49 protein-coding genes (2 of these 49 cut by a window edge) are annotated in these 56775 nt (G+C 72.4%); 27 read left to right on the forward strand and 22 right to left on the reverse strand.

The genetic code is table 11. The annotated features are described in order from the left end of the window. Together ACFUO4_RS43550 and ACFUO4_RS43555 are read right to left on the reverse strand one after the other, a co-directional pair. Positions 1-418, reverse strand: the 5' portion of a protein-coding gene (locus tag ACFUO4_RS43550; RefSeq protein WP_383496239.1) for an AAA family ATPase. 1439 nt of this gene lie to the left of the window's left edge; the window shows 418 of its 1857 coding nt (coding positions 1-418); the start codon lies at positions 416-418; the stop codon falls past the left edge of the window. A 432-nt stretch (positions 419-850) separates the two neighbouring features. Then, entirely contained in the window at positions 851-1471 is a 621-nt protein-coding gene (locus ACFUO4_RS43555; protein WP_383496242.1) for a uridine kinase, read from the reverse strand. Between the two features lie 199 nt (positions 1472-1670). Between ACFUO4_RS43555 and ACFUO4_RS43560 the strand changes: the two genes are divergently transcribed. The 3 genes from ACFUO4_RS43560 to ACFUO4_RS43570 all read left to right on the forward strand — a co-directional run bounded on the left by ACFUO4_RS43560 (position 1671) and on the right by ACFUO4_RS43570 (position 3985). Beyond that, entirely contained in the window at positions 1671-3026 is a 1356-nt protein-coding gene (locus ACFUO4_RS43560; protein WP_383496246.1) for a peptidase C39 family protein, read from the forward strand. Between the two features lie 84 nt (positions 3027-3110). Next, on the forward strand, positions 3111-3257 hold the full coding sequence (locus ACFUO4_RS43565) for an SCO1431 family membrane protein (protein WP_128112099.1): 147 nt from the start codon (positions 3111-3113) through the stop codon (positions 3255-3257). Positions 3258-3322: 65 nt separating this feature from the next. Continuing rightward, the gene (locus ACFUO4_RS43570; RefSeq protein ID WP_079308780.1) at positions 3323-3985 is read left to right on the forward strand and encodes a TetR/AcrR family transcriptional regulator; all 663 of its coding nucleotides are present in this window, start codon (positions 3323-3325) and stop codon (positions 3983-3985) included. 51 nt (positions 3986-4036) lie between these two features. Here ACFUO4_RS43570 and ACFUO4_RS43575 read toward each other — a convergent pair whose 3' ends face one another. After that, positions 4037-5272, reverse strand: coding sequence for a glycoside hydrolase family 18 protein (locus tag ACFUO4_RS43575; RefSeq protein ID WP_079308781.1), 1236 nt, complete (start codon positions 5270-5272; stop codon positions 4037-4039). Between the two features lie 336 nt (positions 5273-5608). Between ACFUO4_RS43575 and ACFUO4_RS43580 the strand changes: the two genes are divergently transcribed. The 3 genes from ACFUO4_RS43580 (at position 5609) to ACFUO4_RS43590 (ending at position 9363) form a co-directional block, all read left to right on the forward strand. Next, complete coding sequence (locus tag ACFUO4_RS43580) at positions 5609-6781, forward strand: acyl-CoA dehydrogenase family protein (RefSeq protein ID WP_079308782.1); 1173 nt, start codon at positions 5609-5611, stop codon at positions 6779-6781. A 339-nt stretch (positions 6782-7120) separates the two neighbouring features. Next, the gene (locus ACFUO4_RS43585; protein WP_383496253.1) at positions 7121-8221 is read left to right on the forward strand and encodes a hypothetical protein; all 1101 of its coding nucleotides are present in this window, start codon (positions 7121-7123) and stop codon (positions 8219-8221) included. A gap of 47 nt (positions 8222-8268) precedes the next feature. Next, positions 8269-9363, forward strand: a complete 1095-nt coding sequence (locus tag ACFUO4_RS43590) for a phosphotransferase family protein (RefSeq protein ID WP_383496256.1) — start codon at positions 8269-8271, stop codon at positions 9361-9363. Positions 9364-9384: 21 nt separating this feature from the next. Here the strand turns inward: ACFUO4_RS43590 and ACFUO4_RS43595 are convergent, their stop codons facing one another. Next, the gene (locus ACFUO4_RS43595; protein ID WP_079308785.1) at positions 9385-9819 is read right to left on the reverse strand and encodes a hypothetical protein; all 435 of its coding nucleotides are present in this window, start codon (positions 9817-9819) and stop codon (positions 9385-9387) included. 268 nt (positions 9820-10087) lie between these two features. On the opposite strand from ACFUO4_RS43595, the gene ACFUO4_RS43600 reads away from it, so the two are divergent. The 4 genes from ACFUO4_RS43600 to fxsA all read left to right on the forward strand — a co-directional run bounded on the left by ACFUO4_RS43600 (position 10088) and on the right by fxsA (position 14144). Next, positions 10088-10528 carry an Lrp/AsnC family transcriptional regulator gene (locus ACFUO4_RS43600; protein ID WP_004002750.1) on the forward strand — a complete coding sequence of 147 codons (441 nt, stop codon included), beginning with the start codon at positions 10088-10090 and terminating at the stop codon, positions 10526-10528. A 47-nt stretch (positions 10529-10575) separates the two neighbouring features. After that, entirely contained in the window at positions 10576-12174 is a 1599-nt protein-coding gene (locus ACFUO4_RS43605; RefSeq protein WP_383496260.1) for an amidohydrolase, read from the forward strand. A gap of 536 nt (positions 12175-12710) precedes the next feature. Further along, positions 12711-13505 carry a polyprenol monophosphomannose synthase gene (locus tag ACFUO4_RS43610; RefSeq protein ID WP_128112100.1) on the forward strand — a complete coding sequence of 265 codons (795 nt, stop codon included), beginning with the start codon at positions 12711-12713 and terminating at the stop codon, positions 13503-13505. A gap of 84 nt (positions 13506-13589) precedes the next feature. Further along, positions 13590-14144, forward strand: coding sequence for an FxsA family membrane protein (fxsA, locus tag ACFUO4_RS43615; RefSeq protein ID WP_079308787.1), 555 nt, complete (start codon positions 13590-13592; stop codon positions 14142-14144). A 123-nt stretch (positions 14145-14267) separates the two neighbouring features. On the opposite strand, the gene ACFUO4_RS43620 is transcribed toward fxsA, so the two are convergent. The 4 genes from ACFUO4_RS43620 to ACFUO4_RS43635 all read right to left on the reverse strand — a co-directional run bounded on the left by ACFUO4_RS43620 (position 14268) and on the right by ACFUO4_RS43635 (position 17704). After that, entirely contained in the window at positions 14268-14642 is a 375-nt protein-coding gene (locus ACFUO4_RS43620) for an RNA polymerase-binding protein RbpA (RefSeq protein WP_003977404.1), read from the reverse strand. A 255-nt stretch (positions 14643-14897) separates the two neighbouring features. Next, on the reverse strand, positions 14898-16232 hold the full coding sequence (locus ACFUO4_RS43625; RefSeq protein WP_383496265.1) for an MFS transporter: 1335 nt from the start codon (positions 16230-16232) through the stop codon (positions 14898-14900). Between the two features lie 54 nt (positions 16233-16286). Next, entirely contained in the window at positions 16287-17054 is a 768-nt protein-coding gene (locus ACFUO4_RS43630; protein ID WP_383496268.1) for a glycerophosphodiester phosphodiesterase, read from the reverse strand. Next, positions 17051-17704, reverse strand: a complete 654-nt coding sequence (locus tag ACFUO4_RS43635) for a YitT family protein (protein WP_383496271.1) — start codon at positions 17702-17704, stop codon at positions 17051-17053. The genes ACFUO4_RS43630 and ACFUO4_RS43635 overlap by 4 nt, the downstream gene beginning before the upstream one ends. A 99-nt stretch (positions 17705-17803) precedes the next feature. Between ACFUO4_RS43635 and ACFUO4_RS43640 the strand changes: the two genes are divergently transcribed. Then, the gene (locus ACFUO4_RS43640) at positions 17804-19303 is read left to right on the forward strand and encodes a PLP-dependent aminotransferase family protein (protein ID WP_383496275.1); all 1500 of its coding nucleotides are present in this window, start codon (positions 17804-17806) and stop codon (positions 19301-19303) included. Positions 19304-19410: 107 nt separating this feature from the next. Here ACFUO4_RS43640 and ACFUO4_RS43645 read toward each other — a convergent pair whose 3' ends face one another. After that, on the reverse strand, positions 19411-20973 hold the full coding sequence (locus ACFUO4_RS43645) for a hypothetical protein (RefSeq protein ID WP_383496277.1): 1563 nt from the start codon (positions 20971-20973) through the stop codon (positions 19411-19413). A gap of 67 nt (positions 20974-21040) precedes the next feature. Further along, positions 21041-21235 (reverse strand): hypothetical protein, encoded by a 195-nt coding sequence (locus ACFUO4_RS43650; RefSeq protein ID WP_059196315.1) that lies wholly within the window; start codon positions 21233-21235, stop codon positions 21041-21043. 260 nt (positions 21236-21495) lie between these two features. On the opposite strand from ACFUO4_RS43650, the gene ACFUO4_RS43655 reads away from it, so the two are divergent. From ACFUO4_RS43655 to ACFUO4_RS43675, 5 genes are all read left to right on the forward strand, one after another. Continuing rightward, positions 21496-21888, forward strand: coding sequence for an ankyrin repeat domain-containing protein (locus tag ACFUO4_RS43655; protein ID WP_079308792.1), 393 nt, complete (start codon positions 21496-21498; stop codon positions 21886-21888). Between the two features lie 301 nt (positions 21889-22189). After that, positions 22190-23611 (forward strand): HEAT repeat domain-containing protein, encoded by a 1422-nt coding sequence (locus ACFUO4_RS43660; RefSeq protein WP_383496282.1) that lies wholly within the window; start codon positions 22190-22192, stop codon positions 23609-23611. Positions 23612-23769: 158 nt separating this feature from the next. Next, positions 23770-24897 carry a glycosyltransferase family 4 protein gene (locus tag ACFUO4_RS43665; protein ID WP_383496285.1) on the forward strand — a complete coding sequence of 376 codons (1128 nt, stop codon included), beginning with the start codon at positions 23770-23772 and terminating at the stop codon, positions 24895-24897. Continuing rightward, positions 24894-26165 (forward strand): glycosyltransferase, encoded by a 1272-nt coding sequence (locus ACFUO4_RS43670; RefSeq protein WP_383496288.1) that lies wholly within the window; start codon positions 24894-24896, stop codon positions 26163-26165. Before ACFUO4_RS43665 ends, ACFUO4_RS43670 begins: the two co-directional genes overlap by 4 nt. Next, complete coding sequence (locus ACFUO4_RS43675; RefSeq protein ID WP_383496291.1) at positions 26162-26998, forward strand: SGNH/GDSL hydrolase family protein; 837 nt, start codon at positions 26162-26164, stop codon at positions 26996-26998. The genes ACFUO4_RS43670 and ACFUO4_RS43675 overlap by 4 nt, the downstream gene beginning before the upstream one ends. 61 nt (positions 26999-27059) lie before the next feature. Here the strand turns inward: ACFUO4_RS43675 and ACFUO4_RS43680 are convergent, their stop codons facing one another. From ACFUO4_RS43680 to ACFUO4_RS43700, 5 genes are all read right to left on the reverse strand, one after another. Continuing rightward, positions 27060-27929, reverse strand: a complete 870-nt coding sequence (locus ACFUO4_RS43680) for a biotin-dependent carboxyltransferase family protein (protein WP_383496294.1) — start codon at positions 27927-27929, stop codon at positions 27060-27062. After that, positions 27926-28549: a 5-oxoprolinase subunit PxpB gene (pxpB, locus tag ACFUO4_RS43685; RefSeq protein ID WP_383496365.1), complete on the reverse strand. Its 624-nt coding sequence runs from the start codon at positions 28547-28549 to the stop codon at positions 27926-27928. The genes ACFUO4_RS43680 and pxpB overlap by 4 nt, the downstream gene beginning before the upstream one ends. 2 nt (positions 28550-28551) lie before the next feature. Next, positions 28552-29310: a LamB/YcsF family protein gene (locus ACFUO4_RS43690; protein ID WP_383496297.1), complete on the reverse strand. Its 759-nt coding sequence runs from the start codon at positions 29308-29310 to the stop codon at positions 28552-28554. A gap of 43 nt (positions 29311-29353) precedes the next feature. Beyond that, a complete protein-coding gene (locus ACFUO4_RS43695; RefSeq protein ID WP_079308800.1) occupies positions 29354-30181 on the reverse strand; it encodes a putative hydro-lyase in 828 nt (275 codons plus the stop codon). 74 nt (positions 30182-30255) lie between these two features. Next, positions 30256-31551, reverse strand: coding sequence for an MFS transporter (locus ACFUO4_RS43700; protein WP_383496300.1), 1296 nt, complete (start codon positions 31549-31551; stop codon positions 30256-30258). A gap of 165 nt (positions 31552-31716) precedes the next feature. Between ACFUO4_RS43700 and ACFUO4_RS43705 the strand changes: the two genes are divergently transcribed. The 4 genes from ACFUO4_RS43705 to ACFUO4_RS43720 all read left to right on the forward strand — a co-directional run bounded on the left by ACFUO4_RS43705 (position 31717) and on the right by ACFUO4_RS43720 (position 39649). After that, positions 31717-32412, forward strand: coding sequence for a GntR family transcriptional regulator (locus tag ACFUO4_RS43705; protein WP_383496303.1), 696 nt, complete (start codon positions 31717-31719; stop codon positions 32410-32412). 80 nt (positions 32413-32492) lie between these two features. Further along, complete coding sequence (locus ACFUO4_RS43710) at positions 32493-34019, forward strand: hypothetical protein (protein WP_383496306.1); 1527 nt, start codon at positions 32493-32495, stop codon at positions 34017-34019. Positions 34020-34065: 46 nt separating this feature from the next. Continuing rightward, entirely contained in the window at positions 34066-34956 is an 891-nt protein-coding gene (locus ACFUO4_RS43715; protein WP_194082250.1) for a hypothetical protein, read from the forward strand. A 37-nt stretch (positions 34957-34993) separates the two neighbouring features. Next, entirely contained in the window at positions 34994-39649 is a 4656-nt protein-coding gene (locus tag ACFUO4_RS43720) for a hypothetical protein (RefSeq protein ID WP_383496309.1), read from the forward strand. Positions 39650-39755: 106 nt separating this feature from the next. On the opposite strand, the gene ACFUO4_RS43725 is transcribed toward ACFUO4_RS43720, so the two are convergent. Further along, positions 39756-40310, reverse strand: coding sequence for a hypothetical protein (locus ACFUO4_RS43725; protein ID WP_383496312.1), 555 nt, complete (start codon positions 40308-40310; stop codon positions 39756-39758). 418 nt (positions 40311-40728) lie between these two features. On the opposite strand from ACFUO4_RS43725, the gene ACFUO4_RS43730 reads away from it, so the two are divergent. The 5 genes from ACFUO4_RS43730 (at position 40729) to ACFUO4_RS43750 (ending at position 48870) form a co-directional block, all read left to right on the forward strand. After that, positions 40729-43623 carry a nitrate- and nitrite sensing domain-containing protein gene (locus tag ACFUO4_RS43730; RefSeq protein ID WP_383496315.1) on the forward strand — a complete coding sequence of 965 codons (2895 nt, stop codon included), beginning with the start codon at positions 40729-40731 and terminating at the stop codon, positions 43621-43623. Then, positions 43620-44057: a roadblock/LC7 domain-containing protein gene (locus tag ACFUO4_RS43735; RefSeq protein WP_383496318.1), complete on the forward strand. Its 438-nt coding sequence runs from the start codon at positions 43620-43622 to the stop codon at positions 44055-44057. Before ACFUO4_RS43730 ends, ACFUO4_RS43735 begins: the two co-directional genes overlap by 4 nt. A gap of 9 nt (positions 44058-44066) precedes the next feature. Next, positions 44067-44462, forward strand: coding sequence for a DUF742 domain-containing protein (locus ACFUO4_RS43740; RefSeq protein ID WP_126270675.1), 396 nt, complete (start codon positions 44067-44069; stop codon positions 44460-44462). 141 nt (positions 44463-44603) lie between these two features. Continuing rightward, a complete protein-coding gene (locus ACFUO4_RS43745; RefSeq protein ID WP_383496322.1) occupies positions 44604-48281 on the forward strand; it encodes a hydantoinase B/oxoprolinase family protein in 3678 nt (1225 codons plus the stop codon). Continuing rightward, the gene (locus ACFUO4_RS43750) at positions 48262-48870 is read left to right on the forward strand and encodes an ATP/GTP-binding protein (RefSeq protein ID WP_383496325.1); all 609 of its coding nucleotides are present in this window, start codon (positions 48262-48264) and stop codon (positions 48868-48870) included. The genes ACFUO4_RS43745 and ACFUO4_RS43750 overlap by 20 nt, the downstream gene beginning before the upstream one ends. A gap of 98 nt (positions 48871-48968) precedes the next feature. Here ACFUO4_RS43750 and glpK read toward each other — a convergent pair whose 3' ends face one another. The 5 genes from glpK to ACFUO4_RS43775 form a co-directional block, all read right to left on the reverse strand. After that, positions 48969-50480, reverse strand: coding sequence for a glycerol kinase GlpK (gene glpK, locus ACFUO4_RS43755; RefSeq protein WP_383496328.1), 1512 nt, complete (start codon positions 50478-50480; stop codon positions 48969-48971). Positions 50481-50502: 22 nt separating this feature from the next. After that, positions 50503-51228: an MIP/aquaporin family protein gene (locus ACFUO4_RS43760; RefSeq protein WP_383496331.1), complete on the reverse strand. Its 726-nt coding sequence runs from the start codon at positions 51226-51228 to the stop codon at positions 50503-50505. 319 nt (positions 51229-51547) lie between these two features. Beyond that, entirely contained in the window at positions 51548-53185 is a 1638-nt protein-coding gene (locus ACFUO4_RS43765) for an EAL domain-containing protein (RefSeq protein ID WP_383496334.1), read from the reverse strand. Positions 53186-53306: 121 nt separating this feature from the next. Then, positions 53307-54497 (reverse strand): lipid-transfer protein, encoded by a 1191-nt coding sequence (locus ACFUO4_RS43770; protein ID WP_383496370.1) that lies wholly within the window; start codon positions 54495-54497, stop codon positions 53307-53309. Further along, positions 54494-54922: a Zn-ribbon domain-containing OB-fold protein gene (locus ACFUO4_RS43775; RefSeq protein WP_383496373.1), complete on the reverse strand. Its 429-nt coding sequence runs from the start codon at positions 54920-54922 to the stop codon at positions 54494-54496. Before ACFUO4_RS43775 ends, ACFUO4_RS43770 begins: the two co-directional genes overlap by 4 nt. 95 nt (positions 54923-55017) lie before the next feature. Here ACFUO4_RS43775 and ACFUO4_RS43780 point away from each other — a divergent pair, with 95 nt between their 5' ends. Beyond that, positions 55018-55827 carry a M15 family metallopeptidase gene (locus ACFUO4_RS43780; protein ID WP_383496337.1) on the forward strand — a complete coding sequence of 270 codons (810 nt, stop codon included), beginning with the start codon at positions 55018-55020 and terminating at the stop codon, positions 55825-55827. A gap of 47 nt (positions 55828-55874) precedes the next feature. After that, a complete protein-coding gene (locus ACFUO4_RS43785) occupies positions 55875-56411 on the forward strand; it encodes an NUDIX domain-containing protein (protein ID WP_383496340.1) in 537 nt (178 codons plus the stop codon). A gap of 3 nt (positions 56412-56414) precedes the next feature. Here the strand turns inward: ACFUO4_RS43785 and ACFUO4_RS43790 are convergent, their stop codons facing one another. Further along, positions 56415-56775: the end of a glycoside hydrolase family 31 protein gene (locus tag ACFUO4_RS43790; RefSeq protein WP_383496343.1), read on the reverse strand. The gene runs 2006 nt beyond the window's last position; only the last 361 of its 2367 coding nucleotides appear in the window; the start codon falls outside the window, past its right edge — the gene reads right to left on this strand; its stop codon occupies positions 56415-56417.

The following is a 56775-nucleotide window of genomic DNA, read 5'->3' on the forward strand; positions in this document are numbered from 1 at the left end:
GGAAGCGCACCTGCGGATCGGCGTCCACGGGCGGCAGGCCCGCCAAGGCCCGGTCCAGCTCCGGGACATGGCGTCCGTCGAGCCAGTGCGAGGCGTGCGCGAGCAGCAGGTCGCGCGGGCTCTCCAGCACCGGCTGCACCCACCAGCCCAGCCAGTACCAGGAGTTGAGGGTCCTGCGGTGCCGGGCGCGCTGTTCCCCGAAGCGCTCGCGGTGCCGGAACATCCGCAGCAGCGCGGTCGTCGTGTCGATGCGCAGCGCGTGCAGCCCGAGCCAGCCGTCGGCCATCCCCGGATCCATCCGCACCGCGGCCCGGAACTCCTCCTCCGCCTGCGGATAGGCCCCCATCGTGTAGGCGTCCACACCTCGCAGCCAGGCGAGGTCGGCCGGGGCCTTGGAGCCCTGCGTGCCGAAGTCCATCACGTCCCCCACAAACCGTGCCCCCGTCGGTTGGTCACCGAGCCGTCGCCCGCCGACCGCCTTGATCGAACCGCCGTGCTGCGGACCGGAGTTGCAACGGTGCGCAGAGCTGCCGTCCGTAGGTCGCACCGAGGGCATCGTACCTGCGGGGGCAGGGCCCGCCGTAGGGTGCCGCACAGGCCGTTTGGCGAGGTGGGAGCAGATGGGGCGCATTCCGTGTGGTGACCCAGGGTGAGCGGATCGCGTCCCGGAGCGCCCGAAAAGGGAGTTGAGGGCAGAACGAAGCCCCCGATCACGGGGGAACAACCGGGGGCTTCGCGACTGCGGGCGGCTGCGAAAGGCCGCACATTGAGAACGTAAGTCCTGTACGGCCCGTCGGTCAAGCCGAGTTGAAGCACTCCGGGAAGTTCGGCCGCAAGGGTCTTCACAAGTTCAGCACACTGCGGATGGTCCCTCACCCTGAGTGAGTTTCTGGTCCGGTCCAACGGTCCCGGCAGGGCCGGTGAGCACCTCGTACCCCTTCTCCACCTGCCGGACCAGAAGATCGGCGAACGGCCGGGAAGGGTCGTCCGCGAAGTGCGCGCGTTCCGCCCGGACCCACCCCTCCCAGAACTCCCGCTGCTCCGCCCCGTCCCGGGAGCGCCCCCGGGTCCAGGACTCCTCGCGGGGCAACTCCATCCACAGAAGCTGGGCGAGGTGCGGCCGCAGGGCCCGCCGCCCGGCGCCGACACCTTCGACGAGGGCCACGGGGGCCGGGGGCAGATCCCGTGGCGGGCCGAAGCGCCGGGCGTGCCAGTCGTAGGGGGCGTAGTGCGCGCTCTCGCCCCGCCGCCATGGCTCGATCACCTGCTCCAGCAGCCGCCCGGTCCAGTCGAACAACTCCTCGTGGCTCGCGATGTCGTCGAGGTGCAGCACCGGCGCGCCGCCGAGCTCCGCCGCCAACCGCCCGGCGAACGTGGACTTCCCGGAGCCGGCGTGTCCGTCGACGCCGATCAGCCGGACCGGCCCGCAGGACGGGGGGAGCCGGCGGAGCCGGGAGACGAGGTCGCGCATGGCCGGTTCCTGGGGTGTCGGGGGTGGTGAGTGGGGTGCACTCTAACCTCCGCAGGTCATGCCAGTGGTCCAGGCCAATATTCGTGGGCGTGGCATGGCGTTAAGTGCTGGCAGGAGGCTGCCGATTGTGGTCATAGTTGGCGCACTAACGGGCAGTGGACCTGCCTGAACTCGGACACACTTGGGGGTCGTTCCGCCCATGAGCAGAGCCGAACAGCCGTCCCGGAGAACCGTTCTGACCGCCGCGGTCGTCGCCGCGGTCGCGGGCAGCGCGGGCCCGGCCGTCGCCACGAGCGGTGCCGGAGGTCCCGCCCAGGCTTCCGCCCGCCTCGTCGACAACCGTTTCTGGACGTCGTACGCCGACTGGCGCGGCGGTCTCGCGAAGGGCACGCGGGCCGTCGCGGGCGCCCGTCCGGGCCTGGTCATCGGGACCGCCGCGGGCACCGTCGGGTACACCGACCCGCACACCGGCAAGACGGCCGACTGGGAGTACGCGAGCTGGACGTCCCCCGTCCACAAGCTCGCCGTCCCCTCGACCGAGGCGATCGCGTCCTGGAACGCGCACACCCCGGACGGCACCTGGCTCCAGGTGGAGCTGAAGGGCACGTACTCCGACGGCACCGACACCCCCTGGTACGTCATGGGCCGCTGGGCGGCCGGGGACCAGGACATCCGGCGGACCTCGGTGGACGACCAGACGGACGACAAGAGCAGCATCTGGACGGACACCTTCGCGATCGACGACCCGGCGTCGGGGCTGCGCCTCACCTCGTACCGCCTGCGGCTGACCCTCTACCGCAAGCCGGGCACCAAGAAGACCCCCACGGTCTGGCGGCTCGGCGCCATGGGCTCCGACATCCCCGACCGCTTCACCGTCCCGGCCTCCACACCGGGGCTGGCCCAGGAGCTGAGCGTCCCGCGGTACTCGCAGGAGATCCACGCCGGCCAGTACCCCGAGTACGACAACGGCGGCGAGGCCTGGTGCAGCCCCACCTCCTCGCAGATGATCATCGAGTACTGGGGCGGCCGGCTCACCCCGGAGCAACTGGCCTGGGTCGACCCGACCTACGCCGATCCGCAGGTGTGCCACGCGGCCCGGTACACGTTCGACTACCAGTACGCGGGCTGCGGCAACTGGCCCTTCAACGCGGCCTACGCGGCCACCTTCGACGGCCTCCAGGGCGTGGTCACCCGGCTCGGCTCGCTCACCGACCTGGAGACGCTGATCGCGGCCGGCATCCCGGCCATAACGTCCCAGTCCTTCCGGAAGGACGAGCTCACCGGGGCGGGGTACGGCACCTCGGGGCACCTGATGACCGTCATCGGCTTCACCGCCGAGGGCGATGTGATCGCCAACGACCCGGCCTCGCCGAGCGACGAGGCGGTGCGCAGGGTCTACAAGAGGGCCGAGTGGGAGAACATCTGGCTCAGGACCAAGCGGTACAACGCCAGCGGCAAGGTGGTCTCCGGCACCGGCGGCGTCTGCTACCTGTACTTCCCGGCCAGGCCGACCCCGCGGCAGTGCAAGGCGCTCGCGGCGGTGGGCGTGCGCTGAGGCGGAGCGGGGCCCCGGTGCGCGCCGGGGCCCTGTGACCAAGGTCTCGGCCGCAAAAGCCCCGGTCGGTGGCAAGGTGGACGAATGACCGCACCAGCAGCCACCGCCGCCCGGGCCCGCACCCGCACCGGCGGTCCCCAGGACAACGGCCCGAAGGTTTTCGAACACATCGCGGGCTGGACGCTCGTCGTGGTGATCGCCATGCTCGTCACCCAGCTCGGTCTTCTGTGACCTGACTCCTGCTTGACCTGACATACTGCGGGTGTCCCACCATCAGCCCGAGACCAGGGTCGAAATTGAATATCAGTGATCAGCGTGCGGCCGCCCGGCCCCGGGCGCGCGGCACCGAGCGCTCGGTCGCACGCCGCGCCGAACTCATCGCGATCGGGCGGCGGTTGTTCGCCGACAGGTCGTACGACGCGCTCTCCATGGACGACATCGCCCGTCAGGCGCACGTCGCCAAGGGGCTGATCTACTACTACTTCCAGTCCAAGCGCGGTTACTACCTGGCGATCATCCAGGACTCCGTCGCCGACCTGGTCACCTTCGCGGCGAGCGGCCTCCAACTGCCCCAGGTGGACCGGGTCCAGCGCACGATCGACAGCTATCTGCGCTACGCCGAGCACAACCAGGCCGCGTACCGCACGGTGGTCAGCGGCGGCGTCGGCTTCGACACCGAGGTGCACGCCATCCGGGACGGGGTGCGCGAGGCGATCGTCGCGACCATCGCCGAAGGCGCCTACGGCCGCACCGACATCGCCCCGCTGGCCCGGATGGGCCTGCTCGCCTGGGTGTGCAGCGTCGAGGGCGCCACCCTCGACTGGATCGACCGCCCCGAACTGCCCCGCGACACCATGCGCGAACTCCTGGTGAAGACCCTGGGCGGCGCGATGCGCGCCATCGAGGAACTCGACCCGTCCTACCCGGCCCCGGAGCCGGCCCGCCGCGACGAGGCCTGAGCGAAGGGCGGAGGCTTCCGCGCCTCCGCCCCGACGTCCCTGCCCCTGACGTCAGTTGATCGCCTTGATCAGCTCACCGCCCGTGGTGTCCCCGCTCAGCTCCCAGAAGAAGGTGCCCCCGAGGCCCTGCTGGTTCTTGTACGTCATCTTCGTCGCGATGGTGGCGGGGGTGTCGTAACTCCACCAGTTGGTCCCGCACTTGGCGTACGCGGTGCCGGCCACGGTCCCGGTCGCCGGGCACTTCGACTTCAGCACCTTGTAGTCCTCGATGCCCTGCTCGTACGTCCCCGCCGCCGGGCCGGTCGCCGTGCCGCCGGGGGCCGACTGGGTCACGCCGGTCCAGCCGCGGCCGTAGAAGCCGATCCCGAGCAGCAGCTTCGAGGCCGGGATGCCGAGGCCCTTGAGCTTGGCGATGGTCGCCGACGTGTAGTAGTTCGCCGTCGGGATGCCCGAGTAGGAGGTGAGCGGCGAGTGCGGTGCCGTCGGGCCGGTCGAGGCCCAGGCGCCGAAGTAGTCGTACGTCATCGGGTTGTACCAGTTGACGTACTGGGCCGCGCCCGCGTAGTTCGCCGCGTCGATCTTGCCGCCCGAGGTGGCGTCGGCGGTGATGGCCGCGGTGACCAGCGCACTGCTCCCGAACTTCGAACGCAGCGCCGCCATCAGGTTCTTGAACGCCTCCCGGCCGCTGGTGTCACAGGTGTTGCCGCACGCGTTCGGGTACTCCCAGTCGATGTCGATGCCGTCGAAGACGTCGGCCCACTTGGAGTTCTCGACCAGGTCGTAGCAGGACTGCGCGAACGCGGCCGGGTTCTTCGCGGCCTCGCCGAAGCCGCTCGACCAGGTCCAGCCGCCGAAGGACCAGAGGACCTTGAGGCCCGGGTGCTTCTTCTTCAGCTCCCGCAGCTGGTTGAAGTTGCCGCGCAGCGGCTGGTCCCAGGTGTCGGCGACACCGTCCACCGACTCGGCGGCGGTGTAGGTCCGGTCGGTCGCCGCGTAGGAGTCGCCCATGGCGCACTTGCCGCCGGTGACGTTGCCGAAGGCGTAGTTGATGTGCGTGAGCTTGGCCGCGGAGCCGGACGTCTCGATGTTCTTGACGTAGTACTTGCGGTCGTAGGTGCCCCATTCGGTGAAGTAGCCGACGACCTTGGATGCCTGGAGAGCGGGCGCGGCGGCGGGCTCGGCGGTCGCGGTGCCCGCTCCGGCCAGCAGCCCGGCGCCGAGGACCGCGCAACAGGCGGCCGACACGAGCGCCCGGAAGCGGGTGCGGGGACGTGGGGAGATGTGCATCGGGTGTCTCCTCGTGGGGGAGAGGGGAGCGTGCGCCGATTGGCATGAACGCGGTAAGGCGTTGGTCCGTCACGGTAGGAGGACTAGACCAGTACGTCAATGGTTCGGACCAATTTCGTGCTCCTCGAGCCCTGCTCCAGGTTTCCTGAAGTAAGCGGTCGTTAACTGGTGACTCGGTGCCGCCGATCGGGCATACTCACAGCGCAGAGCCGCTGGTCAGCAGCTTCCGAGACCCGGGGGTGCGAGCATCGGCACAGCCCTCAGCCAGACCCCGGCGGAGTCGCCCCACCCAAGGCGCGCGTCCGTCGATGTGCCCGACAGGAGGAGAGCGTCGCCATGCCTGAGCGCGCCCCGCAGCCGGTGGACCGGCAACTGCCCACGGACGAGGCCCGGGACCTGATCTCGCTCGTCCGCGACATCGCGCAGCGAGAGATCGCCCCCAAGGCGGCCGAGGAGGAGGACGCGGGACACTTCCCGCGCGAGGTCTTCACCCTGCTCTCGGAGTCCGGACTGCTCGGACTGCCCTACGACGCCGAGTACGGCGGCGGCGACCAGCCGTACGAGGTCTACCTCCAGGTCCTCGAGGAACTCGCCGCGGCCCGGCTCACCGTCGGCCTCGGGGTCAGCGTGCACACCCTCGCCTCCTACGCCCTCGCCGCCTACGGCAGCAAGGAGCAGCAGGTCGAGCACCTGCCCGCGATGCTCGGCGGCGGCCTCCTCGGCGCGTACTGCCTCTCCGAACCGGCGTCCGGCTCGGACGCCGCGTCCCTGCGGACCAGGGCGGTCCGGGACGGCGACGACTGGGTCATCACCGGCACCAAGGCCTGGATCACGCACGGCGGCATCGCCGACTTCTACACCGTCATGGCCCGCACCGGCGAGGAGGGCGCCCGCGGGATCACCGCCTTCCTGGTGCCCGGTGACGCGGCGGGCCTCAGCGGGGCCCTGCCGGAGAAGAAGATGGGCATGAAGGGCTCGCCCACCGCCCAGGTCCACCTCGACGGCGTGCGCGTCGGCGACGACCGGCGGATCGGCGACGAGGGCCAGGGCTTCGCGATCGCCCTGTCCGCACTGGACTCCGGGCGGCTCGGCATCGCGGCCTGCGCGATCGGCGTGGCCCAGGCGGCGCTGGACGCGGCCGTGGGGTACGCGACGGAGCGGCGGCAGTTCGGCAAGCCCATCGCCGACTTCCAGGGGCTGCGCTTCATGCTCGCCGACATGGCGACCCAGATCGAGGCGGGCCGCGCCCTGTACCTGTCGGCGGCGCGGCTGCGGGACGCGGGCCGGCCCTTCGCCAAGCAGGCGGCCATGGCCAAGCTGCACTGCACGGACACGGCGATGAAGGTCACCACGGACGCCGTCCAGGTCCTCGGCGGGTACGGCTACACCGCGGACTTCCCGGTGGAGCGCTACATGCGCGAGGCCAAGGTCCTGCAGATCGTCGAGGGCACCAACCAGATCCAGCGGATGGTCATCGCCCGTCACCTGGCGGGGCCGGAGACGCGCTGAACTGGCCGGGTCTGACCTGCGGCGCCGCGAGCCGGACCCACTCCGGGTCGTGGCGCCCGGGCAGGGTCCGGCCCCGGTCGGCCCACGCCCGCATCAGGTCGCGGTAGATCGGCGGGTCCGGCTGCTGTGGCGGCGGAACCGATTCTGCGGGCGGTGGCACGAACACCCGGTGCTGACGCCCGGTCGCTGAATATGTGGGGGTCATACCAGGGCAACGCGGGGCGGTCGGGCAGGTCACCCGTGGGCGGAATCGAGCGTGAGTTCACGGGCGTCTCCGGGTCTGGCCTCCGACGGATGTCTGACGTACCGTCAGCCCAGCCGTCTCCAGGGAGGCTTGCCGTGGCCGACGACCGCCCCGTACCGCTCGACGAGTACCCGGTGCACCAGGTGCCCCTCTCCATGAAGCACGTGGCGACCGGCGACCGGAACGCCTACGACCGCTGCATCTTCCACGTCCTCGACCACGAGGGCCGTGCGCTGCTGATCCTCGGACTCGGGGTGTATCCGAACCTGGGTGTGATCGACGCGTACGCCACCTTGCGCACCGGTCAGGTCCTGCACGCGGTGCGCGCCTCGGACGCGCTCGGCGAGGACCGGATGCGGCTCGCCGTCGGCCCGCTGAGGATCGAGGTCGAGGACCCGCTGCGGCGGCTGCGACTGGTCTGCGACGACGACTCGTTGTCGTACGACCTCTCCTGGACCGCCGACTTTCCGGCCCTCTGGGAACCGCACCACGTCCAGCGCCGCGGCGACCGGCTCACCCTGGAAGGGCGGCGGTTCGTGCAGGCGGGGAGCGTGGCGGGTGTCGTGCGCGCGGCCGGCGAGGAGTTCCGGGTCACGCCGGAAGGGTGGACCGGCACCCGGGACCGCAGCTGGGGTGTGCGGCCGATACCGGGCGAGGAAGGCGGCCGGCTCGCGACGGAGCATCCCACCGAGGGCTTCCACTGGATCTGGTGCCCCGTCCGATTCGCGGACCGCTTCCTGATGGTGATCGTCCAGGAGGACGCCGACGGCTACCGCACCCTCAACGACGCCACCCTCGTCCGCCCCGGCCACCGGGACCGCCAACTCGGCTGGCCCCAGACCGAGATCACCTACCGCCCCGGCACCCGCCACCCCGAGCGAGCGCTCATCCACCTCGGAGACCCGCGCAAGCCCCAGGAGCTGGAGGTGGAGATCCTCACCTCCTCCCCGCTCGCGCTCGGCGCCGGCTACCCGCCCGCCGACGACTGGCAGCACGGCACCTGGCGCGGCCGCGGCTGGACCGACGGCCGTACCTACGACCTCACTGAGCCGCACCCCCTGGCCGCGTACGGGGTCACCGACCACGCCGCCCGCTTCCGCCTCGACGGACAGGTGGGCCACGGCATTTTCGAGCACGGCTCGTTCGGACGGCACGACCCGAGCGGCTTCAGCGGCTTCGACTCCGTCGCCCGGTAGACGGCTGCGCCACGTCCATCTCCGTCGTCCCACAAGGGGGTTGCCCCATGGCCACGGCACCTCGGCCCCGTACGACCACCCGTGACCCGGAGGATCTCGCCCGCCGTCTGACCGCCTGGCTCGACACCCGGCTGCCCGGCGCGAAGGCGGTCGGCGTCACCGTCCCCACCTCCAACGGCATGTCCAGCGAGACGCTCCTCTTCGACATCGAGCATCCCGAACCGCCCCTGCGCGCCTGCGCGTTGAGGCTCGCGGCAGACCCGGCGGCGTACACCGTCTTCCCGGTCTACGACATGGTCCGCCAGTACCGGACGATGCGGGTGGTGGGGGAGCACTCCGACCTGCCCGTGCCGAAGGTGCTGTGGCTGGAGGAGGAGTCCGGCCCGCTCGGTGCGCCCTTCTTCGTGATGGAGCGCGTGGCGGGCCGCGTCCCGCCGGACGTCATGCCGTACACGTACGAGGGCAACTGGCTGCACGCGGCGACCGACGAGGAGCGGGAGGGCCTGGAGGCGGCCTCCGTGGGGCTGTTGGCCCGACTGCACGACCAAGTGCCTTCGGCGGAAGCCCAGTTCCTGGCACTCCCCGGGGAGGGCGACGCGCTGCGCCGCCACGTCACCGCCCAACGGGCCTACTACGACTGGGTCGTCGACGGTGTCGCCCGCTCACCGCTCATCGAGGCGGCCTTCGACCGCCTGGAGGAGACATGGCCGCGCGAACCCGGCCCGCCCGTCCTCAACTGGGGCGACGCGCGCATCGGGAACGTCGTCTACGACGGCTTCACCCCCGCCGCTGTCCTCGACTGGGAGATGGCCGCGCTCGCCCCGCGCGAGGTCGACCTCGGCTGGACCGTGTATCTGCACCGCTTCTTCCAGGACCTCACCGAGGCCTTCGGTCAGCGCGGACTGCCGGACTTCCTGCGCCGCGACCGCATCGAGGCGCGCTACGTCGAACTCACCGGCCACGCCCCGCGCGACATGGACTTCTACACCCTGTACGCCGCGCTGCGGCAGGCGATCGTCATGCTGCGCGTCGCCTACCGGCAGGTGCACTTCGGTGAAGTCGCCGTCCCGGCCGACCCGGACACACTGATCCTGCACCACGGCAGTCTGCGCGCCATGGTGCAGGGCAGCTACTGGGATTGACCGGTGCCTCGGAGAGCGCGCTCAGGCGGCCTGGCGCCGCATCGCGGGGACCCTGATGGGGCGCGAGCCCGGTCCGCCGACGTGCGAGAAGGGCTGGGTCCGCCAGTCGAGACCCTGAGGGAGTGTCAACAGCAGCGCGGTGTCCTGCTCCTGGGGCTGCACGTCCTCGTCGGCCGGACGCGCATCGGCGGCACGGCGGCCGGTACCGGCGCAGACCGTGAGACCGAAGGGGTTCCAGGGCGAGGCGCACAGCGCGTGCTCCGGAAGCACCTCCTCGTCCGCCAGGAGGGCGATGGGCTGCGCGCAGTCAGGGCAGACCACCCGGAACATCTCGAAGGTGTCGTACGCGTCGAGTTCGTCGTCGAGGGCGTCGGGTTCGACGCCCTCCGGCTCGGGCTCGGCGACCGCCTGGAGTCGCTTGGGTGCGGTACGACCAGGGCGCTTAAGACTCTGCATGGGATTCTCCCCCTCGGGCTGGGCCGTGAAGGCGCTGCGGCCTCGACCACAGCAAGCACTTCCCGCCCCGTCTCGGCGGTAATCACGAGAACATCACGGAGACCGTTCGGGGGCTGTGGCGTTCGTCACATGCCGCATGCAGGTGCCCGGCGCGGCCGTTTTGTCCCTCAGTCGGCGCACAGGACCCTCTCGGCCACATCACGAACCGGACATGACCTGGGGCGCTGAGGTATCGGAGGAGATCACGCGGGCTGTAAGTTCTTGCGTCATGGAGGAGCTGGACCGTCAGATCGTGCAGCTGCTCGTCAAGGACGGGCGGATGAGCTACACAGACCTAGGCAAGGCCACGGGCCTGTCCACGTCGGCCGTGCACCAGCGGGTGCGCCGGCTGGAGCAGCGTGGCGTCATCCGTGGATATGCCGCGGTCGTCGACCCGGAGGCCGTCGGGCTGCCCATGACCGCCTTCATCTCGGTGAAGCCGTTCGACCCCAGCGCCCCCGACGACATCGCGGACCGCCTGGCCGGCGTGCCCGAGATCGAGGCCTGCCACAGCGTCGCGGGCGACGAGAACTACATCCTCAAGGTGCGGGTGGCCACCCCGCACGAGCTGGAGGAACTGCTGGCGCGGCTGCGGTCGCTGGCAGGAGTCTCGACCCGGACCACGGTGGTGCTGTCGACGCCCTACGAGGCCCGGCCTCCCCGTATCTGACCCACCTGCGTGCGGGGCGGTCCCCGCCAGGCGCGAGACTGTTCCCCATGAGTGAGTCCACCGCCGCGCCCAAGACCGTCCTGCTCCGCCGAGGAGAGGTCCACAGCCCCGCCGACCCCTTCGCCACCGCGATGGTCGTCGAGAGCGGCCAGGTCGCCTGGGTGGGCTCCGAAGGCGCCGCGGACGCCTTCGCGGACGGTGTCGACGAGGTCGTCGACCTCGACGGTGCCCTGGTCACCCCCGCGTTCACCGACGCCCACGTCCACACCACCGCCACCGGCCTCGCCCTCACCGGCCTCGACCTGTCCGACGCGCCCTCCCTGGAGGCGGCCCTCGCCCTCGTACGGGACTTCGCCGCCGCCCGCCCGCAGGACCGCGTCCTGCTCGGCCACGGCTGGGACGCCGCCCGCTGGCCCGGTGGACGCCCGCCCACGCGCGCGGAACTCGACGCCGCCACCGGCGGCCGCCCCCTCTACCTCTCCCGCATCGACGTCCACTCGGCGGTCGTGACGACGGCCCTGCTCGACATGACGTCCCTCGGGCACGTCGACGGCCCGCTCACCGCCGACGCCCACCACGCCGTGCGCGCCACCGCGCTCGGGGCCATCACCCCCGCCCAGCGCGTCGAGGCCCAGCGCACCGCCCTCGCCCACGCGGCCTCCCTCGGCATCGGATCGGTGCACGAGTGCGCCGGGCCGGACATCTCCTCCGAGGACGACTTCACCGGGCTGCTGCGGCTCGCCGCCGAGGAGGCCGGCCCGCGCGTCGTCGGCTACTGGGCCGAGCGGGACGTCGAGAAGGCGCGCGAGCTGGGCGCGCTCGGCGCCGCGGGAGACCTCTTCGTCGACGGCGCCCTCGGCTCCCACACCGCCTGTCTGCACGGCCCCTACAGCGACGCCGAGCACACCGGCACCGCCTACCTGGACGCTGCCGCCGTCGCCGCCCACGTCGCCGAATGCACCGAGGCGGGTCTCCAGGCGGGCTTCCACGCGATCGGCGACGCCGCCGTCACCGCGGTGACCGAGGGCGTGCGCGCCGCCGCCGAGAAGGTCGGCCTGGCCCGCGTCCGCGCCGCCCGGCATCGCATCGAGCACGCCGAGATGCTCACGCCGGAGACGATCGGCGCCTTCGCCGAGCTGGGCCTCACCGCCTCCGTGCAGCCCGCGTTCGACGCGCTGTGGGGCGGCGAGGAGGGCATGTACGCGCAGCGCCTGGGCGCCGAGCGGGCCCGCACCCTGAACCCCTTCGCGGCCCTCCTGCGGGCCGGCGTACCGCTGGCCTTCGGCTCCGACAGCCCGGTCACCCCGCTCGACCCCTGGGGCACCGTCCGCGCCGCCGCCTTCCACCGCACTCCCGAGCACCGGATCTCGGTCCGCGCCGCGTTCACGGCCCACACGCGGGGCGGCTGGCGGGCGATCGGCCGGGACGACGCGGGCGTCCTGGTGCCGGGCGCACCGGCCGACTACGCGGTCTGGCGCACCGACGAGCTGATCGTCCAGGCCCCGGACGACCGCGTCGCCCGCTGGTCCACCGACCCCCGCTCCGGCACCCCCGGCCTGCCCGACCTCTCCCCGGGCGCCGACCTGCCCGTCTGCCTGCGCACGGTGGTGGGCGGACGGACGGTGTTCGTGCGGCCGAGCGAGTGATCTCCCGGGGTGGCGCGGCTCCCAACGGCTGCCGCCGCCCCGTCTCGCGACCTGCGCATCCTCGGCACTGACCTGGGCATTGAGGAAAGACGCGCAGGTCAAACGGCTGTTGACAGGCGACGGCAGGGGGCCGGTAGGTTCGGCCCAGTCCACCACCGGACGCCCTACCGGGGAACGTCCGCGAACTCGTCGCCGCGCCGCTGGGTCAGGGACGGTGTGCCGCACCGGGGCACCGCCACTGGCAGCCAGGCTCAGCGCCCGCGCCGCTGCGAGGGAACGTTCCGGCCGGTCGGGGAGGTGTGACCCGGGTGGGGCCCGGGCGCTCAGTAGACAACGGCTTTCGGTCGACCCGCAGCCAGCGGGTCCCAGGTCGGCCCGAAGGGCGCCGGGCCCCCATCCGCCGCACGCACAGATGCCGAAGCCGTCGCCCTTACCCACCTCTTGTTAAAACGACACCACCATACGAACGTCCTGTCACGTCGTCGTACGTGCCGCCGACTATGGTGGACCCCTGCGTACGGACTGAAGGGGCAGTAGTGAACGACGGCGACGGGACCCTCGCGGGGAGGCAGTTCGGCCCGCTCGGCACGGCCTTGGTGATCATCCCGACCTACAACGAGGCCGAGAACATCAAGAAGATCGTGGCCCGGGTCCGCAAGGCGGTTCCCGAAGCGCACGTCCTGGTCGCCGACGACAACAGCCCGGACGGCACCGGCAAGCTCGCCGACGAGCTCGCCGCCACCGACGACCACGTCCAGGTCCTGCACCGCAAGGGCAAGGAGGGCCTCGGCGCCGCCTACCTCGCGGGCTTCCGCTGGGGTCTGGACAACGGCTACGGCGTCCTGGTCGAGATGGACGCCGACGGCTCCCACCAGCCCGAGGAACTGCCCCGCCTGCTGACCGCCCTCAAGGGTGCCGACCTCGTCCTCGGCTCCCGCTGGGTGCCGGGCGGCCGGGTCGTGAACTGGCCCAAGTCCCGCGAGTTCATCTCCCGCGGCGGCAGCCTCTATTCGCGGGTCCTGCTCGACGTCCCCATCCGCGACGTCACCGGCGGCTACCGCGCTTTCCGCCGCGAGACCCTGGAGGGCCTCGGCCTCGACGAGGTCGCCTCCCAGGGCTACTGCTTCCAGGTCGACCTGGCCCGCCGCGCGATCAAGTCCGGCTACCACGTCGTCGAGGTGCCCATCACGTTCGTCGAGCGCGAACTCGGCGACTCCAAGATGAGCCGCGACATCCTCGTGGAGGCCCTGTGGCGGGTCACCACCTGGGGCGTGGGGGAGCGGGTCGGCAAGGTGCTGGGCCGCGACAAGAGCCCGGGCGACAAGGCCTGACCTCGGACGTCCTACGGCCCCACGGGGCCCCCGGTGGATCGTCCCCTTATCCCGTGTTGAGCCGTGCCCAGGCACACTGGACGCATGACGAGTGGCGCTTCGACCCCCACGTACCCCGCCCGACCCCCGCGCTCCCGGCTGCGCACGTTCCTGCCGCTGGGGATCGCGGCGTGGCTGGTGCTGGAGATCTGGCTGCTGACCGTGGTCGCCGGCGCCGCGACCGGGTTCACGGTGTTCCTGCTGCTACTCGCCGGGCTCGTGCTCGGCGCGGTGGTCATCAAGCGGGCGGGCCGCCGGGCCTTCCAGAACCTCAACGAGACGCTCCAGCGCGGTACCGCCCCGTCCCGCGGCGGGGGCAACGGCCTGATGATGCTGGGCGGCCTGCTCCTGATGATCCCGGGCCTGATCTCGGACGTGGTCGGCCTGGTGCTGCTGATCCCGCCGGTCCAGAAGGCCCTCAGCCGCTACACGGAGCGGACGGTCGAGCGCCGGCTGCGGGAGGCCGCCCCGGGCACCCTGGGTGACGCCTTCCAGCAGGCCCGGATGCACCGCCCCGACGGCAAGGTGGTCCAGGGCGAGGTCATCCGGGACGAGCCGGGCCGGGCCTCCGAGGAGCCGCGCCCGCCGCTGACGGGCTGACGGCACCGCGACAGCACTGCGGGCGACGGCACGCGGACATGACTGCGGGCGCCGTACATGAGATTCATGTACGGCGCCCGCAGTCATGTCGTGCGCTGTGTTTACCCGCTCAGACCCTGGGGGCTATGCGGACTTGCGGCTGTCGCGCGGGTGAACGGCGATGTTCATCGCCCCCGAGCGGAGAACCGCCAGACGCTCCTCGAGGACCTCTTCGAGTTCCTCGCGGGTGCGCCGCTCCATCAGCATGTCCCAATGCGTACGCGCGGGCTTGGCCTTCTTCTCTTCAGGGCCGTCGCCGTCAACGAGGAGTGCCTGGGCCCCGCAGACCTTGCACTCCCACTCCGGCGGGATCTCCGCCTCGACCGAGAAGGGCATCTCAAACCGGTGCCCCTTCTCGCATGCGTACTCCACGGCCTGGCGCGGGGCCAGGTCGATGCCGCGGTCCGTCTCGTAGCTGGTCACCACGAGGCGCGTGCCGCGAAGAGCTCGCTCACTCATGAATCGTGCCTCCCGGGCTTGTCGCCCACAGGACAGGTGTCGCTGTCGTCGTCATCCGGTCAACGTCCGGTCGGCGGTAAAGATTCCCGTTCCGGGTCATGCGTCGCCGTCGTAGCCGCCCCTTGTTGTACCCACCGGCGCCCGGTTTGTCACATCTGCTAGCAGATGTCACCCAGCGTTTCGGCATCTTTGACGCGCAGTAACGGTACGCCAGGCAGGCCAAACGCGTACACTACCGCCCTTTGCCGTCGAACGCTAAATCTTCTCCGGAACGGCGTTGCCCGCGTCGCGGATCGCCTGCCGCACCGGAACCCGCGCGAGCAGGACGAACCCGAGCGCGAAGAAGGCGACCAGGGAGATGATCGCGTCCCGGTAGCTTCCGGTGAGCTGGTAGGTGATCCCGAACAGCAGGGGCCCCAGCCAGCTCATGCCCCGGTCGCTCATCTCGTACGCCGAGAAGTATTCGGCCTCCTTGCCCGGCGGTACGAGATGGGAGAACAGGGAGCGGGACAGGGCCTGGCTGCCGCCGAGGACGAGGCCGATCCCGGCGGCCAGCACGAAGAACCACACCGGTGCTCCGGCGGGCAGGAAGTACCCGGCCGCCAGGGTCACCGTCCATGCCACGAGCGAGCCGAGGATCGTCCGCTTGGCGCCGTGGGTGCGGGCCAGCCGGCCCATGCCGAGCGCGCCCGCGACGGCCAGCACCTGGACGAGCAGCACTGCCCCGATGAGCGTCGACTGGCCGAGGTCCAGTTCCTCGGAGCCGTAGATCGACGCCTGGGAGATCACGGTCTGGATGCCGTCGTTGTAGACGAGGTACGCCAGCAGGAAGGCGAGCGTCAGCGGGTGGCGGCGCATGTCGCGGACGGTTGCCGCCAGTTGCCGGAAGCCCGGGGCGGTCGCCTCCTTCGCCGGGGTCCGGCGGTCGCGCAGCCGTCGTAGCGGTACGAGTGTGAAGGCGCCCCACCACAGACCCGCCGAGGCCAGGCAGATCCGGACGGCCATGCCCTCGGACAGACCGAAGGAGTCGTGGGCGGTGTAGAGGACCAGGTTCACGACCAGGACGAGGGAGCCCGCCGCGTAGCCGAAGGCCCAGCCGCGCGAGGAGACCGCGTCGCGTTCCTCGGGCGGGGCGATCTGCGGGAGGTACGAGTTGTAGAGCATCGTCCCGACAGCGGACGCCGCGTTCGCGACGATCAGCAGCAGACCGCCCAGGAGGTAGCGGTCGCCGCCGAGGAAGAACATCGCCGTCGTGGCCGCGGCGCCCGTGTAGGCGGCGGCCGCCAGGAGCGGCTTCTTGCGGCCCGTGCGGTCGGCCGCCGCGCCGACCAGGGGCATCAGCAGCACCGCCACGATCACCGACAGGGACACCGAGTACGCGAAGAACGACCCCGCGCGGACCGGGACACCCAGGGGGTGGACATAGCCGTCCGCGTCGGCGGCGTCCTCGGCGACCGACGTCAGATAGGGGCCGAGGAACACGGTGAGCACGCTCGTCGAGTAGACGGAGCACGCCCAGTCGTAGAAGTACCAGCCGCGCTGCTCGCGCCGCCGGTCGGCGGCCTCCGTCACCAGGGTCTCCGTGCCCATCCCGCCCCTCGCTGGTCCCGCGCGCGGGTGGGGGTTCCGGGGGCGGGAGGTCGGTCAGACCCAGACGCCGCGGTCCTCCATGACCTTGCGCAACGTGTCGATGTGATCGGTCATGATGCCATCGACTCCCAGGTCCAGAAGACGGTGCATGCGGTCGGGATCGTTGATGGTCCACACGTGCACGTGCAGCCCGCGCGCGTGGGCGGCGCGGACGAAGCGGTGGTCCACGACCTGGATGCCCGACTGGGTCTCCGGCACCTGGGCGGCGACCGCGGAAGCGCGCAGCGCGGCGGGCACCCCCCAGGACCGCATCCGCAGATTGAGGACGCCCCGGGTGCCGTACGACGTCGCCAGGCGCGGGCCCGCCAGCCGCTGGGCACGCACGACCCGCGCCTCGGAGAACGAGCCGACGCAGACGCGGTCCCAGGTGCCGGTGCGCTCGATCAGGTCCAGCAAGGGGTGCAGCGCCGACTCGGCCTTGAGGTCGACGTTCCAGCGGGCGTCGGGGAACGTCTCCAGGAGCTCCTCGAACAGGGGTACCGGCTCCTTGCCCGCCACGCGCGCGTGGCTCACCTCCGCCCAGGGCAGGTCCGCGATCCGGCCCGCCCCGTCGGTCACCCGGTCCAGGGTCGCGTCGTGGAAGGCGACGAGCTTCCCGTCCGCCGTGGCGTGGACGTCGGTCTCCAGATAGCGGTAGCCCGTCTCCACCGCCCGCCGGAACTGCAGCAGGGTGTTCTCCAGACCGTCCGCCGCGCCGCCCCGGTGGGCGAAGGGGATCGGGCCGGGGTGGTCGAGGTACGGGTGACGTATCCGGGTGCTCACCGACGCAGTATGGCTCTGCGGGGTTGCCCGCCGGCAACGACCGTGCTGCGGTCCGGTGCCGAGGGAACATCGAACAACCGCAGGAACACCTGAGCCAGCGGGCCGATCGAGACCGCGTACAGCACGGTCCCGACACCGATCGTGCCGCCGAGCAGGAAGCCCGTCGCGACGACCGCGATCTCGACGGCCGTCCGCATCAGCCGGATCGAGCGCCCCGTGCGCCGGTGCAGACCGGTCATCAGGCCGTCCCGGGGGCCGGGGCCGAAGCGGGCGGCGATGTAGAGGCCGGTGGCCGCTCCGTTGAGGACGATGCCGGCGACGAGCAGAGGGATCCGCACGGCCAGGGTGTGGACCTCGGGAACGGCCGCGAGGGTCCCGTCCATGGCCACGCCGATCACGAAGACATTGGAGACGGTGCCGAGGCCGGGCCGCTGACGCAGCGGGATCCACAGGAGCAGCACCGCCGCGCCCACGATGATCGACACGACACCGATCGTCAGGCCGGTCAGTTCGGCGAGGCCCTGGTGCAGCACGTTCCAGGGCTCCAGCCCCAGGCCCGCCTCGACGAGCAGCGCCGAACTCGCACCGTAGAGGACGAGACCTGTGTACAGCTGGATCAGCCGACGCCCGAGTCGGCGCTGGGTGGACAAGTGGTGCCCCCTGTGGTCGTGGTGGCCTGGTCCATGACACCCTGGGGCTTGGGTGGAAGCATCATCCATGGCCAATTCGGGGAAGGTGGACTGATTTCCATGGCGCAGTGGACCTCGGCGGTGGGACCGGCGCAGCTCGCCCGGCTGCTCAACTCCCAGCAGGACCGCCCGGCAGGCCCCGGCACCCGCCGCCCGCCCGCCTACCGCGCACTCGCCGACGGCATCCGGTTGCTGGTCCTCGAGGGCCGCGTCCCGGTGGCCGCCCGCCTGCCCGCCGAACGCGAACTGGCCCTCGCCCTGTCCGTCAGCCGTACGACGGTGGCGGCGGCCTACGAGGCACTGCGCACCGAGGGATTCCTGGAGTCCCGGCGCGGGGCGGGGAGCTGGACGGCCGTACCGGCCGGCAACCCGCTGCCCGCCCGGGGCCTTGAACCCCTGCCGCCCGAGGCGCTCGGCTCGATGATCGACCTCGGCTGCGCGGCCCTGCCCGCGCCCGAGCCGTGGCTGACCCGTGCGGTGCAGGGCGCCCTGGAGGAACTGCCGCCGTACGCCCACACGCACGGCGACTATCCCGCCGGGCTGCCCGCGCTGCGCTCGATGATCGCCGACCGGTACACCGCGCGAGGCATTCCGACCATGCCCGAGCAGATCATGGTGACGACCGGCGCGATGGGCGCGATCGACGCCATCTGCCATCTCTTCGGGGGCCGGGGCGAGCGCATCGCCGTCGAGTCGCCGTCGTACGCCAACATCCTCCAGCTGATGCGGGAGGCGGGGGCGCGGCTGGTGCCGGTCGCGATGGCCGAGGGGCTGGCCGGCTGGGACATGGACCGCTGGCGGCAGGTGCTGCGGGACGCGGCACCCCGGATCGCCTACATCGTCGCCGACTTCCACAACCCGACCGGCGCGCTCGCCGACGACGACCAGCGGCGGCAGCTGGTGGACGCGGCGCGCTCCGCGGGGACCGTGCTGGTCGCCGACGAGACCATGACGGAGCTGTGGCTGGACGAGGACGTCGAGATGCCACGGCCGGTGTGCGGCTTCGACCCCGCCGGGTCCACCGTGATCACCGTCGGCTCGGCCAGCAAGGCGTTCTGGGCCGGGATGCGGATCGGGTGGGTGCGGGCGGCGCCGGACGTGATCCGCAGCCTCGTCGCCGCGCGGGCCTATGCCGATCTGGGGACGCCGGTGCTGGAGCAGCTGGCCGTGAACTGGCTGTTCAGCACGGGGGGTTGGGAGCAGGCGGTGGATGTCCGGCGGGTGCAGGGGCGGGAGAACCGGGACGCCTTGGTGGCGGCGGTGCGCCGGGAGCTGCCGTCGTGGGAGTTCGACGTGCCGCGCGGTGGGCTGACGCTGTGGGTGAGGGCGGGCGGCCTGTCCGGGTCGCGGCTGGCCGAGGCGGGGGAGCGGGTCGGGGTGCGGGTGCCGTCCGGGCCGCGCTTCGGGGTCGACGGGGCCTTCGAGGGGTATGTGCGGCTGCCGTTCACGGTGGGGGGCGCGGTCGCCGACGAAGCCGCCGCGAGGCTGGCCGCGGCGGCACGGATCGTGGAGAGCGGGGGGACGGGAGGCGGGGAGGCGCCGCGTACGTTTGTGGCCTAGGGGCACCTGTCGTTTTTGGGGGCGCGGGGCTGTGTCGATTTGCGGCTACCGCCGCGTGGGCGCGAGCAGCCCCCACGCACCCGCAGCCGCACGGCTGCCGCAACCACCTACGGCGCTTCTGCGACCACTGCCTCCACCGGAACGGACTCCGCGTCCACCGGCGTCGTCCTGGGCGGCAGCAACGCCAGCACCGCTTGCCGGTCCGCCTCACTCGTCTCGTCGTCGTACGGGTCCGGTGTCGACGGCACCTGGAGCCGATGCACCGGCCCCGTACCGAGGCGGGCATAACCCCGGCCCGGCGGGACGTCGGAGACCGGCGTGGTGTGCGGGGGAGCGCCCAGCACCGCTTCCACCTGCCCGGGCGTCGCCGGGCCGAGGACGACCCGCGCGCGGGTGTGCTGCCGTACCGCGTCACTCAGTACGTCCGCGCTGTCGAACTGGTCGGCCACGACCACGGTGACGCAGGCCGCCCGGCCGTGGCGCAGCGGGACCTGGAGGAGGGACTGCGGGTCCCGGTGGCCGTCGGCCGCGGCCAGGTGGGTGAAGGCGCTGGGGCGGTCCAGGAGGATCCACAGGGGGCGCCGGGTGTCGTCCGGCGGCGGGTGGCCCGCCTGGCGGGCGCGGTTCATGGCGATCAGGCGCCGCTCGGTCTCGGTGGCGGCCCATTCGAGGCTCGCCAGCGCGCCGGTGAGCCCGGACTCGACCGCCAGGACGCCGTCCCGGCCGGTCAGGCACGCGTACTCGCCGGTGCCGCCGCCGTCGACGATGACGACGTCACCGTGGGGCAGCGCCTGGAGGGCGATGGAGCGCAGCAGGGTCGAGGTGCCGGTGCCCGGCTGGCCCATGACCAGCAGATGGGGTTCCGTGGAGCGGACGCCGGTGCGCCAGACGACGGGGGGTACGTCGCGCTGCTCCTCGCCGTGGGTGAGGGGCAGGGTGCGCTGGACCTCGGTGGGGTCGGTGAAGCCGAGGACCGTCTCGCCGGGGGCCGTGACGAATCGCTGGGCGACGATGTCGGTGGGCAGCGCGGGCAGGACGGTGACGGAGAGCTGGTTGCCCTCCTCGTCCCAGGCGAAGCGGTACTCGCGGCCGCGGCCCGACTTGGCGTGCAGCAACTGCTCGATGCGCGCGCGTGCGTCGGCCTCGCCGTCCGTGAAGTAGGCGGGGTAGCGGATCACGAGCTGGGTGATGCGGCTCGTCTCGTCGAACTCGTACTCAGGGAAGGCCTTCTCCCACTCGCCGCCGTGGGCGTAGAGCGGAGCGGGGTCCTCGGCCGTCGAGAAGTACGGCACCAGGGCCTCGTAGAGGGACTTCAGCCGCTGGGTCTGCGACTCGTCCGGGCCTTCCGGCGCGGGCGGGGTGCGGTCCCGGCCCTGCCATGCTGCCGCCGCCATCAGGACGATGACGGCGAGCAGCGGACCGTACGGCACCAGGGCCACGACCAGGACCACCGACGCCACCAGGAAAAGCAGCGGCCCGCGCTTGTCCTTGGGGGTGTCGGCCCACTTGCGCCGCCCGGCCGAGGCCAGCCGGCGCAGTCCGCGGGTGATCGTGATCAGCGGGTGGAGGACGTCGGTGGCGCTGTCGGCCGCCGTCCGGGCCAGCTCCCGGCTCCGGGCGATCTGCGCGCTGCCTGTGCTCAGGATGCGGGGGAGGGGGCGCCGGGCCACTGCAGTCTCCTGAAAGTGCGTACGGAAGGGAGGGACGCCTGGGGAAGGGGCGTCAGAAGAAGCGGCGTCAGAACTTGATGCCGCCGAGCAGGCTCGCCAGGCTCTCCCCGCCGGCTCTGATGCTCGGAGCGATGGCGGTGCTCGCGAGGTAGAAGCCGAAGAGGGCGGCGACAAAGGCGTGCGACGCCTTGAGTCCGTCCTTGCGGAAGAAGAGGAAGACGATGATGCCGAGCAGGACCACGCCTGAGATGGACAGGATCATTTGAGGTCTCCTGGTTCGGGGGGACAGTCACCATGAGTACTTCCAGGCTCACAGGATGTATCCATACGATAAAAGGTGCAACCGGGTGAAATTCGGGATGTTTCACCCACTTGACGGGGGCGGCTTGGGCCGGATGAGCAGGGGACTTGCGCCCGACCGGGTCAGTGGTGATCTTTACCTCCGGCACATCGGGTCATGTGCCGCGCGAGCCAGTACCCTGGCGATTCACCTGAACGGTTGTATGAGAGGCGGTCCGGCCGATGAGTGAAGCCCCCGACCCCGAGGTCGTGGAGCTGGCGACCAAGATCTTCGATCTGGCCCGCAGGGGGCAGACCGAGGCGCTCGTGTCGTACGTCGACGCAGGCGTTCCGGCCAACCTCACCAACGACCGCGGTGACTCCCTCGTGATGCTCGCCGCCTATCACGGCCACGCCGAGGCGGTGCGCGCGCTGCTCGCGCGCGGGGCCGCCGCCGACGAGGTCAACGACCGAGGCCAGACCCCGCTCGCGGGCGCGGTCTTCAAGGGGGAGACGGAAGTGATCAAGGCACTTCTGGAGGGCGGCGCCGATCCGGCCGCGGGGACCCCGTCGGCCGTCGACACCGCTCGGATGTTCGGCAAGGCCGAACTTCTCGAACTGTTCGGCGCACACTGATCCGAACGCTCTGACCAGCGAAAACACAGAAAACGGGGGAGGCGGTACAGGGCCGCCGAAATTTCGGTCGCGGCAGATGTAAGTGCCGAGTCATCATGGCGTCGTGATTCACGGACGCGATGGCTGGGCAGGTGTTGCCGCACCGCGCGGGCCGTGATGCGGCCCGCATGGGCCACCGACGAGAGGCAGAGAGAAATGGTCTACAGCAAGCAGGAAACGGCGGGCGCCCCGACGTGTTGTCACGCGGCCAGGTGAAGCAAGAACCCCGGTTGCGTCGACGCTTGATGTGAGGCTGTTTCCCATGTTCGAACCGGTCATAGCGCCCAGCGGTACGCTGCTCGGCCTGCTCCAGCGGGGCCGCGGCGACGGTACGCTGCACGCGCTCACCGCCCCGCGGGCCGAAGCGCTCGCGGCGCTGAACCACTGTGTGGTGCGGGATCCCCGCCACGACTGGCAGGTGGAGAACCGCTCCCTCTACTACGCCCGGCTCTACCTCGACCTGGGCGGCGAGCTCGACCGCATCGAGGCCCACCTCTTCGACGTCGAGGACCATCTCGACGACGAGGAGTCACGGACGGGCCTCGCCCTGGCGGTCCTCGGGCACCTCGCCTCCTACGGCAGGCGGGACGCGCTCGAACTGCTGCGCAGGTACGCCGCAGCGGGCGCCAACTGGGCCTGGGCCCTGGACGAGCTGGCCCTCAGGGACGACGACGCCGGGCTGCGCGCCCTCGCCGTCCCGGTACTGGCCCGTTTCGGCACCGACGCCGAGGGCGAGGCCGAACTGGCCGCCACCGTGCGCGACGCCTTCGAACCCCGGCCCTGGCGGCTGTGGGCCGAGGATCCGCGCGAAGCGATCGCCACGCGCGTGCGTGCCGCTCAGGAAGCCGGCTGCTTCGACCGCTGGCAACGGCAGATGCGACCTACCGGGCCCCGTCCGGGGTGGAGCGTGCAGGCGGTCTTCGAGTGGGCCGAGCAGGGCGTCGAACGCGGCGCCGCGCTCCATGTCCCCGCCGCGCGCTGCCTCATGGCGGTCGCCGGACCCGAGGACCGGCCCGAGATCGTCGCCGCCGCCAAGGACGGCACCGAGGGAGCCCGCTGCACCGCGCTGCGCTACCTCGCCGACGGCAACGATCCCGACGCACTCGATCTGATCGAGGCAGCCGTGGTCACCGGCTCCGCACCGGTCGTGGAGGCCGCTGTCGACGCCTTCGAACGGATGCGCAGCATCGCCGCCGTCGACCGCGCCCGCAGTTGGGCCCACCGGCCCGATCCGCTGGGCGCCGCCGCCGGACGCATGCTCGCCTGCCGCGGCGGAGCCGAGGACAAGGACCTGGTCCTCGCCGCCCTGCGCGAGGCCGTACGGGGCGAGGGGCCGGACGCACCGACCCTGTGGACCCTCGTCGACGGCACCGGACGGCTCGGCATCGCCTGCGCCGCCCCCGTACTGCGCCATGTCTACCGCGAGACGGCCTCGTCCCATCTGCGCGGCCGGGCCGCCCGGGCCCTCGCCGCCACCGACCCCTCCTTCGCCACCGGCTTCGCCGTCGAATGCCTCTGGGACTGCGAGGAGACCACCCGCGAGATCGCCGCCCGGCACGCCGAGACCGCCGACGCCCGCGTCGTCGAGCAGCTCCGCCGGCTCGCCGCCGACCCGGCCGAGGAGGCCGAGGTCCAGACCGCCGTCCGCAGCCGAATCGGCCCTCCGGACGCCGCAGCCATGTGACGGCACGCCCTCAGGGTGAACTCGGGACGACCCGCGGGTCAGGCGCGTATGGACGGGGCCTGACCTGCGCGGGTGTGCGACGTAACGCTCACGGGACGTTCCCCGTCCGGAAAGATCCACGTTGACGCGTTCACGTCCGGTGCGGCGACAACACCGGTATGCGTGTCGTCATCGTGACCGAATCCTTTCCCCCCGACGTGAACGGCGTGGCCCACTGCGCGCTCCAGACCGCCCGGCACCTCGTGGATCGCGGTCATTCCCCGCTCGTCGTCGCGCCGGCCACCGCGGCCGGTACCGGGCCCGACGCCTCCGCGCCGTGCCCCGTCGTCCGTGTCCCCTCCCTCCCCCTGCCGGGCTACCCCCAGGTCCGGGTCGCCCTCCCCAGCCGGCGCGTCGCCGCGGCCATCGCCGAGCACCGCGCGGACCTCGTCCACCTGGCCAGCCCCTTCGTCCTCGGCGTCCGCGGCATGGCGGCGGCCGCCCGGCTGGGCCTGCCCGCCGTCGCCGTCTACCAGACCGACCTCGCGGGGTACGCCCGCACCTACGTCCACGCGGGCGAGGCGGCCGCGTGGCGCCGCATCCGCTCCGTCCACGCCGCCGCCGACCTCACCCTCGCCCCGTCCAGTGCCGCCGTGCACGACCTGGAGTCCCACGGCGTCCCCCGGGTGCGGCTGTGGCCGCGCGGCGTGGACACCGCCCGCTTCCACCCCGGGCTGCGCGACGAGGCGCTGCGCCGCGAACTCGCCCCGAACGGTGAGCTGATCGTCGGCTACGTCGGCCGGCTCGCCCCCGAGAAGCAGGTCGAGCTGCTGGCAGGCGTGTGCGGTCTGGAGGGCGTCCGCGTGGTCGTGGTGGGCGACGGACCGAGCCGGCCGGCACTGACCGAAGCCCTGCCCGGCGCGGTCTTCCTGGGCCGCCGCACCGGCGACGAACTGGCGCGACTCTTCGCCTCCTTCGACGTCTTCGCACACACCGGCCCCTTCGAGACCTTCTGCCAGACCGTGCAGGAGGCCATGGCCAGCGGCGTCCCCGTGGTCGCGCCCGCGGCCGGCGGGCCGCTCGACCTCGTCGCCCACGGCCGCACCGGGCTGCTGGTGCCGCCGCGCGACGCGGCCGCCGTCCGGGACGCCGTGTGGGCCCTGGCCGCCGATCCCGGACTGCGGGCCGCGTACGGCGCCGCGGGACGGGCGACGGTCGAGGGGCGCACCTGGGCGGCCGTCGGGGATCAGCTGCTGGGGCACTACGCGGGTGTGCTGGCCGGCCGGCGGATGGTGGTGGCGGCATGACCGGTTCATGGACCGAGGGCCGGGGTGAGGTCCGGCCCCTGCGGATCGTCCGGCTCGCGAACTTCGTCGCGCCCGCCTCGGGCGGCCTGCGCACCGCGCTGCGTGAGCTCGGCAAGGGCTACAAGGCCGCCGGACACGAGCCCGTGCTCGTCGTGCCGGGTGAGCGGGTCACCGACGTGGAGACCGAACAGGGGCGGGTGATCACGCTGCCCGGGCCGCTGCTGCCGGGCACCGGCGGCTACCGCGTGCTCGCCGACCGGCGGCGGGTGACCCGGCTCCTGGAGGCGCTGGCCCCCGACCGCCTGGAGGTCTCCGACCGTACGACCCTGAGGTGGACCGGCAGGTGGGCGCGACGCGCGCGGGTGCCGGCCGTGATGGTCTCCCACGAGACCGCCGACGGCGTGCTGCGCACCTGGGGCGTCCCCGAGGGCGCGGCCCGGCGTGCCGCCGACGCGCTGAACGTCCGTACCGCACACACCTACGCGCGCGTGGTGTGCACCACCGAGTTCGCCGAGCGGGAGTTCGTCCGGATCGGCGCGCGCAATGTCGTACGGGCGCCCCTGGGCGTCGACCTGTCCGAACGGCACCCGGCGCTGCGCGACGAGCGGCTGCGTGGCGTCTACGCGCGCGTGGACGAGACGCTGCTGGTGACATGCACCCGGCTGTCGGTGGAGAAACGACCCGGCACCGCGCTGGACGCCCTGGAGGCGCTCGTACGGCGGGGGCGGCGGGCGGTGCTGGTGGTGGCCGGGGACGGGCCCTTGCGGCCGCGGCTCGAACAGCGGGCGCGGGAGCGCGGGTTGCCGGCCGTCTTTCTCGGACACGTCACCGACCGCGGGCTGCTCGGCGCCCTCCAGGCGTCCGCCGACGTGTGCCTGGCCCCCGGGCCCGCCGAGACGTTCGGGCTCGCCGCGCTGGAGGCGATGGCCTGCGGCACGCCCGTCGTCGTGAGCGCCTCCTCCGCGCTGCCCGAGGTGATCGGGGCGGCGGGAGCGGTCGCGGCGGATCACGGAGCCGCCTTCGCGGACGCCGTGGAGATGCTGCTCGACCGTCCCTTCGACGAGCGCCGCAGGGCCGCACGCGCGCGTGCGGAGTGCTTCGGGTGGGGGACGGCCGTGGAGGCGTTCCTCGCCGCGCACGACGCGACGGTGAGGGTGCGTGAGGGCGGCGTACAGCGGGCCGTTCTAGGCGGCGCTCAGGGCGGCTTTCTAGGCGGCGTTCAGGGCGGCGTTCAGGGCGGCGTTCAAGGCGGCGGGGGCTTGCGATGAGACCCCTGCGGTTCGTCGCCCTCGGTGACTCGCTGACCGAGGGGGTGGGCGACCCCGTCGGCGACGGCTGGCGGGGCTGGGCCGCCCTGCTCGCCGAAGGGCTCGGCCCGGCCGTGGAGTTCACCAACCTCGCGGTCGGCGGGGCCCAGACCCGGGACGTGTTGGAACGGCAGCTGCCCGTCGGACTGGCCCTGCGTCCGGACGTCGTGTCCGTCGTCGTCGGCGTCAACGACACCCTCCGCTGCACCTTCGGCATCCACGCCGTGGCCGCCCGGCTCGACGCGGTGTACGCCGCCTTCACCGCGCAGGGAGCGCTGCTGCTCACGGCCTGCTTGCCCGATCCCGGCGCGATGCTCGGGCTGCCGGGGGCGCTGGCGAGCCCGTTGGCCCGGCGGCAGCGGGCGGTCAACTCCGTGGTCCACGCGCTGTCGGAGCGGTACGGGGCGGCGCATCTGCACGCCGCCGAAGGGGCCTGGGTCACCGACCGCGCGATGTGGAGCGCGGATCGGCTCCACCCGGGTGAGCGGGGGCACCGGCAGCTGGCCGTACGGTTCCACGCGGTGCTGGCGGAGGCCGGGCTCGCGACGGGGGCGGCGCCTTCGCCCGACCCCGAGTTCGCGCGGCCCACCAAGTCGGCGAGTCTGTGGTGGCTGGCCACGGCGGGGACGGGATGGGTCGCCCGGCGGTGCACGGATCTTTTGCCGCAGTTGCTTCGGCTCGCGGTGGACGAGATGCGTCATCGGGTTCGGGGGACGAGCGCGCGGCTGGATCTCGGCGCGACTGCGGCGGTTTCTGCTGCTTTGTCCGCACTGTCCGTGCCGGAGGCGGCGTAGTGGTCTTCACCGGGAGCGCGTGGGGGCCGGTCGCCCAGCTCCCACGCGTCTCCGGGTGAGGTCAGCGCCTGCGCATTCCCAGGAAACGGACCGGTGTTCCTGGTACCGCCTGGGCCGCCGCCGAGAGGTCTTCGGTACGCACCACCGCGATGACGGGGTAACCGCCTGTGGTCGGGTGGTCCGCCAGGAACACCACCGGCCGCCCGTCCGGCGGTACCTGGACCGCGCCCAGGACCATGCCCTCGCTGGGGAGTTCACCCGGCCGGGCCCGCTCCAGCGCGGGGCCCTCCGTGCGCAGGCCGATGCGATTGCTCGCGGGGGACACCCGGTAGGGGCGGGACGTGAAGGCCCGTACCGCCTCCGGGGTGAACCAGTCGTCGCGCGGGCCGAGCGTCACCCGGAGGACGAGTTCCGTCGGAGGCGCCGGCTGCGGGGCGATGTCCACGCGCGCGTGGAGGTGTGTCGGAGTGCCCAGGGGGAGGACCGTGCCGTCCGTGAGCGGAGCCGGGCCCAGGCCGGAGAGGAGGTCGGTGGAGCGGCTGCCGAGCACCGGCTCGACCGTGATGCCGCCGGAGACGCCCACATAGCTCCGTAGCCCGCGCAGGGCGGTTCCGACGTCCAGGAGCGCCCCGGCGGGCACCCGCACCGGCGCGCCCCACGCGACGGGGCGTCCGTCCACCCTCACCGGGCACGGAGCGCCGCCGACGGCCACGGTGACCGCCGAACGCGGCCGGAGGGAACAGCCGTTGAGCGTGGTCTCCAGGACGGCCGCCTCCGGCGGATTGCCGACCAGGCGGTTGACGAGGGCTGCCGCGGGGCCGTCCAGGGCTCCCGCGCGCGGGACGCCGAGGTGCGCGTGGCCCGGGCGGCCCCGGTCCTGCACGGTGGTCAGCGCTCCGGCGCGCACGACGGCGAGGGCGCGGTCCGTCATGCCCCCACCGCCCCCATCGGTACGAACCTCACGCGCGTGCCCGGCGACAGCAACGCGGCCGGTACGCGCGCGTGGTCCCACAGCACGGCCTCCGTGGTCCCGATCAGTTGCCAACCGCCCGGCGAGGACCGGGGGTACACGCCCGTGTAGGGCCCCGCCAGCGCCACCGCGCCGGCGGGGACGGCCGTACGCGGCGTGGCTCGGCGTGGGACGTCGTACCGCTCCGGCAGACCGGTGAGGTAGCCGAAGCCGGGGGCGAACCCGCAGAAGGCGACGCTGAACTCGATGGCCGCGTGGATGCGGGCCACCTCGTGCGGTGCCACACCCCAGTGCGCGGCCACGTCGGCCAGGTCCGGGCCGTCGTAGCGCACGGGGAGTTCGACGACGGCACGCGCGCGCGGGGGAGCGGGCGGGACGTCGGCGGCGGCCAGTTCGGCGGCGACGCGGGCCGGGTCGGTCAGGCCGTCGAGGAGGACCGTGCGGGCCGCGGGGACGATCTCGCGGACCGACAGGGAGCCCTCCGCGCGGCGGCGCAGGAGTTCCGCGTGCAACGCCTGCGACTCGTCGCCCGACGACACCTCCAGGAGCAGCGCCGCGTCGCCGACGGGCAGCGCTCTCATGCTCATGCGAAGGCCTCCACGCGCACGCCCGACTCCGTCAGCCGCTCCCGCACCCGGCGGGCCAGTTCCACGGCACCCGGTGTGTCCCCGTGCAGGCACAGCGAGCGCGCCCGGACCTCGATGCGGGCGCCGGAGTGCGAGGTGACCACGCCGTCCCGGGCCAGGCCCACCGAGCGGTTCACCACGGCCTCCGGGTCGGTCACCACCGCCCCCTCCACGCGGCGTGACACCAGCGTGCCCTCGGCCGTGTACGCGCGGTCCGCGAACGCCTCCGTGACGGTCGGCAGGCCCGACTTGCCGGCCAGCTCCAGCAGCCGGGAGCCGGGCAGGCCGAGCACGGGCAGGGAGGCGTCCGCGAGGAGGACGCCCTCGACGACCGCGCCGGCCTGCTCCTCGTCGTGCACGACGCGGTTGTAGAGCGCACCGTGCGGTTTGACGTACGACACGCGCGTGCCGGCCGCGCGGGCGAAGACCTCCAGGGCGCCGATCTGGTAGGCCACCTCGGCCGCCAGCTCGGCGGGCGGCACGTCCATCGCGCGCCGCCCGAACCCGGCCAGGTCCCGGTAGGAGACCTGCGCCCCGATCCGTACGCCGCGCTCGGCCGCCTGCTCGCACACCCGCCGCATGGTGGCCGCGTCCCCGGCGTGGAAGCCGCAGGCCACGTTGGCGCTCGTGACGACGGACAGCAGCTCTTCGTCGTCTGTCAGCCGCCAGCGGCCAAAGCCCTCGCCGAGGTCGGCGTTGAGATCGATCGAGGTCATGGAACTTCCGTCTCTCCTTCCGGGGTGGGTGCGTGGGCCCTGCTCAGGCCACGCGGTACTGCTGGTCGCGGGCGTCGGTGAGGAACATCTGGCCCGGTGCGTGAGTGAGGGCGAACGGTGGCCGTGAGGCCATCACCGCGGCCTGCGGGGTCACCCCGCAGCCCCAGAACACCGGGATGTCGTCCGGGTGCAGGTCCACCGGGTCGCCGAAGTCGGGACGGCCGAGATCCTCGATGCCGAGGGTCGTCGGGTCGCCGCAGTGCACCGGGCCGCCGTGCACCGCGGGGAGCAGGCTGCTCTCGCGGATCGCCGCCGACAGATGCTGCGGCGGCACCGGCCGCATCGACACCACCATCGGGCCGTGGATCCGCCCGGCGGGGCGGCACTGCCAACTGGTCTCGTACATCGGGACGTTGCGTCCCTGCTCGAGGTGCCGGATCGGGACGCCCGCCTCGGTCAGCGCCCATTCGAAGGTGAAGCTGCACCCGATCAGGAACGACACCAGGTCGTCCCGCCAGTGCGCGCGCACGTCGGTCGGCTCGTCCACGAGCTCGCCGTCCTGCCACACCCGGTAGCGCGGCAGGTCGGTCCGCAGGTCGGCGCCGGGCGCCAGCACCGTCGTAGGAGATCCGGCGTCGGTGACGTCGAGCACGGGACAGGGCTTGGGGTTGCGCTGGCAGAACAGGAGCATGTCGTACGCCCAGTCCGCGGGCACCGAGATCAGGTTGACCTGGGTGTGGCCCGCGGCGACTCCTGCCGTGGGGCCCGTGAGGCCGGCCCGGAAGCGGGTGCGGGCCTCTTGCGGGCTCCACGCGCGCGCGTGCTCGTCGACGAGGGTCACGGGGCGGTCTTCGTCGTCGACAAGGGTCACGGGGCGGTCTTCGTCGTCGACGAGGGTCGTGGGGCGGGCTTTCGACACGGTCGTGAGACGGTCTTCCGTACGGTTCACGCGAGTTCCTTCCCACGGGTCTCCGGCAGGCCGAGCAGGGCCAGCGCGGCGAGCGCGTAACCGAGGGCGCCGAAGACCAGCGCGCCGCCCACACCCCAGCTGTCGGCCAGGAAGCCGACCGTGGTGGGGAAGACGGCGCCCACGGCACGCCCGGCGTTGTACGTGAAGCCCTGTCCCGTGCCGCGCACCGCCGTCGGGTACAGCTCGGCCAGGAAGGAGCCGAAGCCGCTGAAGATGGCCGACATGCAGAACCCGAGCGGGAAGCCGAGGACGAGGAGCAGGGTGTTGGCGCCGTCCGGGATGTTGGCGTACGCCAGGATGCAGATCGCCGACAGCAGGGCGAAGAGCCAGATGTTGCGGCGGCGGCCCAGGCGGTCGGTGAGATAGCCGCCGGTCAGATAGCCGAGGAAGGCGCCGGAGATCAGGAAGGTCAGATAACCGCCCGTACCGACGACCGACAGCCCTCGGTCGCTCTTCAGATACGTCGGCACCCAGGTGGCGAGCGTGTAGTAGCCGCCCTGGACGCCGGTCGACAGCAGCCCCGCGAAGATCGTCGTCCGCAGCAGCCCCGGTTTGAAGATCGCCGTGAACGGGGTCTTCCCGCCGCTCTTCTCCCGTACCGCGACCGCCTCGGGCGCGTCCTGGACGCGGCGGCGCAGCCAGACGACGAGCAGCGCGGGCAGGGCGCCGGTCCAGAACATCACGCGCCACGCCAGGTCGTCGTCGAGGAACGAGAAGACCAGCGTGTAGACGACGGCGGCCAGGGCCCAGCCCACCGCCCACGAACTCTGGACGGCGCCGAGGGTGCGGCCCCGGTGCTTCGCGCTCGCGTACTCGGCGACCAGGATCGCGCCGACCGCCCACTCGCCGCCGAAGCCGAGACCCTGGAGCGCGCGGAAGACCAGCAGCGACTCGAAGTTGGGCGCGAAACCGCAGGCCACGGTGAAGACGGCGTACGTGATCACCGTGATCATCAGGGCCCTGACCCGTCCGGCCCGGTCGGCCAGTACGCCCGCGAGGGCGCCGCCGACCCCGGAGGCGAGCAGCGTGACGGTGGTGAAGAGGCCGGTCTGGCCGCTGTCCAGCCCGAAGTACGCGGCCAGCGCGACCATGCTCAGCGGCAGCGTGAAGTAGTCGTAGGAGTCGAGGGCATAGCCGCCGAACGCGCCGGCGAAGGCGCGCCGGCCGCGCGGACCGAGGGCCCGGAACCAGCCCAACGCCCCGTCGTCGGCGGGGCGTTCGGTCTGTGGGGGCTGGGCGGTGAGGGCCTGGGAAGGGGGAGTCGTGCTCATGTGCACCTCGCAGTGGGAGGACGGAGGGTGCGGGACTGAGCCGTGCGGTGCGGGTCGTGCGTGGGGGATTCCTACGGTGCGATGCCGTAGCAAGGTAGAGGATCGTTGAACGATCCTTCAATACCCCTGTTGTTTCGTTCTCGTGACTGCGGTTGAATTCCGGGCATGGCAGAGCAGCTGAGCGGACTGGCCGACGACCGTGCCCTCCTGGGCCGCACCAGCACGGCGGAGCGCGTCTCGGACATCCTCAGGAGCCGCATCGCCGAGGGCTATTTCCCACCCGGCACCCGGCTGTCGGAGGACAGCATCGGCGGCGCCCTCGGGGTCTCCCGCAACACCCTGCGCGAGTCGTTCCGGCTGCTCACCCACGAGCGCCTGCTCGTCCACGAGCTGAACCGGGGGGTGTTCGTGCGGGTCCTGACGGTGGAGGACGTGGAGGACATCTACCGCACCCGACGGCTGGTGGAGTGCGCGGTGGTGCGGGGGCTGGGCGAGCCTCCGTACGCGCTCGACGGGCCCGCCGAGGCCGTCGAGGAGGGCCTGCGGGCGGTGCGCGAAGGTGACTGGAAAGGGTTGGGTACGGCCAACATCCACTTCCACCGGGAACTGGTCGCCCTCGCCGCCAGCGAGCGCACCGACGAACTCATGCGCAGCGTCTTCGCCGAGCTCCGGCTCGCCTTCCACGTGGTCGACGACCCGCGTCGGCTGCACGAGCCGTACCTGGCGCGGAACCAGCAGATCCTCCGGGCCCTGGAAGCGGGCGACAGGGCCGAGGCCGAGAAACTGCTCGCGGTCTACCTGGACGACTCGCTGGAGCGAGTGGTCGAGGTGTACCGGCGCCGGGTGGGAGAGGACGACTAGCGTCGGGATCGCGCCGGTCGCCAGGGGTCTGTTCTGCGTCGTTTTAGTCGTTGTCAGACCGAGGACCTAGTCTGTGCACCGTGACTTCGCCTGCACCGACGGACAGTGTTCCGCCCCAGCTCAGCGCAGCGTCCCGTCCCGCTCCGGGCCCGGCCGCCGACGAGGGACTGGCGCGGCGGCTGCGCGCGCTCGCGTGCACCGCGCCGTTGCACGACCTGGACGCCCGCAAGGCGAACCTCGCGGGTGAGTACTCGGTGTACGGCATGGCGGAGGTCGCCCTCGCCGCCATCGATCTGGTCACCCTGAACATGGACTTCGACACCGGCGCCGACCACGACCAGATCGTCGCCCGCCTCATCCCGCGCATCGCCGCGCAGGCCCCCCAGCGGCCCGTCGCCGAGCACGAGCGCGTGGCCCGCTGGGTCCTGGAGAACCTGATCAACGTCGGCAGCGTCGACCGCGGCTTCCGTGCCGTGTACGGCACCTTCGCGCCGGACGGCACCTATGTGCGCCGCGACTACGACTTCAAGCTGATCGAGGAGGTGCCCGGCCCCGGCGGCTCGGTGTACCTCCGCACGACGGACGAGGCGGTCAACGTCCTCGTCGGAGCGCTCGACACCGACGTCACCAGCGCCCAGATCGCCGCCGAGGTCAAGCTGGAGGTGCTGATCAGCCGCGGTCGTCTCGCCGACGCCCAGCTGGCCGCCGAGCAGGCCCGGTACCGGACCGTGCAGTACTCGGAGACGCTGCGCAGGGCCCTGGACGCCACGCGGCGCAACGTCCGCGCGGTGGACTGGCTGAACGCCGTCCCGGACATGATCACCGAAGCCCTCGACCACGTCGCCGACCGCTACCGCCACGAGAACGCGATCCTCACCAACATCCGCAAGGCGCGCGACGAATCCGAGGACCCGGAGCAGAAGCGGCGGGCCGCCGAGCTGGTCGACATCGTCAAGGACTGCATCCGGCGCCACACCCAGCTCCAGTCCCGCCTGCTGGAGGCCGGCCCGCTGTTCCGCGCGGAGCAGGACCGGCAGGCCTTCGCGACGCCGCTCACGACGTCGGGGACAGACCTCTACGGCCATCTGTTCTCGCCGCTGCTGCCGCTGCCGCTGGAGCAGGCGGTCAAGGTCACCGACGCGTTCTTCGCGCGCGGGACCGGTCTGCGGACGCCGGTGTCGGTGCGGATGGGCGACCTCGTCGACATACTGCTGACGCCGCCGGTGGAGCGCGAGCACCTCGGCGCGGAGATGCCGGAGCCTGACCTCATCGCCACGCCGGACGACAGCCGGTTCAGCGAGGAGCAGCTGGCGGCGGCCATGGAGCTCCTCGACCTGCCGGCCGACGCGCCCCGGCGGCTGTCCGGGCTGCTGGCCGACGCGCGCCGTCAGGACCCCGATCTGCCGTATCTCGTGGCCCTGTTGGCCGTGCACGCGGCCAGTCCGGCGGTGGGCACCGCCTACCGGCAGGGCGAGGAGAAGCTGCTGTTCGCCGTGGACGACGGGGCCGAGCTGGACGATCCCGAGTTCGGCGGGGCGGATCTCATCGTGGGCACGGCCCTGCTGGACGCGGCGGGGATGGCGGCGGACAGGACGGAAGCAGCATGAGCCGACGAACAGTGGGCCGACGAACAGTGGATCGAGGAGACCGACCGTGACCGAGCACGTCGAGTGGAGTGAGCCGGAAGCCGGACCCGCGCCGGTCCCCGCCGCCGTCACCCCCGCCGACGCCGCCGACGCGGCGCGGCTCGTAGCCTTCGGGCTCCAGCCCAAGCTGCAGCCCGCGCGGGACCAGGAGTACACCGAACTGCTGCGGCGCTACCGGGAGGACGGGGCGTTCGCGCGGCTCGCCGACGCCGTGGCCGCCGGACTGGGACTCGTCGTCCTGGAGGTGTCCCCCCGCGCGGGGATGGCGGTCACCGCCGCCGAGGACTCCGTGTTCGCCGTACGGATGGGCGACTACGCACGCCGGACCTCCGCCGACGGCAGCGACCGCTTCCTGCACGGCCTGGCCCATCTGGCCGTCGCTGCCCTCGCGTTCCCGCGGCCCGAGGACCTCGCCGACGACGGCTACATCGGACGCGTGAGTGTCAACGGCGTCGACGCGTTCGTCCGGCAGGCGTGCCGACGCCTGGAGGAGCGCGCCGAGGAGGTGGGCGAGAACACCGACCCCGCCACCGAGGCGCCCGGCCTGGAGGCCGCCTGGCGGATCTGGGCGAGACGCAGCGCCACCGGTGCCACGAAGGACGCGCGCCGCCTCGCCGGGTCCACCACCGGCATCATCGGCAAGGCCGTCGCCTTCCTCACCGACTCCGGCTTCCTCCAGCGCACCGGCGACGACAACGGCGGCACGTACCGCACGACGGCCCGCTACCAGCTCCAGGTGCGGGACATGGCCGGCAGCGCCGCCATGGCCGAGCTGCTGGAACTGGGCGTCGTCCCCGTGACCGACGGCACCCCGACGCTGCTGCCCGCCGAGAACACCGAGGACCTGGAGCTGGCGGCCGACGCCGGACTGCCGTTCCACGCGTCGTCCTCGTCCTGAACTCCCCCCACCTGCCGAAGACTTACGAGAGTCCGCCATGTACGAGCTGTCCCGGGTCCGCCTCTACTCCATCGGTCCCGCCGGTGCGCGCTACGCCGACACCGTGCTTGACCTGCGGGGCGTGGGCGACGTCGTGCCCGACCCCGCGCCCACCCAGGCGGAGTTCTTCGAGGAGGAGCCGGCCGGCCCGCCGCGCCGCCCCGCGCCCGCCGGCGTGCTCTTCCTGGAGAACGGCGGCGGCAAGTCCGTACTGCTCAAGCTGATCTTCTCGGTGATGCTGCCGGGCCACCGCAACACCCTCGGCGGCGCCAGCTCCGGTGTGCTGCGCAAGTTCCTGCTCGCCGACGACTGCGGGCATGTCGCGCTGGAGTGGCAGCACACGCTCACCGGTGAGTGCGTGGTCGTCGGCAAGGTCAGCGAGTGGCGGGGGCGGCAGGTCTCCAACGACCCGCGGAAGTTCGCCGAGGCCTGGTACTCCTTCCGTCCCGGCCCCGGGCTCTCCCTGGACAACCTGCCCGTCGCCGAGTCCACGGCCGTCCGCCCGCCCGTCGAGGGCGCGTCCGGCGCGCAGGGCCGCCGGCGCACCATGAAGGGCTTCCGGGACGCCATCACCGAGGCGGGCAAGGCGTATCCGCACCTGGAGGTGCACTGGGAGGAGATCCACGACCGCTGGATCGAGCACCTCGGCGACCTCGGCCTCGACCCCGAACTCTTCCGCTACCAGCGGGAGATGAACGCCGACGAGGGCGAGGCCGCAGGACTCTTCGCGGTCAAGAAGGACTCCGACTTCACCGACCTGCTGCTGCGGGCCGTGACCGACACCCGGGACACCGACGGGCTCGCCGACCTGGTCAGCGGCTTCGGCAACAAGCTGGGCCGCCGCGCCGAACTGATGGCGGAACGGGACTTCACGGCCGGGTCGGTCGATCTGCTCGGCCGGATCGTCGAGGCGGCCGAGGCGCGCTCACGCGCGCGTGACATCCACGCCGGCGCCGAGCGCCGTACCCGCACGCTGGCGCGGCGGCTCTCCGCGCGCGGCGCCCAGGAGCGCGTGCGCGCCGCCGACCTCGCCCAGCGGGTCACCGCGGCTGCCTACGCCGTCACCCACGCCGAGGGAGCGCGCGAGCGCAGCGCGCTGATCGCCGCCGAACTCGCCTACCGGCACGCCTCCTTGGCGCTTGCCGCGGCCGAGAAGTCCGCCGCCGCGCAGAAGCGCGAGCTCGCCGACGCCCGGACGCTGCACTCGGCCTGGCAGGCCGCCGAGGCCGTACTGCGCCACCGCGCCGCCGCCGACCGCGTCGCGCGCGTGTCCGCCGCGATCCAGGAGGCCGAGCGGGACGCGGCCCCGGCGCTGGCCGCCCGCGCCAAGGCCGCCGTGGACCTCGTACGGGCCCTGCACGCGGCCGCGGAGAGCGCCGAGACGCTCGCCAACGAGGAGGAGGAGCGCTCCGCCGCCCTTCAGGAGGTCGGCGAGTCCGCGTACCGGGACTCCACCGCCGCCGCCACCGAGGCCCAGCGCGCCCGCAGCGAGGTCGGGCATCTGCGGCAGCGCCTCACCGAGGTCGAGCAGGAGACCGCCGAGGCCGTCCGGGCCGGCTGGCTCGACGACAGCGCCCCCGATGCCGACCCCGCGCGCGCGGCCCTCGCCGCCAGTGACGCCGAGAAGACCGCGGTCGCCGCCTGGGACACCGCCCGGGAGACTTCCCGCCGGGCCACCGAGCACGCGCGCGAGGCGGGTGCCGCGGAGTCGCGCGCCGAACTGACGGCCGCCCGCGCGGCCGACGCCGCCGCCGCGGCCGAGCGCTCCTACGACGCCGAGCGACGCCTCGCCGAGGCACTGGCGGCCGAGCCGCGGCTGGCGGAGCTGCTGAGCCTGACGGGCGCGTCCGGCGCGGCGCGCGGGGGCGTGCCGGTGCCGAGGGCGGGCGCCGACGGCTCCCCGCAGGGCGGCGCGGCGGAGCAGGGTGACACCGAGGACATCCTGACGCCGGAAGACCTCGACCGCTTCGCCGACGAACTGCGCGAGCTGCTCGACGACGCCGTCTCCTCCGCCGAACGCCAGCTCTTCGATCTGCGCACCGCGGCCGCCGACGACGCCCGCATCCTCGGCGCGCTCGGCGACGGCGGACTGCTGCCGCCCGGTCCGGACGTGCTGGCGACCGTGGAGTTCCTCGGTGAGCACGGCATCCCGGCGCTGCCCGGCTGGCGCTACCTCGCCCAGGCCGTCGACCCCACCGACCACGCGCGCGTGCTGGCCGCCCGGCCCGAGCTGGTCGACGGCGTGATCATCACCGACCCGGACACCCACGCACGCGCCCGCGAGGCGCTGAGCGAGGCGGCCCTGCTGCCCCGCTCCGCCGTCGCCGTCGGCACCGCGGCCGCCCTCCTCGCCCCGACTCCGGCGTCCGGCTCGGGGAGCGAGGGCGTGTTCCTCGTCCCGCCGAACCCCGCCATGCACGACGAGCACGCCGCCGACGAGGAGCGGCAGGCGCTGCGCGCCCGGGCCACCGAGCGCGACGAGGAGATCCGCTCCCTCGCCGCACGGCTCGGCAAGGACCGGGAGCTGGCGGCGCGGCTCGCCTCCTGGCGCACCGGCTGCCCGGCCGGCCGGCTCGTCGAGCTGGCCGAGGCCGCGCGCGAGGCACGCGCGTTCGCCGAGGAGTCCGAGGCCGAGCTGGCCGAGGCGCGGACCGTGCGGGCCGAGGCCGACGAGGCCGCCGCCGAGGCCACCCAGGTGCGCGAGGAGCGGCAGGAGGCCGCGCAGAAGGCGCGCCGGGCCGCCGACGCCCTCGCCGGGCTCGCCTTCCGGCTGCGGGAGCGCGCCGGCTGGCAGGTCAAGCTCCGTGAACTGGCCGACGAGGCCACCGAGTCGGAAGCCCGCGCCCAGGCATGCCTGGAGCGGGCCCGCGCCGCCGACGAGGACCGGCGTGCCGCCCAGCGGGCCGCCGACGACGCCCGCCGCACCGCGCGTGCCCTGCGCGCCGAGCGCGCCGAGATCGCCGGCGCCCCGGACGACGTACCGGACGGGGACACGGACGCGCCGAAGGCGTCCCTGCCAGCGCTCCGCGAGGCCTACCGGGCCGCCTCCCAGCTCTACGAGAAGGTCGGGGTCGGCGCCGACCTGCGCGCCGAGCAGGCACGCGCGGAGAGCGACGAAAGCGCCTCCCTGGCCGAGCTGGACCGGCTGAGCAACAAGGTCCGCACCCGCGCCGAGGCGCTGCTCCAGTCGCCCGACGGGTCCGACGGGCCGTCCCGGCAGGCCGCCGCGGCCCGCGCCGAGGAGCTGGTCCAGCTCCTGGAGACGCGGATGTCCAGCGCGAGCGAGCAACTCGGCCGACTGCGCGGCGAAGCCGAACGGCACGCGCCCGAGGACGGCGAGGCGCACACCGAACTGGCGGAGGAGCTCCAGCCGCGCGACGCCGACCACGCACAGGCCCTGCTGCGCACGGCGACCGCCGAACTGGCCTCCCGCACCGAGGCGTTGACGCAGGCCCGGGAAGCACACGCCGAGCTGCTGGACTCCCATCGGGCCGCCGAGGACGCGGCCGGCGGTTTCGACGAGATCGCCGCGATGCTCCGCGACCTGCTGCGCGAACACGCCTCGGAGGACGAGCCCGAGGACACCGAGGCCTACCCCGGCAGCCCTGAGGAGGCCCGGCAGGCCGCCGCCGAAGCCCGCCGGTCGCTGCGCGGCTGCGCGGCGGACCTGTCCGCCGCCGAGGCCGCCGTGCGCGAGGCGAGCGACGTCCTGGTCCGGCACGCCAACTCCACCCGCTACGAGCAGGTCCGCACCCCCGCCCGCCAGCAGATCCGCGAACTGCCCGCCTCCGCGCTGCCGGAGCACGCGCAGAAGTGGGCGGACGCCTTCGCCCCCCGACTCCGCGTCCTCACCGACGAGTTGGCGCAGCTGGAGCGGAACCGGGACTCGATCGTGGACCGGCTGCGCGGGCTCGTGGAGTCGGCGCTGGCGACCCTGAGGTCCGCCCAGCGGCTGTCCCGGCTGCCCGAGGGGCTCGGCGAGTGGTCCGGGCAGGAGTTCCTGCGTATCCGCTTCGAGGAGCCCGACCAGGCCACGTTGACCGAGCGGCTGGGTAAGGTCATCGACGAGGCGACCCGCGCGGCCGTGAAGAAGAACTCCGACCTGCGGCGCGACGGTATGTCCCTGCTGCTGAGAGGCGTCGGCGCGGCCCTTCAGCCCAAGGGCGTCGCGGTGGAGATCCTCAAGCCGGACGCGGTGCTGCGCGCCGAGCGGGTGCCGGTGGGGCAGATGGGCGACGTGTTCTCGGGCGGCCAGCTGCTCACCGCGGCCATCGCCCTGTACTGCACGATGGCCGCGCTGCGCTCCAACGACCGGGGCCGCGACAAGCACCGGCACGCGGGCACGCTGTTCCTCGACAACCCCATCGGGCGCGCCAACGCCACGTATCTGCTGGAGCTCCAGCGCGCCGTCTCGGATGCCCTCGGTGTCCAACTCCTTTACACCACGGGCCTGTTCGACACGACGGCCCTCGCCGAGTTCCCGCTGGTCATCCGGCTGCGCAACGACGCCGACCTCAGGGCCGGGCTGAAGTACATCAGCGTGGAGGAACACCTTCGTCCGGGGTTGCCGCAGCAGCCGCAGGCCGAGGAAGCGGTGCACAGCGAGATCACGGCCACGCGGATGTTCAAGCGGCCGGCACCGAGCGCGTCGTAACGGCATGTCAGACGTCGTCTGACCGGGGTCAGCGCCTTGGTCAGGGTCGGCGCCTTGACGGGGCCGGCGCGGCTCAGCCCGGGGTCGGTCAAGCCCTGGCCGGGGTTCAGGGGTGGGACAGCTGGCCCGCCCCGCTGCGCCGGCGTATCCGCTCCTGCGCCCGCTCGGCCGCCCTGGCCTGCCGCCGTGCCTTGCGCCGCTCGCGCCGCAGGGCACGCGCGGTGCTGCTCGGCGTCGACACCACGCCGTTGCGCTGGTTCCAGACCTGGCGGGTTACCCAGACGTCGAGGGCGCCCCATGTCGCCACCACCGTGCTCGCCACGCTGCTGAGGACCATCGGGAACGCCAGCCACGACCCGGCCAGCGTGCACAGGAACGCCACTACCGCCTGGACCAGCGTCACCGCGATGATCAGCACCGCCCGCACCGCCGCCGTACGCACCGGATCGGGCATGCGACGCCGCCGTGCCGGCTCCTCGACCCACAACGGGCGGTAGTACGGCTGTTCCTGAGCCGGTTCCCGCACTGCGGCCTGTGCGCCGGGCCCGGCTGCGCCGTCGTCCGTCGGAATGTCGCGATTCGGTGCCTCGGGGTCGCGCCGCGCCGTCAGGTGCGCCGCTTCGCCCGCCGTGGGCGCCTCTTGCCGCTCCGCCGTGCCCATCAAGGTGTCACTCCCCACCGCCAGCAGACCGCTTACCCGTGCTCGAACACACGGCTCCCCAGTGGCTGCCCGGCTTGCGCTGTTTTACGCCGCCCGGTTGCGGGATGCGGCTCGTGTGGCCGATTCCGCACCCATTTCCTGAAGAGAAGGACGAACAACCTGGCCCGAAGATTCCCAAGGAACGAAAAATTCTGGCCAACTGCCCACCTCTGTCGGCCGAATCCGTGCGGGTCGTCGTCCTGCGCTTGCGGGAGGCAATCTCCCGCAATGCCCGGACAACTCCCCATCTCGCGCCACCGGTGCGGAAGTTCGCCCTCCGGAAGGGTCTTCGAGTTAACTGTGCGTCGGTAGTAGGCTCGCGGCGTTTGTTGACGCACATGTGTACCCCCGGCCGGCGGGGGACCAGCTGGGGGAGGCCATGCGCTTTCGCGGGAAGTCGATCCGCCGGAAGATCGTGGCGCTGCTTCTCGTGCCGCTGGTGTCCCTGGCCGCGGTCTGGGGCTTCGCCACGGTACTCACGGGACGTGCGGTCACCCAGCTCTTCCAGGTGTCGAGAGCCGTTGAGGACATCGGCTACCCCACCGAGGACACGGTCCGCATCCTCCAGCAGGAACGGCGCCAGACCCTCGTCTATCTCGCCGACCCGCGGGCGTCGGACGCGCTCTCCGCGCTGCGCACCGCCCGCGGTGCCTCCGACGACGCCATCGCCAAGTTCCGCAAGAGCGCGCAGAACCCCGACGTCCGCGACGGACTCGACGCGGATGACGACGAACTCCTGACCACCGTGCTGGACGCGCTCGACAGCGTCGGCTCCCTGCGTCGCAGCGTCGAGGAGGGCACGGTGACCCGGGCCCAGGCCCTCGGTCGCTACAACGGGCTCGTGGACCCCTGCTACGCCCTCCTGGCCTCCCTCGACGGGGTGGAAAACAACGTGGAGATGGACAAGCAGGCGCGCGCCTTGGTCAACGTCGCCCGCGCCCGCGAACTGCTCTCCCGCGAGGACGCCCTGCTCGGATCGGCGCTCGTGGTCGGCAGACTCACCCGCGAGGAGATCCGGGACGTCTCCGACCTCATCGCGCAGCGCGACATGCTGTACGACATCAGCCTGCCGGTGCTGCCCGCTTCCGAACGCGAGCGCTACGACAGGTTCTGGAAGAACGCCTCCACCGCGTCCCTGCGCTCCGCCGAGCGGACCGTCAACAACTCCGAACCCGGCCCGCCCAGCGCCCTGACCGCCAAGAGCTGGGACGCCGCCGCGGCCGGTGTGCTCGACGGGCTCGCCACCCTCGACGACCAGGCGGGCGACCGCTACCAGGACCGCGTGGAGCCGCTCGCGGTGGGCGTCATCGTCAAGGCCGCCGTCGCCGGCGTGCTCGGCCTGCTCGCCCTGCTCTTCTCGATCTTCCTCTCCGTGCGCGTCGGCCGCGGCCTCATCCGCGACCTGCGCCAGCTGCGCCTGGAGGCCCACGAGGCGTCCGGCGTGCGACTGCCCAGCGTCATGCGCCGGCTCTCCGCCGGTGAGCAGGTCGACGTGGAGACCGAGGTCCCGCGTCTGGAGTACGACAAGAACGAGATCGGCGAGGTCGGCCAAGCCCTCAACACCCTGCAGCGGGCGGCCGTCGAGGCCGCCGTCAAACAGGCCGAACTGCGCGCCGGGGTCGCCGAGGTCTTCGTCAACCTCGCTCGCCGCAGCCAGGTGCTCCTGCACAAGCAGCTCACCCTGCTCGACACCATGGAGCGCCGCACCGAGGACACCGACGAACTCGCCGACCTGTTCCGCCTCGACCACCTCACCACCCGTATGCGCCGGCACGCCGAGGGCCTGGTGATCCTCTCCGGGGCCGCCCCCTCCCGGCAGTGGCGCAAGCCCGTCCAGCTCATGGACGTCGTCCGGGCCGCCGTCGCCGAGGTCGAGGACTACGAGCGCATCGAGGTCCGCCGGCTGCCCAGGGTCGCGGTCACCGGCCCGGCCGTCGCCGACCTCACCCATCTCGTCGCCGAACTCCTGGAGAACGCCACGGTGTTCTCCCCGCCGCACACCGCCGTCCAGGTCCTGGGCGAGCGGGTCGCCAACGGCTTCACCCTGGAGATCCACGACCGTGGTCTCGGCATGGCGGCCGACGCCCTGCTGGACGCCAACCTCCGGCTCGCCGAGACACCGGAGTTCGAACTGTCCGACACCGACCGGCTCGGCCTGTTCGTGGTCAGCCGGCTCGCCCAGCGGCAGAACGTCCGGGTCTCCCTCCAGCCTTCGCCGTACGGCGGCACGACGGCCGTCGTTTTCATCCCCAACACCCTGCTGACGGACGACGTCCCGGACACCAACGGCATCGGCTTCCGCCTCGACCGCCCCCAGCCCTCCAAGGAGGCCGAGCTGGAGGAGGCCCGCCGGGCCGAACTCGCCCACGTCCCCGGGCAGTTGCCGGGCCTCCCGGCGGCGCTCCTGGACGGCCCCGTCGAGCTGGAAGCCCCCGTGGACCTCGACGCCATCGACGACTTCCCGGGCGCCCTCGACGACGAGGACAGCGAACGCGGCGGCCTGTTCCGCCCCCGGCGCGGCCTCGTCCGCACCGAGGACACCGCCGACGGAGCATCCCGCGAGACCCCCGACCTCTTCGAGCGGCACACCGACGGCGACGACGACCTGAGCGCCCCGGTGCCCCTGCCCCAGCGGCGCACACCCAAGCTGGTCAGCTCGCACGGCCGCCCGGTGACCGAGCAGCCCGCGCGGCGCCCGGACCCGGACGAGGAGCCCGTACGCGGCGCGAACCGGCCGCGCTCCGCCACACCACCCCCGCTCCCCGCCCGTAGGCGAGCCACGGGCCCGCAGCGCCGCACCACCGGCGTCGCCGACCGCCGCGACGAGCAGGAAACCCCGGCACCCGGGGCCTCCGCGCTTCCCCGCCGCACCCGGCGCGCCGAAATCGCGTCCAGCGGCGGCTCGGGCGACGCCACGCGCCTGACCGGCAGCTCCGAGACCCAGCCCGGCGCAGGCCCCGGAACGCCGCTCGCCGGCGGCACCGCCCCCGAGCCAGGGCGGGCCGGCGATCCCGATCCGCGGCAGGACGCCTCCGGCACGACCCCGCTGCCCCGGCGTGTCCGGCAGGCCAACCTGGCTCCGCAGCTCAAGCAGAGCCCCGAGCGTCGCACCACCGACCCGGAAGCCGGGTTCGAGGAGCGGGACGCCGACCAAGTACGCAGCCGCATGGCGTCGCTCCAGCGTGGCTGGCAGCGCGGCCGTGACGAGAACGCCGCGGGCGAGGACGCCCACAGCGGCACAGCACCACGAGGAACTAAGGGGGACGGTCGATGACCGCACCGAAGACGACCGGCCACGCCGCGACGACCAAGTCCGGCGAGCTCAACTGGCTCCTGGACGAACTGGTGGACCGCGTCGCAAGCATCCGCAAGGCCGTCGTGCTCTCCGGCGACGGACTGCCCACGGGGGTCTCCAAGGACCTGACCCGGGAGGACAGCGAGCACCTGGCCGCCGTCGCCTCCGGGTTCCACAGCCTCGCCAAGGGCGTGGGCCGGCACTTCGAGGCGGGCAGTGTCCGGCAGACGGTCGTCGAACTCGACGACGCCTTCCTGTTCGTGACCGCCGCCGGCGACGGCAGCTGCCTCGCCGTCCTCTCCGATGCGGACTCCGACGTCGGCCTGGTCGCCTACGAGATGACGCTCCTCGTCAAGCGAGTCGGTGTACATCTCGCCTCCGCTCCACGCACCGATCTGCCTCAGGGCGGGTAGTGGGATGACATGAGCACTGACGGTCAGGGAAGAAGTCACTGGTTCGACGACGAGGCCGGACCGGTTGTCCGTCCGTACGCCATGACGCGCGGCCGCACCACCAGCGCGGCCCAGCACCGCCTGGACCTCATCGCGGTGGTCGTCACGGAGCCCCAGGCGGACGACCCGGAACGCGACCACTCGCTGTCCCCGGAGCATGTGGACATCGTCGACCTGTGCCGCGAGACCCCGCAGTCGGTCGCCGAGCTGTCCTCCGAACTCGACCTGCCCATCGGCGTGGTGCGCGTTCTCATCGGTGACCTCGTGGACGCGGAGTTCGTGCATGTGAACCGGCCCGTGCCGCCCGCGGAGCTCCCGGACGAGAGCATCCTGCGGGACGTGATCAACGGCCTCAGGGCGCTGTGAGACAAGGCCCTGCCCGCGCGGAGCGGGCGGGCGCCGGCACAGCCCTCCCGATAGGATCCGACTGATCGTCGACGACCTTCGCGGGCGGCCCGCCGCCGGCCCACGGACACGGTGCCGAACAGCACGATCGGGGAGACGGACGTGACGACAGGCTGGCAGTTCTGGGTCGACCGGGGCGGCACCTTCACCGACATCGTCGCGCGCCGCCCGGACGGCCGGCTGCTCACCCACAAGCTGCTCTCCGACAGCCCGGCCCCGACCCGGCCCCGGTCCCACCCGAGCGAGGAGTCCTCCGTCGCCGACGCGGCCGTCACCGGCGTGACCCAGCTCCTGGACGGCTCCCGGGACCCGGTGGAGGCCGTCCGCATGGGCACCACCGTCGCCACCAACGCCCTGCTGGAGCGCAAGGGCGAACGCACCCTCCTGATCATCACCCGCGGCTTCCGCGACGCCCTGCGCATCGCCTACCAGAACCGGCCCCGCATCTTCGCCCGCCGCATCGAACTGCCCGAACTGCTCCACGAGCGCGTGATCGAGGTCGACGAACGCATCGCCGCCGACGGCACCGTCCTGCGCGCCCCCGATCTGGACGCCCTCGCCGAGCCCCTCCAGCAGGCCTACGACGACGGGATCCGCGCGGTCGCCGTCGTCTGCATGCACAGCCACCTCCACCCCGCGCACGAACGGGCCGTCGGCGAACTCGCCGCCCGCATCGGATTCCCGCAGATCTCGCTCTCCAGCGAGGCCAGCCCCCTGATGAAGCTCGTCCCGCGCGGGGACACCGCCGTCGTCGACGCCTACCTCTCGCCCGTCCTGCGCCGGTACGTCGAGCGGGTCGCCGGCGAACTCGACGGTGTGCGGCTGATGTTCATGCAGTCCAACGGCGGCCTCACCGAGGCCGGTCAGTTCCGCGGCAAGGACGCCATCCTGTCCGGGCCCGCCGGCGGCATCGTCGGCATGGCCCGGATGTCGCACCTCGCGGGCTTCGACCGGGTCATCGGCTTCGACATGGGCGGCACGTCGACCGATGTCTCGCACTACGCGGGCGAGTACGAACGGGTCTTCACCACCCAGATCGCCGGAGTCCGGCTGCGTGCGCCCATGCTCGACATCCACACCGTCGCCGCCGGCGGCGGTTCGGTCCTCCATTTCGACGGTGCCCGCTACCGCGTAGGGCCGGACTCGGCGGGCGCGGACCCGGGCCCCGCCTGCTACCGCGCGGGCGGCCCGCTCGCCGTCACCGACGCCAACGTCATGCTCGGCCGCATCCAACCCGCCCATTTCCCGCAGGTGTTCGGCCCCGACGGCGACCAACCCCTGGACGCGGAACTCGTCCGTGACCGCTTCGCCGCCCTCACCCGCGAGATCCGCGAACGGACCGGCGACGACCGCACCCCCGAACAGGTCGCCGAGGGCTACCTCCAGATCGCGGTCGCCAACATCGCCAACGCCGTCAAGCGGATCTCCGTCCAGAAGGGCCACGACGTCACCCGCTACGCACTCACCACCTTCGGTGGCGCCGGCGGCCAGCACGCCTGCATGGTCGCCGACTCCCTCGGCATGCGCACCGTCCTCGTGCCCCCCATGGCCGGGGTCCTCTCCGCGCTCGGCATCGGCCTCGCCGACACCACGGCCATGCGCGAACAGTCCGTCGAGGCACCTCTGGAGACCGCTTCGATGCCCGGCGTCCTCAAGACCGCCGACGACCTGGAGAGCGCCGCCCGCGCCGAACTCCTCGCCGAGGACATCCCCGAGGACCGTATCCGGATCACCCGCCGCGCCCAGCTCCGCTACGACGGCACCGACACCGCCCTCACCGTCGAGCTGACCGAACCCGCCGCGATGCGCGACGCCTTCGAAGCACGTCATCGCGCCACGTACTCCTTCACGCTCGACCGCCCGATCGTCGTCGAAGCCCTCTCCGTGGAAGCCACCGGCATCACTCAACCCCCCGATCTGTCGGCCCTCGCCCCGTACGAAGGCCACCCCGCCGTCCCCGAGACCGTCCGCCTCCACACGGGCGGCGCCTGGCGCGACGTACCCCTCCACCGCCGCGAGAACCTGCCTCCCGGCGAGACCGTCACCGGCCCGGCGATCATCACCGAGGCCGGCGCCACCACCGTCGTCGACGACGGCTGGCAGGCCGTGGCGCGAGACGACGGGCATCTGGTCATGGAACGCGTGGCGGTCACGCAGAGTTCCGATCTCGACACGAAAGTCGACCCGGTTCTTCTCGAGGTCTTCAACAACCTCTTCATGTCCATCGCCGAACAGATGGGCGCCCGGCTGGAGTCCACGGCCCAGTCCGTCAACATCAAGGAGCGCCTCGACTTCTCCTGCGCGCTCTTCGACCCGGACGGAAACCTGGTGGCCAACGCCCCGCACATCCCCGTCCACCTGGGCTCGATGGGCACCAGCGTCAAGGAGGTCATCCGGCGCCGCGTCTCGGCGATGCGGCCGGGCGACACCTACGCCGTCAACGACCCGTACCACGGCGGCACACACCTGCCGGACGTCACGGTGATCACCCCCGTCTTCGCCGCGTCGGACCCCGAAGACACGGAGAGTGACCGCGAGATCCTCTTCTACGTCGCCTCCCGGGGCCACCACGCCGAGATCGGCGGGATCGCCCCGGGCTCCATGCCGGCCGACAGCCGCAGCATCGAGGAGGAGGGCATCCTCTTCGACAACTGGCTCCTCGCCGAGAAGGGCCGCTTCCGCGAGGAGGAGACGCTCCGCCTGCTCACGGAGACGCGCTACCCCTCCCGCAACCCGAGGACCAACCTCGCCGACCTGCGGGCCCAGATCGCCGCCAACCGCAAGGGCGTCGACGAGGTCGCACGCATGATCGAGACCTTCGGGCTCGACGTCGTCCAGGCCTACATGCGGCACGTCCAGGACAACGCCGAGGAAGCGGTACGCCGGGTCGTCGACACCCTCGACGACGGCGAGTACGCCTACGAGACCGACTCCGGCGCGATGATCCGGGTACGCGTGCGCGTGGACCGCGAGAACCGCTCCGCGACCGTCGACTTCACGGGCACGTCCCCGCAGCTGGACAGCAACTTCAACGCCCCGTTCGCGGTGGTCAACGCCGCGGTCCTCTACGTCTTCCGCACCCTCGTCGACGACGACATCCCCCTCAACGACGGCTGCCTGCGGCCCCTTCGGATCATCGTGCCGCCCGGCTCGATGCTCGCGCCCGAGCCACCCGCGGCCGTCGTCGCCGGCAACGTCGAGACCTCGCAGGCCATCACCGGTGCCCTCTACGCGGCGCTCGGCGTCCAGGCCGAGGGCTCCGGGACCATGAACAACGTGACCTTCGGCAACGCCCGCCACCAGTACTACGAGACGGTCGCGTCCGGCTCCGGCGCGGGCGACGGCTTCCCGGGCGCGCCCGTCGTACAGACCCACATGACCAACTCGCGGCTCACCGACCCCGAGGTCCTGGAGTGGCGACTGCCCGTCCGGCTCGACGAGTTCGCCGTCCGGGAGGGCAGCGGCGGCGCCGGACGCTGGCGCGGCGGCGACGGCGCGGTGCGCCGCATCCGCTTCCTGGAGCCCATGACCGTCTCCACGCTGTCCCAGCACCGCCGGGTCCCGCCGTACGGCATGGAAGGCGGCGAACCCGGGGCACTGGGCGCCAACCGCGTGGAGCGCGCCGACGGGACGGTCACCGTGCTCGGCGGCAGCGACGCGGCCGAGGTCGGTCCCGGCGACGTACTTGTCATCGAAACCCCCGGCGGTGGAGGCTACGGCCCACCGTCGCCCCACCCCCATCCAGCAGGAGAAGAGATCAATGATCTTCGGGCGTTCTGAGCGCGGAAAGCCCCCGGTCGAGCCCGTCACGCTCAAGATCCTCGTGGCCGGCGGCTTCGGCGTGGGCAAGACCACGCTCGTGGGCGCGGTCAGCGAGATCAGGCCGCTGCGCACCGAGGAGCTGCTCACCGAGGCAGGACGCCCGGTCGACGACACCAGCGGCGTGGAGGGCAAGCGCACCACCACGGTGGCCATGGACTTCGGGCGCATCACCCTGCGCGAGGACCTGGTGCTGTACCTCTTCGGCACACCCGGCCAGGAGCGGTTCTGGTTCATGTGGGACGAGCTCTCCGAGGGCGCCCTCGGAGCCGTCGTCCTCGCCGACACCCGCCGCCTGGAGGACAGCTTCGCCGCGATCGACTACTTCGAGCGGCGTTCCATACCCTTCGTCGTCGGCGTCAACTGCTTCGAGGGAGCGGCCCGTTATCCGACCGAGGACGTCCGCCAGGCCCTCGACCTCGACCAGGACGTGCCGCTGCTGCTGTGCGACGCCCGGGACCGCGAGTCGGTCAAGGAGGTCCTCATCGGTGTCGTCCGGCACGCGATGGCGCAGGCGGCGGAGCGCCGCCAGGCCGCCGTCACGAGCTGACACGGGAGCGGCCCGTACCCCCGCCGACCGGGGTACGGGCCGCGTTCACGGGCCGCACGCGCGTGAGGCCGGTTCTCCGACCGCACGCGCGCGTGCGGCTAGTTCGCCTCGTCTTCCTCCCAGCCGAAGCTCTTCTCCACGGCCTTGCGCCAATTGTGGTACTCGCGGTCCCGCACCGACGCCTCCATGGACGGCGTCCACTCGACGTCCTTCTGCCAGTGCGACTTGAGCTCGTCGAGGTCGTTCCACACCCCGGTGGCCAGCCCCGCCGCGTACGCGGCACCCAGACAGGTCGTCTCCGACACCTTCGGCCGGACCACCGGCACGTCGAGGACGTCCGCCTGATGCTGCATGAGGAGGTTGTTCTTGGTCATGCCGCCGTCCACCTTCAGGGTCGTGATGTGCACCCCGGAGTCCTGGAACATGGCGTCCACGACCTCACGCGTCTGCCAGCTGGTCGCCTCGAGGACCGCGCGCGCGAGATGGGCCTTGGTGACGTACCGGGTGAGGCCGGTGACGACCCCGCGCGCGTCGGAGCGCCAATAGGGCGCGAACAGCCCGGAGAAGGCGGGCACGATGTAGGCACCGCCGTTGTCCTCCACGCTCGCGGCCAGCGGTTCGATCTCGTCGGCGGTGCGGATGATGCCGAGTTGGTCCCGGAACCACTGGACGAGGGCGCCCGTTATGGCAATGGAGCCCTCCAGGCAGTAGACCGGCGCCTCACTCCCGATCTTGTAGCCCATTGTCGTCAGCAGGCCGCTCTTCGACGGCACCGGACGGTTGCCCGTGTTGAGCAGCAGGAAGGAGCCCGTGCCGTAGGTGTTCTTCGCCGTACCCACGTCGTAGCAGGCCTGTCCGAACACGGCCGCCTGCTGGTCGCCCAGCGCGGACGCCACGGGCACGCCCGCGAGTTGGCCGACTGCGGTGCCGTACACCTCGGCCGAGGACCTGATCTCGGGGAGGACGGCGTCGGGGACGTTCATGGCGGAGAGGATGGACTGGTCCCACTGGAGCGTTTCGAGGTTCATCAGCATGGTGCGGCCGGCGTTGGTCACGTCGGTGACGTGCCGGCCCCCGTCCGTTCCGCCGGTGAGGTTCCAGATGAGCCAGGAGTCGATGGTGCCGAAGGCGATCTCGCCGTTCTCCGCCCGCGCGCGCAGCCCGGGCACGTTGTCGAGCAGCCAGGCCGCCTTCGGCCCGGAGAAGTAGGTCGCGAGCGGCAGCCCGGTCTGCTCCCGGAAGCGGTCCTGCCCGTCGGGGCCGCCGAGTTGGTTGGTCAGCGCCGCGGTCCGGGTGTCCTGCCACACGATGGCGTTGTGCACCGGCTTCCCGGTCGCGCGGTCCCACAGGACCGTCGTCTCGCGCTGGTTGGTGATGCCGAGCGCGCTGAGCTGGTCGGCGCGCAGCCCGGCCTTGGCGAGCGCCCCGGCCACCACTGCCTGCACCTTGGACCAGATCTCGGTGGCGTCGTGCTCCACCCAGCCGGGCTTGGGGAAGATCTGGCGGTGCTCACGCTGGTCGACGGCGACGATGGCGCCGTCCTGGTTGAAGACGATGCAGCGGCTCGAAGTGGTGCCCTGGTCGATAGCGGCGACGAACTTGTCCGTCATGACGTCCCCTTCGTCGGTTCCTTCAGAAGGCTGCGTTGAAGATGAGCCCGGACAGCGCGCCGCCGATCAGCGGTCCCACCACCGGGATCCACGCGTAACCCCAGTCCGAGGTGCCCTTGTTGGGGATCGGGAGCAAGGCGTGGGTGAGGCGCGGGCCCAGGTCACGGGCCGGGTTGATGGCGTAGCCCGTGGGGCCGCCGAGGGACAGGCCGATGCCGGTCACGAGGAACGCGACGATGAGGATCGCGGTGCCCGACTCGCCGAGCCCCTTGGTCAGGCCGAACGCCAGGATGGGCAGCACCAGCCCGACGGTCGCGATGATCTCGGTGACGAGGTTCGCCACCGGATTGCGGATCGCCGGCGCGGTGGAGAAGATCCCCAGCGTCGGCTGGGCGATGTCCTCCTCGGCGTTGGCCTGGAACTGCGCGTAGTACACGAGCCAGCACAGCACCGCGCCAAGAACGGCGCCGACCATCTGCCCCGCGATGTAGATCGGCACCTTGTCCCAGTCACCGGTGTCGACGGCGATCCCGATGGTCACCGCCGGATTGAGATGGCCCCCGGACAGCGGCGCGGCCGTGTAGGCGCCGGCCAGCACACCGAAACCCCAGCCGAACGCGATGACCACCCAGCCCGCGTCCTTCGCCTTCGAGTAGTTGAGTACGACGGCGGCGACCACTCCGGTGCCGAACAGGATCAGGATCGCGGTGCCGATGATCTCACCGACAAATATGTCTCCGTTGCTCATGGCGGCTCCTTGGCCCCGGCCCGGGGTGTTCGACCCCGGTCCTTCGTGCAGGGTGCGTTTCCCACAGCGACTTCAGCCGGCGACGAGGAGGTCCCGCGCCCCGCCCGGCATCCGTGACGAGCGTGCCGTCGCAGTCGAATCGCCCGTGGGGGACGGGCCTCGGAGCAGCTGGGCCTGCGTGGCGCAGTGCGTGGATACGCCGAGAATGTACGGCGATGTCGACTGACATCGGAAGTGTTCACCGGTGTCCAGGGGGCGTCAAGGACGCGGACGACAACGGTTGAAGGGCGGCCTCGGCGACGCGCAGGGGAGGCCGTGCTCAGCGGGCGCCGGGGAACCCCACAGGCGTGGCGGCGTCCGCCCCTCGCCGGATCTGGTGCCCGGGCAGCCCCGCGTACCCCAGGACCCAGCTCGCCCCGCTCAGAGACTTCGCGGCCTTCTTGAGCGGCGCGAGACACGCCGCCGCCTGCCGGTGGTCCGTGACGCTGCCCGGTGCGCACACCACCGTGGCCAGGGACAACGACACGGGACGGCCGCCCGCCGACCACGGCGAGTCCAGCACGGACGCCGCCACCGGATCCAGTCCTTCCGGATCGGCCAGGACAAGGAAGTCGTCGCCCCCGATGTGGCCCACGCGCGTGCTGTCGGACGCCACACGCTGCAAGGCCCGCCCCACCGACCGGATCAGCTCGTCGCCCGCCGCGAAGCCGGCCCCGTCATTGACCTGCTTGAAGTGGTCCACGTCCAGCCAGCTCAGCGTGAACGCCCGCCCGTCCGCGATCCGCCGGTCGACCTCGCCGGTGATCGCGTCCGAACCCGGCAGCCGGGTCAGCGGATTGAGCCCCACCGCCTCCTCCACCCGGGACTCGGCCAGCGCCCGCACCAGGTCCGCGAGACGTACGACGCCCACACATCGGCCGAAGTGGTCCACGACGGCCACGTCGTCCGACGTACGGTCCCGCCCGCCGACCGCCACCACGTCCAGGACCTCCCACGCGGTGGCGTCCACCCCCACCGTGCGAGGCACGTCGCCCAGCTTGGCGGCCGGTCGGTCGGCGTAGAGAGCGTGCCCGTACCGCCCGGACATCGACAGCAGGAACCTGGAACGGTGCACCGATCGGACCGGCACCCCGTGAGCGTCCACGAGCAGCACCCCGGACACCTCCGGCGACCCGGTCAGCAGCGCCCGCACATGGCCCGCCGACGCGGTGACGGGCAGCAGCGCGGCGGGCCGCACGAACTGCCGCACCGAAGGCCCCGAGCGCGGCAGCGAGGCGGCGCCGGGGGAGCGGGGCGGAACGTATACGTCCGCCGCGGACAGCCGGGCCGGCGGCGCGAACAGCTCGCCCTGCGCCAGCTGCGCACCGGCCGCCACCGCGGCCGCACACTGCAGTTCCGTCTCCACCCCTTCCACCGACAACAGCGCCCCGAGCTGCTCGCACAACGTGCGCATCGCCCGCACCGCCGCGGGCCGGGCGAGCAGCGACGCGTCGAGCTTCACCAGGTCGGGCGCCATGTCCGTGAGCAGCCGCAGGGGTACGTCGCCGTCCCCGACCCCGTCCGCACTGATCCGGAAACCCTGGCCGCGCAGCGCGCCCACGGCCTCCAGGAGTGCCTGCTGCGGCACGTGCGTGTACGGCGGCGAGATGTCGATCGTCACCTCCCACGGCAGCCTGCCCGCCTCCCGCACCGCGGTGTGCAGCGAGGTGAGCCCGCCGAGGTCGGCGAGGGTCGCCGCGAACACGTTGACGTGCAGAGGCAGCAAGGTCTCCTTGCGCGCGGCCGCGCGGATCGCCGAGACCGCCAGCCTGCCGTCGAGCTCCGGATCACGACGGGCCTCGGCGAGGACGTCGCCGGTCTCCGGGCGGGCGAGTATCTCCAGCCCCGCGACCGCACCGGTCGCCAGGTTGACCACCGGTTGGAAGGCGAAGCGGAGAGTATCCGTCCAGGAGGGCACGGGAGCATGATGGCGTCGCGGGCGCACGCCCGAGCGCAGTTCATGAGACGTTCACGCAGGATTCCCAGGTGATCACGCAGCGTACGGGAAAGCCCTTGCCCTCCGACTCCGGCTGCCGTCTTCAGCGCACCGCGACCACCGCCGACCCGTGCCCGAACAGGCCCTGGTTCGCCGTGATCCCCACCCGGGCCCCGGCCACCTGCCGGTCGCCCGCAGTGCCCCGCAACTGCCAGGCGAGTTCGCACACTTGGGCGATCGCCTGCGCCGGGACGGCCTCCCCGAAAGACGAGAGCCCTCCGCTCGGGTTCACCGGCATGCGCCCGCCGAGGGCCGTGGCACCCTCCCGCAACAGCTTGGCCCCCTCGCCCGCGCCGCACAGCCCGAGGTCCTCGTACCACTGCAACTCCAGGGCGGTGGACAGGTCGTAGACCTCCGCCAGGGAGAGGTCCTCAGGGCCGACACCCGCCTCCTCGTAGGCGGCCCCGGCGATCGACTCCCGGAACGTCTGCGCTGCCGGCTCCACCGCCACCGCGGAGTCCGTCGCGATGTCGGGCAGGTCCAGCACGGTGTTGGGGTACCGCGGCGTCACCGTCGACACCGCGCGGATGCGCACCGGCTCCGCCACGCCATGGCGACGCGCGAACTCCATGCTGGACAGCACCAGCGCGGCACCGCCGTCCGAGGTCGCGCAGATGTCGAGCAGACGCAGCGGATCGGCGACCACCGCGGAGGCGGCGACCTCCTCACCGGTGACCCGCTTCCGGTAGCGCGCGTTCGGATTGAGCGCTCCCATGGCCGAGTTCTTCACCTTGACCTGTGCGAAGTCCTCCACTGTGTCGCCGTGGACGGCGATCCGGCGCCGCGCGTACAGCCCGAAGTAGGTCGGATTGGTCGCCCCGAGCACCCGGAAGCGCAACCAGTCGGGGTCGTCGGGCCGATCCCCGCCGGCGGGCCGGAAGAACCCCTTGGGCGCCGCGTCGGCCCCCACGACGAGCACCACGTCCGCCAGCCCCGAAAGGATCTGGGCCCGCGCGGTGCCGACGGCCTGCGCTCCTGAGGCGCAGGCCGCGTACACGCTCGTGACCCGGGCTCCCTGCCACCCCAGCGCCTTGGCGAACGTCGCCCCGGCCACGTATCCCGGATAACCGCCGCGTACCGTGTCCGCGCCGACGATCGAGCCGATCTCCCGCCACTCCAGCCCGGCGTCGGCGAGCGCCGCGCGGGCCGCCGTAGCCCCGTACTCGACGAAACTGCGCCCCCATTTGCCCCAGGGATGCATCCCCGCGCCGAGCACCGCCACCTCACCCGTCATGCCCCCACCCCCGTCGTCGGCCGCCACTGCCAGGTCGTCCACACCGTCTGCGGGTCCTCATGGAGCACGCCGGGCACGACCTCCACCTCCATGCCCACCGCCAGATCGGCGACGCTCAGCCCGGGCACCCCCTGCCCGAGAACCACGATCCGCTCCGCGGCCAGTTCTACAGCGATCAACGCGTACGGCTCCCACGGAAGTTCCGGATCGGTCACATAGGGTGACGGGGGCCGGTACCGGCCGTCCGTGTAGGACCACACGCGCCCGCGCCGCGACAGGGGCACCTCGGAGAGTTCGCCGCCCGCGCACCGCGGATTGCGGCAATGGAGGTCCTCGCGAGGGAAGAAGACCGCGGCGCAGGCGGAGCAGCGGGTGCCCAACAGGCGGAACGCGTCCCCCTCGCCGCCGAACCATCCCTCGACCACAGGAGTGCGTGAGCGCGACAAGATCCCTCCCCGGCTGATCTGACGGAACGTCAGAAGTGTGTCACGGGACACCTGAGATGGGCAGAGGCAGAGGCATGACACGACTCTCGCGCGCGCTGCGCGGACTGGGCACCGCACTCGCTGCCCTGCTGACCGTGACCGCCGTCTCCGCGACCGCACGGGCGACGCCGGAACCCAAGGCACCCAAGGACTTCGTGGCGCTCAGAACCGTGGACCCGACGATCATCCAGGAGATGCGCTACTTCACCCCCCACAACTTCGTCGGGGAGCGTATCGACGGCTATCAGCAGCCCCTGTGCATCCTCACCCGCCCCGCCGCCGAAGCGCTCCACAAGGCACAGGGAAAGCTCCTGAAGCAGGGCTACAGCCTCAAGGTGTACGACTGCTACCGCCCGCAACGCGCGGTCGACCACTTCGTCCGCTGGGCCGAGGACCTCGACGACCAGGCCATGAAGAGCGAGTTCTACCCGAACGTCGACAAGACGCGCCTCTTCGAAGACGGCTACATCGCGGCGAAGTCCGGCCACAGCCGCGGCTCGACCATGGACCTCACGATCGTGCGCCTGCCCGCCAAGCCGACCCGGCCCTACCACCCCGGCGAGACCCTCGTACCCTGCTACGCGCCCCAGGACCAGCGCTTCCCCGACAACTCCGTCGACATGGGCACCGGATTCGACTGCTTCGACGCCCTCGCCCACACCCTCGACCCACGCATCCAGGGCACACAGCGCGCCAACCGGCTACTGCTCAAGTCCACCCTGGAAGGCCTCGGCTTCGTGAACCTGGCCGAGGAATGGTGGCACTACACCTTCAAGCCCGAGCCCTACCCGGACACCTACTTCGACTTCCCGGTGTCCAGGAAGTCCCTTTCAGGCAAACACTGAGCCGCCCCCGGAAGACGCCCCTCCGATGATCGGATACAGTCCGCCGCGTGTCCGAAACTCAGCACCCCACCCCCAACTCCGCGCCCGACTCCCACTGTTCGAGCTGCGGAACGCCCTTCGGAGAGGGCGTCACCGGTTGGCCCCGCACCTGCCCCGCCTGCGCCACCGTGGCCTACCGCAACCCGCTCCCGGTCGCGGTGGCCCTCCAGCCCGTGTACGACACCAAGGGCACCAGCCTCGTCGTCATCACCCGCACCGTCGCCCCCGCGCGCGGAGGCATCGCACTGCCCGGCGGCTACATCGACGACCGTGAGGACTGGCGCCAGGCCGTCGTCCGCGAGCTCAAGGAGGAGACCGGCATCGACGCGGCGAGCCGCGACGTACGCCTCGTCGACGCCATGAGCTCACCCGACGGGCACCTCCTGCTGTTCGGGTCCCTGCCCGAGCGCCCGGCGGAAGGCCTGCCCGCGTCCGCCGCGACGGACGAGACAGAAGGCTGGCACCTCCTGCGCAGGCCCGAGGAACTCGCCTTCCCCCTGCACACGCGCGCGGTACGGGCCTGGTTCGAGGGCCGGTACGTCTGAGCCTCAGCGCTCCTCGGCACCTCGCACACGCACCGGGTGAGGCGGCGCGCTCACGCCGTCCTCACCCTCTCGCTCCACCACCACCCGCCGCCCCTGCCAGCGGGCGACGTACCGCTCGATCTCCGGCTCGTCCCACCCGTCACCCGCATCCGGCACGACCAGCCCGCCACCGGTGCGTCCCCGCGCCGGTGCCCACACCTCCAGCTCCAGCCCGCCGTCCTCCCCGCGCACCGGAAGGACGGCACCCGCGCGCGCGAGCACCGGAATCCGCGACAGCGGGGCGTCCACCAGGATCTGCCCCGGCCCGTCGTACGCCCGCCCCGTCGCCGTGTCGTACCAACGCCCCCGTGGCAACTGCACGGCA

This window comes from Streptomyces sp. NPDC057280, from assembly GCF_042668605.1.
In the GTDB taxonomy this organism is placed as follows: Bacteria; Actinomycetota; Actinomycetes; order Streptomycetales; family Streptomycetaceae; genus Streptomyces.

What these genes read in the sequence shown, in the direction of transcription:
- ACFUO4_RS43555 (WP_383496242.1), bottom strand. Translation starts at nt 1,471, where the DNA reads ATGCGCGACCTCGTCTCCCGGCTCCGCCGGCTCCCCCCGTCCTGCGGG.
- ACFUO4_RS43560 (WP_383496246.1), top strand. Translation starts at nt 1,671, where the DNA reads ATGAGCAGAGCCGAACAGCCGTCCCGGAGAACCGTTCTGACCGCCGCG.
- ACFUO4_RS43565 (WP_128112099.1), top strand. Translation starts at nt 3,111, where the DNA reads ATGACCGCACCAGCAGCCACCGCCGCCCGGGCCCGCACCCGCACCGGC.
- ACFUO4_RS43575 (WP_079308781.1), bottom strand. Translation starts at nt 5,272, where the DNA reads ATGCACATCTCCCCACGTCCCCGCACCCGCTTCCGGGCGCTCGTGTCG.
- ACFUO4_RS43580 (WP_079308782.1), top strand. Translation starts at nt 5,609, where the DNA reads ATGCCTGAGCGCGCCCCGCAGCCGGTGGACCGGCAACTGCCCACGGAC.
- ACFUO4_RS43590 (WP_383496256.1), top strand. Translation starts at nt 8,269, where the DNA reads ATGGCCACGGCACCTCGGCCCCGTACGACCACCCGTGACCCGGAGGAT.
- ACFUO4_RS43595 (WP_079308785.1), bottom strand. Translation starts at nt 9,819, where the DNA reads ATGCAGAGTCTTAAGCGCCCTGGTCGTACCGCACCCAAGCGACTCCAG.
- ACFUO4_RS43600 (WP_004002750.1), top strand. Translation starts at nt 10,088, where the DNA reads ATGGAGGAGCTGGACCGTCAGATCGTGCAGCTGCTCGTCAAGGACGGG.
- ACFUO4_RS43605 (WP_383496260.1), top strand. Translation starts at nt 10,576, where the DNA reads ATGAGTGAGTCCACCGCCGCGCCCAAGACCGTCCTGCTCCGCCGAGGA.
- fxsA (WP_079308787.1), top strand. Translation starts at nt 13,590, where the DNA reads ATGACGAGTGGCGCTTCGACCCCCACGTACCCCGCCCGACCCCCGCGC.
- ACFUO4_RS43620 (WP_003977404.1), bottom strand. Translation starts at nt 14,642, where the DNA reads ATGAGTGAGCGAGCTCTTCGCGGCACGCGCCTCGTGGTGACCAGCTAC.
- ACFUO4_RS43625 (WP_383496265.1), bottom strand. Translation starts at nt 16,232, where the DNA reads ATGGGCACGGAGACCCTGGTGACGGAGGCCGCCGACCGGCGGCGCGAG.
- ACFUO4_RS43640 (WP_383496275.1), top strand. Translation starts at nt 17,804, where the DNA reads ATGGCGCAGTGGACCTCGGCGGTGGGACCGGCGCAGCTCGCCCGGCTG.
- ACFUO4_RS43650 (WP_059196315.1), bottom strand. Translation starts at nt 21,235, where the DNA reads ATGATCCTGTCCATCTCAGGCGTGGTCCTGCTCGGCATCATCGTCTTC.
- ACFUO4_RS43655 (WP_079308792.1), top strand. Translation starts at nt 21,496, where the DNA reads ATGAGTGAAGCCCCCGACCCCGAGGTCGTGGAGCTGGCGACCAAGATC.
- ACFUO4_RS43660 (WP_383496282.1), top strand. Translation starts at nt 22,190, where the DNA reads ATGTTCGAACCGGTCATAGCGCCCAGCGGTACGCTGCTCGGCCTGCTC.
- ACFUO4_RS43665 (WP_383496285.1), top strand. Translation starts at nt 23,770, where the DNA reads ATGCGTGTCGTCATCGTGACCGAATCCTTTCCCCCCGACGTGAACGGC.
- ACFUO4_RS43670 (WP_383496288.1), top strand. Translation starts at nt 24,894, where the DNA reads ATGACCGGTTCATGGACCGAGGGCCGGGGTGAGGTCCGGCCCCTGCGG.
- ACFUO4_RS43675 (WP_383496291.1), top strand. Translation starts at nt 26,162, where the DNA reads ATGAGACCCCTGCGGTTCGTCGCCCTCGGTGACTCGCTGACCGAGGGG.
- ACFUO4_RS43680 (WP_383496294.1), bottom strand. Translation starts at nt 27,929, where the DNA reads ATGACGGACCGCGCCCTCGCCGTCGTGCGCGCCGGAGCGCTGACCACC.
- pxpB (WP_383496365.1), bottom strand. Translation starts at nt 28,549, where the DNA reads ATGAGAGCGCTGCCCGTCGGCGACGCGGCGCTGCTCCTGGAGGTGTCG.
- ACFUO4_RS43690 (WP_383496297.1), bottom strand. Translation starts at nt 29,310, where the DNA reads ATGACCTCGATCGATCTCAACGCCGACCTCGGCGAGGGCTTTGGCCGC.
- ACFUO4_RS43700 (WP_383496300.1), bottom strand. Translation starts at nt 31,551, where the DNA reads ATGAGCACGACTCCCCCTTCCCAGGCCCTCACCGCCCAGCCCCCACAG.
- ACFUO4_RS43705 (WP_383496303.1), top strand. Translation starts at nt 31,717, where the DNA reads ATGGCAGAGCAGCTGAGCGGACTGGCCGACGACCGTGCCCTCCTGGGC.
- ACFUO4_RS43720 (WP_383496309.1), top strand. Translation starts at nt 34,994, where the DNA reads ATGTACGAGCTGTCCCGGGTCCGCCTCTACTCCATCGGTCCCGCCGGT.
- ACFUO4_RS43725 (WP_383496312.1), bottom strand. Translation starts at nt 40,310, where the DNA reads ATGGGCACGGCGGAGCGGCAAGAGGCGCCCACGGCGGGCGAAGCGGCG.
- ACFUO4_RS43730 (WP_383496315.1), top strand. Translation starts at nt 40,729, where the DNA reads ATGCGCTTTCGCGGGAAGTCGATCCGCCGGAAGATCGTGGCGCTGCTT.
- ACFUO4_RS43735 (WP_383496318.1), top strand. Translation starts at nt 43,620, where the DNA reads ATGACCGCACCGAAGACGACCGGCCACGCCGCGACGACCAAGTCCGGC.
- ACFUO4_RS43740 (WP_126270675.1), top strand. Translation starts at nt 44,067, where the DNA reads ATGAGCACTGACGGTCAGGGAAGAAGTCACTGGTTCGACGACGAGGCC.
- ACFUO4_RS43750 (WP_383496325.1), top strand. Translation starts at nt 48,262, where the DNA reads ATGATCTTCGGGCGTTCTGAGCGCGGAAAGCCCCCGGTCGAGCCCGTC.
- glpK (WP_383496328.1), bottom strand. Translation starts at nt 50,480, where the DNA reads ATGACGGACAAGTTCGTCGCCGCTATCGACCAGGGCACCACTTCGAGC.
- ACFUO4_RS43760 (WP_383496331.1), bottom strand. Translation starts at nt 51,228, where the DNA reads ATGAGCAACGGAGACATATTTGTCGGTGAGATCATCGGCACCGCGATC.
- ACFUO4_RS43770 (WP_383496370.1), bottom strand. Translation starts at nt 54,497, where the DNA reads ATGACGGGTGAGGTGGCGGTGCTCGGCGCGGGGATGCATCCCTGGGGC.
- ACFUO4_RS43780 (WP_383496337.1), top strand. Translation starts at nt 55,018, where the DNA reads ATGACACGACTCTCGCGCGCGCTGCGCGGACTGGGCACCGCACTCGCT.